Origin of the sequence: Sphingomonas rustica, from assembly GCF_039652585.1 — a bacterium.
Taxonomy (GTDB): Bacteria; Pseudomonadota; Alphaproteobacteria; order Sphingomonadales; family Sphingomonadaceae; genus Sphingomonas; species Sphingomonas rustica.
Window position 1 is genome coordinate 1 of sequence record NZ_JBDIZK010000011.1, and the last position, 55,635, is coordinate 55,635.

Below are 55,635 nucleotides of genomic sequence, written 5' to 3' on the forward strand. Positions count from 1 at the left end.
GCCGCCAGCGCCGCGTTGGTTATCTCCCGGATCCGTCGGAGCGGGTGATCCGAACGTATCCGGGACTCCACATCGACATACGAGAATAGCGCTCCCGTGCGTTCGTCTGATCCGCGCATCCCACCCTCCAGCCGGATTAGTGAATCACGATCATCCCGCTCACGCCAGTGACTTCTTCAACAGCCTGCTAGATCCGTCGCGGCGACGTCCGTTCAGAATTCTTCGCGGACCATGTCGATCTCCCGCACGCCGCGATTGCGCCGCGCCGCGTTGACCAGGTCGCGCAGCGTTTCGCGCCGGGCCCGCGCCTGGTCGACGTCGCGGATCACCAGGTCGCCGTCGCGCGTGGTCTCGTCGGAAGAGGCGATGGTGATCGTGCCGATATCGGCCCATTGGTTGATCAGCGTGAAATCGATGCGGACATCCTTCACCCGGTAGAGCTCGATCTCGTCGATCGACTTCACGAAGATGCCCTTGTGGAGGATCAACCGGTCCTCGGTCACTTCATAGGTCGTCGAGAGATTCGCGATCCACTTCACCAGGATGATCACGAGACCGACCAGCACGAGGCACAGCAGCAGCGTGCCCCAGCCGGCCAGGCTGCCGCGCAGCCAGCCCCAGGTCGAAGAGCGAAAGCGGTCGATCACGTTCGGCATGCGCTGACTCCCAGGCTGCATCGACACCAGGATAACGTCCCCGCCGGAGGCTTCAACCGTTGCGGGCTCGGTCGCCGCGCTCGCCCGCTCAGTCGCGCGGCGCCGGATCGCCTGCCGCGACCACGATCGCCTTGACCTCGATCGTCTTGCCGTCGGCGAAGCTGAGGATGATCGGCGCGCGCTCGCCCGGCTTTACCGCGGGACCGATGTCGTAGAGCATCACATGCTTGCCGCCCGGCGTGAACTCGACCGTGCCGCGGGCCGGCACCGCCACGTCCTTGACCGGCTGCATCGACATGGCACCGCCCTTCATTCCGGCATGGCCGTCATGCGATGCGGCACCGCCGCCGTCGCTGCTCATGGTCTCGTGCAATTCGGCCCGCACCGCGAAGGGGGCTTTCACCGCTACCAGGGTCGTCGCAACGCTGCCGCCCCGGATGGTGAAATAGGCGGCGCCGGGGTTGCCCGACACCGCGGGCAGCCGCACCCAGGCGCCGTCGGCCCTGGTCTCGGCGGGCTGCTGCTGGCACGCAGCCAGCATCGTCAGTGCCACGATCCCCGCAAAAGCACGCATTTCCACGCTCTCCCAATCCGGGAAACGCCCTAGATCGGCATCCGCCTTGCGGCAAGCGGAAGCCCACCTATATCGACTTCCGGTTAGCGCCTGCACCGCCTCTTCTGGGGTGCGGGCCGGTTTGAATTGCAATTCGTAGTGAGGGGCCAACGAGGGACCATGGCTAAAGTAATCGGTATCGATCTCGGCACGACCAATTCGTGCGTTGCGGTGATGGAGGGCGGCAAGCCCAAGGTCATCGAGAATGCGGAGGGTGCGCGCACCACACCGTCGATCGTCGCGTTCGCCAAGGATGGCGAGCGTCTGATCGGCCAGCCGGCCAAGCGCCAGGCGGTGACGAACCCCGACAACACCATCTTCGCGGTGAAGCGCCTGATCGGCCGTCGATTCGACGATCCGGTGACCAAGAAGGACACCGAACTGGTGCCCTACACCATCGCGCGCGGCCCCAATGGCGATGCCTGGGTCACGGCAGGCGGCGAAGACTATTCGCCCAGCCAGATCTCGGCCTTCATCCTGCAGAAGATGAAGGAAACCGCCGAGAGCTATCTTGGCGAGACGGTCACCCAGGCGGTGATCACCGTTCCCGCCTATTTCAACGACGCGCAGCGCCAGGCGACCAAGGACGCCGGCAAGATCGCCGGCCTCGAGGTGCTTCGCATCATCAACGAGCCGACTGCGGCAGCGTTGGCCTATGGCCTGGAAAAGAACGACGGCAAGACCATCGCCGTCTATGACCTTGGCGGCGGCACGTTCGACATCTCTGTCCTGGAGATCGGTGACGGCGTGTTCGAGGTGAAGGCGACCAATGGCGATACCTTCCTGGGTGGCGAGGACTTCGATTCGAAGATCGTCCAGTTCCTGGCCGACGAGTTCAAGAAGGCCGAGGGCATCGACCTCACCAAGGACAAGCTCGCGCTGCAGCGCCTGAAGGAAGCTGCCGAAAAGGCGAAGATCGAGCTGTCGTCGGCGCAGAGCACAGAGGTGAACCTGCCCTTCATCACCGCCGACGCCAACGGGCCGAAGCATCTGGTGAAGACGCTGACCCGCGCAGAGCTGGAGCGTCTGGTCGAGGAACTCGTCCAGCGCACGCTCGAGCCGTGCCGCAAGGCGCTGGCCGATGCCGGCGTCAAGTCCGCCCAGATCGACGAGGTCGTCCTGGTGGGCGGCATGACCCGCATGCCGCGCGTCCGTCAGGTCGTGAAGGACTTCTTTGGCAAGGAGCCGCACACCGGGGTGAACCCCGACGAGGTCGTCGCGATCGGTGCGGCGGTCCAGGCCGGCGTGCTCCAGGGCGACGTCAAGGACGTGCTGCTGCTCGACGTGACCCCGCTGTCGCTGGGCATCGAGACGCTGGGCGGCGTCTTCACCCGGATGATCGACCGCAACACCACGATCCCGACCAAGAAGTCGCAGACCTATTCGACTGCTGATGACAATCAGCAGGCGGTGACGATCCGCGTCTTCCAGGGCGAGCGCGAGATGGCGGCGGACAACAAGATGCTGGGCCAGTTCGACCTGGTCGGCATTCCCCCGGCGCCGCGCGGCGTGCCGCAGATCGAGGTCACGTTCGACATCGACGCCAACGGCATCGTCAACGTGTCGGCGCGCGACAAGGGCACCGGCAAGGAACAGCAGATCCGCATCCAGGCCTCGGGCGGGCTCAGCGACTCGGACATCGATTCGATGGTCCGCGACGCCGAGCAGTTCGCCGAAGAGGACAAGAAGCGCCGCGCCGCGGCCGAGGCACGCAACAATGCGGACAGCCTCGTCCACACGACGGAGCGTCAGCTTCAGGAGAATGGCGACAAGGTCGATGCGTCGCTGAAGGCCGAGATCGAGGCGGCGATCGCCGAGACCAAGACCGCGATCGAGGGCGGTGACGCCGACGACATGCAGGCCAAGGCACAGAACCTTGCCCAGGTGGCGATGAAGCTGGGCCAGGCGATCTACGAGAAGCAGCAGCAGTCCGAGGCATCGCCTTCGGCAGAGGGCGCTTCCTCGGCGGCCGGCGGCGAGGATGTTGTCGACGCCGAGTTCTCCGAGGTGGACGACAACAAGGCGTAAGCCATGGATTTTCCGCGTCACTCCGGCTGTTGCCGGAACCCGGGGGAGGACGGCGTATCGGTCCTCTTCCCGGGCCCCGGCTCCGGCCGGGGTGACGGCGGAAGTGTTGCGGGGCGGGTATGACCACCGAAGTCGATTTTTACGAATTGCTCGAAGTCGAGCGCACGGCGGACGAGGCGACCCTCAAGTCCGCCTATCGCAAGCTCGCGATCAGATATCATCCGGACAAGAATGCCGGGTGCAAGGATCACGAGACGAAGTTCAAGGCCATCAACGAGGCCTATGACTGTCTGAAGGATCCCCAGAAGCGCGCGGCCTATGACCGGTTCGGCCATGCCGCCTACACCAAGGGCATGGGCGGTGCCGGCGGATTCCATGGCGGGGGCCAGGATTTCGGCGGGTTCAGCGACATTTTCGAAAGCGTCTTCGGCGAATTCATGGGTGGCCGCGGCGGCCAGCGCCAGCAGCGCCGCGGTGCCGATCTCCGCTATGACATGGAGATCGATCTCGAGGACGCCTTCCACGGCAAGCAGACCGAGATCACGATCGACGTCTCCGCGCCCTGCGACGGCTGCGACGGCTCGGGCGCGACCCCGGGGACCCAGGCGAAGACCTGCGGTCAGTGCAACGGCCATGGCAAGGTGCGTGCCCAGCAGGGCTTCTTCATGGTCGAGCGGACCTGCCCGGCCTGTCACGGCCAGGGCGAGGTGATCCAGGATCCGTGCACCCGCTGCCGCGGCGACGGCCGGATCGACAAGACCAAGACGCTGAGCATCAACGTGCCGCCGGGCGTGGACGATGGCACCCGCATCCGCCTGAGCGGCGAAGGCGAGGCCGGTCAGCGCGGGGCGCCCGCCGGCGACCTGTACATCTTCCTCCATGTCGCCAAGCATGCGCTGTTCGAACGCGAGGGCACGACGCTTCATGCGCGCGCGCCGATCAGCTTCACGACTGCGGCGCTCGGGGGCGAAATCGAGATCCCCGATCCGTCGGGGACGCGGCATACGATCCGCATCGCCCCCGGCACCCAGAGCGGTCGGGAAGTGCGCCAGCGTGGCGCCGGCATGCCGGTGCTCCAGGGCCGCGGACGCGGCGATCTGGTGGTCCATATCGAGGTCGAGATGCCGAGCCGGCTGACCGCGCGCCAGCGCGAGTTGCTCGAGGAATTCCGCGCGACCGAGACCGGCGAGGAATGCCCGGAAGCGACGGGCTTCTTCGCCAAGCTCAAACAGGCGCTGGGCTAATTTCCTTTCTTTAGGGGCGTTCCCGGTGGGAGCGCCCCTTTTCGTATCACCGGTCGATGGCGTTCGTTTCGCTGAACGAACGCTGTCGATCGAGTTCAGACTTCGCTCAACCCGACTCGCCTAATTCTTCCTCACACACGGCGACGACGCCGAAAAATTCAGAGGAGAAAAACCATGCGAAAGATCCTTCTCGGCCTCACGGCCCTCGCAGTCGCAGTTCCCTCGGTCTCGATCGCGACCCCGGCCTCGGCGCAGAATTATGGTCGCTACGAGCGCGACTATCGCGACGGCCGCTATGATCGCCGTTATTCGCGCCACGACGATCGTGGCTATTACAATGGCCGCTCATGGCGCGGTCGGGACGGCCGTCAATATTGCCGCCGTTCGGACGGGACCACCGGTCTTCTGGTCGGCGCAGTCGGCGGCGCCCTGGTCGGTCGCACGATCGACACCAGGGGTGACCGCACCGTCGGTACCGTTCTGGGCGGCGTCCTGGGCGCGCTGGCAGGCCGCGAGATCGATCGCGGTGGCAGCAGCGGCCGCCGCTGCCGCTAACTCGGGCTCCTTGGCCTGAACGGGAAGGGTCCGGTCGTCTCCAGCGACCGGGCCCTTTCTCGTTATGCGTCAGGGCAGGGTGGCGCGGCTGGCCGCAGCCGCTTAGCCCAGCAGGCGCTTCAGCGCCGATGCGATGCTGGCGCGGGTATAGGGCTTCTGGATCACGCCGGCCTCGGCATGATCGTCGGGCAGCTTCAACTGCTCGCCATAACCGGTGGCGAAGATATAGGGGACGCCCGCGGCGCGCAGCGCGTCGGCGATCGGCAGGCTGGTTTCCTCCCCCAGATTGACGTCGAGCAGGGCGACCTGGAACGTGTCGCGGGCAATCTCGTCCAGCGCGGTCGAGATGTTGGCAGCGGTCACGACGCGATCCGCGCCGATCTGCGCCAGGATATCCTCGGCATCCATCGCGATGATCAGGCTGTCCTCGACCAGCAGCACGACGCCCGACAGCACCTTCTCTTCCGGCGACCCCGCGACCGCCTGGGCGGGGGTGGGCCTCAGCGACCGGGGCGCCTCGTCAAAGGCGATATGCCGCGACGGGATGCAGAAATGCGCCTCGACTCCCGTCAGTGGATAGCGAACCTCGGCCGTGCCGCCCAGGTCGTAGGGGATCGACCGCTGAATGATGGTGGTGCCGAATCCCTGGCGCTTGGGCGGCTGGACGGCGGGGCCGCCGCGCTCGTGCCAGTCGATCAGCAGGCTGCCATCCTCGTCCAGTCGCCACTGGACCGAGATCGATCCATTGTCGCTCAACGCGCCATATTTGGCGGAGTTGGTCATCAGTTCGTGCAGCACCAGTGCCACGGTCGAAAAGGCGTGCGGATGCAGCAGCACCGGCTCGCCATCGGCGTGAAGCCGACCGGCCTTGCCCGCCAGATAGGCCGCGGCTTCGGTCTCGATGAGCCGGGCGAGCGGGGCAGGGGACCAATTGTCCTGGGTGATCTGGTCGTGCGCGCGGGCCAGGCTCTCGATCCGGCCTTCCAGCAGGTTGATCATCTCGCTCGCATCGCCGTCGGGATTGCGCGACTGGCGCACCAGGCCGCGGATCAGGCTCAGGATATTGCGCACGCGGTGGTTCAGCTCCGCGATCAGCAATTCCTGCCGCTCGGAAAAGCGCCTGCGCTCTTCCTGGGCGTCGTCGGACAGGCGCAGCACCACCTCGATCAGCGAGGCGCGCAGCATTTCGGCCACGCGGACCTCGGCCTCCAGGAACGGCTCCGAACGGCCGCGTACTTCCTGACTCCAGGTTTCGAAGCTGTTGCGTGGCGTGAGGCGCGGACCGTTGGGGCCAAGGATCGCAGGCTTGTGCGGGTCGCCCGCCCATTTGACGGTGCGAATCCGTTCCTGCCGGAACAGGAGCACATAGTCGCGCGGCGACCGGGAGATCGGGATGGCAAGCAGCCCCGCCGCGATGTCGTCGAACTCGGCCGCCTGCGGGATCGTGCCGGCAATGTGATCGGTGGCATAGATCCGACCCGCCGCCATTGCGTTCAGCCGGCGGACCAGCAGCGGGAAGGCATCGGGCGGCGGCGTCATCCCCGACCGTGCCAGCCGCCCGTCGATCCAGATGCCGATGCCGTCGCACGGCACCGTCTCGCGCAGTGAAGACCCCAGCCATTCGGGATTGTCGAGCAGCGACGAGTCCTTTGCGACCGCGGCGAGCAGCCGGTCCGAATTGGCGCGGGCGCGTTGTTCATAGCCCGACATTTCCTTGCGCTCGCGGCTTTCCAGCTTCAGCCCGAACATCTGCCCGAACAGCTCGGCGATGCTGCGGCGTTCGAAGCCGGGACAGCGCCCGCCCGAATAATGGTGGCAGGCGAACAGGCCCCACAACCGCCCTTCGACGATGATCGAGATCGACATGGAAGCGCCGACGCCCATGTTCCGCAGATATTCGATATGGATCGGCGAGACCGAGCGCAGGACCGACAGCGACAGGTCGATCGGCGCGCCGGTCTCGTCCAGCCGCGGCAGGACCGGCACGGGTGCCGCCTCGACATCGGCGATGATGCGGAAGGGCGTGCGCAGATAGAGTTTGCGCGCCTGTTGCGGAATGTCGCTGGCCGGATAGCGAAGGTCGAGAAAGCTCCCGATGCCGGCGCGCGCCGCCTCGGCGACGACGACGCCCGACCCGTCCTGGTCGAATCGATAGACCATGACCCGATCGAACCCGGTCAGCGCGCGGACCTGGCGTGCGCCTTCGCGGTAGAAGGCGGCGGCGTCGGTGGTTTCGTCCAGGCGACCCATCATCGCGCGGATTGCGCTCGCCGCGTCCGACGCGCCTTCCTCATGGCTTGGCTCGCCTTCGACCAGGATGGTGTCGCCGGTCATGTGTACCGCGAAATCGAACCGCCGGCCGTCGGGCAGATGCAGGCCGAACAACCGCTCGACGGCGTCGGGTCCGCGCAGCATCGTCAGGCGATTGCGGATCGCATGGGTGACCTGGTCGCCCAGATACTCGGTCGCGTGCGTCCCCAGCGCGTCGTCAGCCGCGATGCCCAGATACTGTTCGAGATTAGAAGAAGCGCGGCGGACCAGCCAGTCGGTAGAGAGGGCAAGCAGGAATCCGAGCGGCTGAATGGCGCCCAGCTCGTGAATCGGCTCGCGGTCGCAATTGGTCAGATCGACTTCGAATTCGCCTTGCGCCAAACCCTTATCCCTTCAGCCAGCGCTCACCGGAGCGCTCGAACGCGGCAAAGGCCTCCTGGGCTGCGCCAATGGCGGACTTCATAGCTTCGGCGTCGTACAGGATCAAATCCAGCCGATCCAGCAATTTACGCCAGTTTCCAGGTGCTTGATCTGCATCAAGATAGGCGCGCGGAAAGCCGTCCGGGACCCGTCGCGCCAGGAACCGCCCGCCCAGCCGCGACCCTTCCAGAACATAGAGTGCACCGGCGATCTGGCCATCGCCGGCAATCGCCATCGGCGTGGGCGAAGGGGTGTTCGGCACTGCCTCGCCGAGCTGTGCCAGATCCTGGCGGATCGCACCGCTGCGCCGCCGCGAAGGCCAGTCGTCGATCAGCCGCTCGACGCCGGCGGCATCCAGTGCGGCTTCGATTGGCAGGAATGCCTCGGCATGCGCCTGAAGAAATGCGGCATAGCCGGCGGCGTCGCCCAGGTCATAGCTGCTGAACGCGGCATCGACGCGCTCATGCGAGGACGCGGTTGCGTCCCGCAACGCGGAATGGGCGGACATCATGCGACGAAACGAAGGATCACGAGGAACACGCTGACCCAATGATCGGGGGCTTGAAACCGTTCCTCGACGAGCAGTCGGGGCGCCGCGGGTTCGATGCGGACTCGGGGCGCCGCCGGATCATGCGAAGACGCGCTCGAAGATCGTGTCGACATGCTTGAAATGATAGTCGAGGTCGAACCGAGCCTCGATTTCCGCGGGCGACAGCGCAGCCGTGACTTCCTCGTCCGCCTTCAGCAGTTCGAGCAGCGACAATTGCCCGTCCGATTCCCAGACCTTCATCGCGTTGCGCTGCACCAGGCGATAGGAATCCTCTCGGCTCACGCCGGCCTGGGTCAGGGCCAGCAGCACCCGCTGCGAATGGACCAGCCCGCCCATCCGATCGAGATTCTTCTGCATCCGCTCGGGATAGACCAGCAGCTTGTCGATCACCCCGGTCAGCCGCACCAGCGCGAAGTCGAGGGTGATGGTCGCGTCGGGACCGATATAGCGCTCGACCGAGGAATGGCTGATGTCGCGCTCGTGCCACAGCGCGACATTCTCCATCGCGGGGATGGTGGCGCTGCGCACCATGCGGGCAAGTCCGGTCAGATTCTCGGTCAGGACCGGGTTGCGCTTGTGCGGCATCGCCGAAGATCCCTTCTGGCCGGGGGAGAAATACTCCTCGGCCTCCAGCACTTCGGTCCGTTGCAGGTGGCGGACTTCGACCGCCAGCCGCTCGATCGAGCTGGCGATCACGCCCAGCGTCGCGAAGAACATCGCGTGCCGGTCGCGCGGGATCACCTGGGTCGATACCGGCTCGACCGACAGGCCGAGCTCGCGCGCGACATGCGCTTCCACGCGCGGATCGATATTGGCGAAGGTCCCGACCGCACCCGAGATCGCGCAGGTCGCGATGTCGGCACGTGCGGCGACCAGCCGCTCGCGGTTGCGCTTGAACTCGGCATAGGCCTCGGCAAGCTTCAGGCCGAAGGTCACCGGCTCGGCATGGATGCCGTGGCTGCGGCCGATCGTCGGGGTCAGCTTGTGCTCCAGCGCCCGGCGCTTCAGCACCTCCAGCAGCGCGTCGAGATCGGCAAGCAGGATGTCGCTGGCGCGGGCAAGCTGGACCGCCAGGCAGGTGTCGAGCACGTCGGAGCTGGTCATGCCCTGATGCATGAAGCGCGCCTCGTCGCCGACATTCTCCGCGACCCAGGTCAGGAACGCGATCACGTCATGCTTGGTGACTGCCTCGATCGCGTCGATCGCGGCGACGTCGATCGCAGGCTTGGTGTTCCACCAGGTCCACAGCGCCCTGGCGGCGCTTTCGGGAACGACGCCGAGTTCCGCCAGCGCATCGGTAGCGTGCGCCTCGATCTCGAACCAGATGCTGAACCGGGTCTCGGGGGACCAGATCGCGGTCATTTCCGGACGCGAATAGCGGGGAACCATCGGCGGGCCTTTCGGTAAGTGGTCGGTTCGTCGCGCGCCCGTACCGGCGCGCGGTTCGGGCGCCCCCTAACAAGGACGAGCCGCCTGGGAAACAGGGAACGGCAGGCTAATCGTACCGGTTCGAGGATGCGGCAGGGGTATTGGGCATGCGTCGGGGTAGGCGCATGCGAGCTACGGGAGCATATCATGTTGAAATCCATTCTGACCGCGTCGGCGCTTTTTGCGGCCGTCCCTGCCTTTGCGCAGTCGACCGAGCCCGCCGATACGGCAGCGCCTGCGCAGCAGCAGGAACCGACCGCACCCGCGGAGCAACAGGCTCCGGCGGAGGCTGTTGCTCCGGCTTCCGAAGCGGATGCTTCCGCGACGACGCAACCGGCACCGTCCGATCACGTCGCGACCGAAGAGGCTGCGGCGACCCCGCCGGAGCATTCGGCCGGCGATCACAGGAAGAAGCGCAAGTCGCATTGATCAGCGGCGCTGGAGCAAGATTTTCGGCCGTCGGGATGACCTCCCGGCGGCCGTTTTGCACCGTGAAACCAGCATTCGCGCGTGACATGGATGTCACAGCAGAAGCGAAATGCGATGAAATGCTCGAAGGGGGCGATAAGTTGAATAACGACTTGAAACCTACTGGATCGTGCATAGTTGATAGGCTCAAGATGTAGAGATCTTCGTCGGAAGACTTATTGATCAACCATTGGTCGCGAAAGGAAATAGGGAATGCTCAAATATATTCTTCTTGCAACTAGTGTCGCAATAGCCTCGCCGGCACTTGCCCAGGAAACTCCGGCTGCGGATACTACCGCGCCGGCCCAGGATGCGCAGACGGCGACGCCGACTGCCCCCGCTCAGGACGTGACCGGTCAGCAGGCTCCGGCCCAGACCGCTCAGCCGGCCACGCCGCAGCAGCCGACTCAGCCTGCGACGCAGACGGCGCAGCCCAGCCAGCCGGCACAGCCGGGTGCGCAGCCCGCACAGTCGGCCCAGGCGCAGCCGTCCTCGGCGCCCGCTACCAGTGAGGATCAGGTCGCCCAGGTCGTCAACGCCGAGTTCGCCAAGTTCGATGCGGACAAGAATGGCACGCTCGACAAGACCGAGTTCGCGGCATGGATGAACGTGCTTCGCAAGGCGTCGGATGCAAGCTTCCAGCCGGAGGCGCCCGCCAACCAGCAGTGGCTGACCCAGGCCTTTGCCCAGGCGGACACCGACAAGAATTCGACCGTCAGCTCGACCGAACTGACCGCATTCCTGACGCCGAAGACGACGCCGTCCTAAGCGTCTCTCCCCGAACGGGGTGATTATTTCTCCGATGGCGGTCGCCGGCTTTCTCCCCCGGCGGCCGCCTTCTTATATATGTGGTCAGGTGAGCGCAGGCCGGTGCCGGGTCGAGATCGTTCTTTCGCGCGTCTCGAACGGTCTTTCAGATCAGGCCTTGCGCTCTCAGGCTGGCATGGCCGTTGCGGCCGATCACGATGTGATCGTGCACGCCGATATTTAGCAATTTGGCCGCCGCCGCGACCGCGCGCGTGATCTCGATGTCGGCGCGGCTGGGTGACGGATCCCCCGACGGGTGGTTGTGCACCAGGATCAGCGCCGCCGATCCCAGTTCCAGCGCGCGCCGGATCACTTCGCGGACATAGACCGGCGCCTCGTCGACCGACCCTTCGTTCATCAGTTCGTCGCGGATCAGCATGTTGCGCGAATTGAGATGCAGCACGCGCACCCGCTCGATCGTGTGATGCGCCATGTCGGCGCGCAGATAGTCGAGCAGGGCCTGCCAGTTCGACAGGACCGGCTGTTCCCTGACCTCGGCGCGCAGCAGCCGCAGCGCCGTCGCCTGCGCCGCCTTCAGCGCCGCGACGCTGGTCTCTCCCATGCCCTCGATCCGCGCGATCGCCTTCGCATCCGCCGCGAAGAGGCCGCCGATGCCGCCGAATTCCTCCAGCAGCTTCTTGGCAAGCGGCTTGGTGTCGCGCCGCGGGATCGCCAGCGCCAGCAGATACTCGATCAATTCATGATCGAGCAGCGCGTCCGGGCCGCCGTCGAATAGTCGCTGTCGCAGGCGCGCGCGGTGGCCGTTATTGTCGGGAGCGTCGGACATGGTCCCGATGTATCCCAGCTTCGCCGGTTCGTCATGCCGTCATCCCATCGCGACGGCGCTGCGGCCCGCCGCGCGGGGCATGCGCTGTTGACTCGGACTTCACCCCTTCCTAAAGCGCGCGTGCCTTGGCGGGCTCGCCGCTTGGTTCATGCGCTTGGCCTGTGCCGGAAACGGCTGGAGGAGAAGAGCAATGGCCGAAAACGAGCCCGGATCGGAACCCCTTCAGGAGGATGCCCGCCTCAACTCGCTCGACGCGAGACTGCGGCAGGCAAAGTCCGATGAAGCGGTCAGGACCGGCGAGGCACGGGGCAAGGGCGATGACGGATACCGTCTCGGCAACCGCGTGCTGGCGGAACTGATCGGGGGAATGGTCGGAGGGGCCGTGGTCGGCGGTGCGCTCGACTATTGGCTGGGAACCTCGCCATGGCTCCTGCTGGTGCTGCTTTTCCTCGGAATCGCCAGTGCTTTCAGGAACATCATCAGGATTTCAAACCAGCGCTCGAAGTAACCTTCGGGCGCTTTGGTTACAGGACGGAACGGATCGCACGTGGCTGCTGAATCAGGCAAGATCGACCCGATGCACCAGTTCGAGGTGCAGACGATCTGGGACGGCTTCTCCATTGCCGGCCATCAGATCGCCTTCACCAATTCGGCGCTGTGGATGGTCGCGGCCGTCGTCGTGCTGTGGGCATTCATGCTCGGCGGCATGAAGCGGCAGCAGGTGCCGGGTCGTTGGCAGATGCTGGTCGAGAACTTCACCGGCTTCGTCGTGAAGCTGGTCGATGACAATATCGGCCATGGCGGGCGCAAGTACGTCCCCTACATCTTCTCGCTGTTCATGTTCATCCTGTTCGCCAATCTGCTCGGCCTGCTGCCGCTGGGCATCCTCGGCGTCCACCCCTTCACCTTCACCAGCCATTTCACCGTCACCGGTGCGCTGGCGATCATGAGCTTCTCGATCGTCCTGATCGTCGGCTTCTGGAAGCATGGCCTGCACTTCTTCAGCCTGTTCGTGCCGAAGGGTACGCCGCTGCTGATGGTGCTGATCATCTTCCCGATCGAGCTGGTGTCGTTCCTCTTCCGCCCGTTCAGCCTCGGCCTGCGACTGTTCGTCGCGATGATCGCGGGGCACATCCTTCTCAAGGTGCTGGCCGGCTTCGTCATCAACTCGGCCAATGCCAGCCCGATCTGGGGCGGCGTGGTCGGCGTGCCCAGCTTCGTGCTGATGGTCGGCGTGTCCGCGCTCGAAGTGCTGGTCGCGGGCATCCAAGCCTATGTCTTTGCGCTGCTGACGTCGCTGTACATTCACGACGCCGAGCATCTGCACTGAGTTTCCAGATTACCTACCAACCGAAATACACGCAGGAGTGAATTGAAATGGACGCAGAAGCAGCAAAGCTGATCGGTGCAGGTCTCGCGGCGATCGGCGCCGGCATGGCCGCCATCGGTGTGGGCAACGTCTTCGGCTCGTTCCTCGAGGGCGCGCTGCGCAATCCGGGTGCGGCTGACGGCCAGCAGGGCCGCCTCTTCATCGGCTTCGCGGCTGCCGAGCTTCTCGGTCTGCTCGCGTTCGTCGTCGCGATGATCCTGATCTTCGTCGCCTAACATTCTCCGTTCGGGCCGGGTTCGTCCCGGCCTGCATCGGGACAGGATAGAAATGCCTCAGATCTCACAGCTCGCCGAGACGTTCGCGTCGCAGCTCTTTTGGCTGCTGCTGACGTTCGGCATCGTCTTCTTCGTCATCGGCCGGGGCATGGCGCCCAAGGTCCAGGCGACGGTGGATCAGCGCGACAAGACCGTCGCCGACGATCTGGCCGCAGCCGAAGCCGCCCGCGCTGCCGCCGATGCCCAGGAAGAAGCGTGGCGCGTTCGCGAGAATGCGGCGCGCGAAGCTGCCCAGAAGCGCGTGGCCGAGGGCCGGGCGACCGGTGCGGCTGCAAGCGAGAAGACGCTTGCCGCGGCCGATGCGCAGATCGAGGCGAAGGTGACGGCTGCGGAAGCGCAGATTGCGGACGCGAGCGCCGCCGCTGCCGCCCAGATCGAAGTGGTCGCCGCCGAGGCCGCGCAGGATATCGTCGCCCGCATCGCCGGAACGACCGTCAGCGCGACCGAGGCTCAGCAGGCAGTGAAGGCGGTGCTCCATGGCTAACCCGCAGGTTTCGGCCGATCCGGTCGCGCAGAATCTGAGCGAAGCCAAGCATGGCGAGGGCATGCCCGTGCCGGATACCGGCACGCATGCCGTGACGATCGAGCATAGCGGCCCGAGCGAATCGCATCCCGATCCCTCGGTGTTCGGGCTCGACGCGACCGTCTGGGTCTCGATCGCGATGGCGGTGTTCATCGGCATCCTGATCTGGAAGAAGGTGCCCGCGCTGATCACGCGTGGTCTCGACGGCCAGATTGCGGCGATCCGTGCGAGGCTCGACGAAGCCAAGGCGCTGCGCGCCGAGGCCGAGGCGCTGCGCGACGAATATGCCAGGAAGATCGCGGGCGCCGAGGCGGAGGCCCAGGCGATGCTGCAGCATGCCGATCAGGAAGCTGCGGCGCTGATCGCCAAGGCGGAAGCCGATGCGCAGGACCTGACCGCGCGCCGCGCCAAGATGGCAGAGGACAAGATCGCCGCTGCGGAGCGTGCGGCGATCGCCGAGGTTCGCGCTCGCGCTGCCGATGCGGCGGCCCGCGCCGCCGCGGCGATCATCGCCGAGAAGCATGGCGCCGCCGCCGACAAGGCGCTGGTCGACCAGTCGATCGCCGGGCTCGGCCGGATCAACTGACCGGGCCGCTTCGGCGGACCGAAAAAAGGGGCGAGACGGGATGCCGTCTCGCCCCTTTTTCGTTGGGCGTGCCTTCCGCGCAGCGGGACCGGCGATACAATCCCCGGAAAAGTCGATCGGGCGCTGGCCGTGGGCGGTGACGATGCCTAAATCAGCCGGGCATGTCCGACCCCAATTCCCCCAATCGATTCAACGAGGAAAAGGCGACCTACGCGGTACGCGGCAGCGAGACGCCCGATCTCGATGCCGGCGTGGCCGCGATTCGCAACGTGCTGAAGACGCTGCCGGCCCGCCCCGGCGTCTATCGCATGCAGGATGCGCGCGGCGACGTTCTCTATGTCGGCAAGGCGCGCGCGCTGAAGAACCGGGTGACCAACTATACCCAGGTCCAGCGGCTGTCGAAGCGGCTTCAGCGGATGGTCGCGCAGACGCGCGCCATGACCATCGTCACCACCAACAGCGAGGCCGAGGCGCTGCTGCTCGAGGCGCAGCTGATCAAGCGCTATCGACCGCCCTACAACGTCCTGCTGCGCGACGACAAAAGTTTCCCCTTCATCCTGCTTCGCCGCGACCATGAGTTTCCCCGCGTCCAGCTTCACCGCGGCGCGCGACGGGCAAAGGGCGACTATTTCGGCCCGTTCGCGGGGGCGGGACAGGTGCGCAAGACGCTCAACGCGCTGCAGAAGCTGTTCCTCCTGCGCTCGTGCACCGACGGGTTCTTCGCCACGCGCGACCGGCCATGTCTGCTGTATCAGATCCGGCGCTGCTCGGCGCCGTGCGTCGGCCGCATCGATCCGGCGGGCTATGACGAACTGATGCAGGACGCGCGCGACTTCCTCCAGGGCAAGTCGACCAAGGTCCAGGCCAAGCTGGGCGAGGCGATGCAGATCGCTGCCGAACAGCTCGATTTCGAGCAAGCCGCGGTGCTGCGCGATCGGTTGAAGGCGCTCACCTTCATCCAGGGCAGCCAGGCGATCAACGCCGAAGGGATCGGCGACGCCGATATCTTCGCGCTCGCCTGCAAGAGCGGAACGATGGGCATCCAGGCGTTCTTCATCCGTGGCGGCCAGAATTGGGGGCATCGCAGCTTCTTCCCGGCGCACACCAACGAGGTGCCCGAGGACGAGGTGCTCGCCGCCTTCCTGATGCAGTTCTACGAGGAGGTGCCGCCGCCGCGGACGATCTTCGTCGACCGCGACCTCGACGATGCGAAACTGCTCGCCGAGGCGCTGGCCGAGCGTGCGGGGCACAAGGTCGCGATCGGCGTTCCCCAGCGCGGCCCGCGTCGCCGCCTGCTCGACCAGGCCAAGCGCAATGCGGTCGAGGCGCTTGACCGGCGGCTTGCCGAGGGCACGACCCAGGCGCGGCTGCTGGCGGAGGTCGCCGACCTGTTCGAGCTGCCCGAGCCGCCGCAGCGGATCGAGATCTACGACAACAGCCATATCCAGGGCACCAATGCCTTGGGCGCGATGGTCGTTGCCGGGCCCGAGGGGTTCATCAAGAACCAGTATCGCAAGTTCAACATCAAGCGCGCCGAGACCGTTCCGGGCGACGATTACGGCATGATGCGCGAAGTGTTCGAGCGCCGCTTCAGCCGCGCCCAGACCGAGGATCCGGACCGCAGCCAGGGCGACTGGCCCGATCTGGTGCTGATCGACGGCGGCCGCGGCCAGCTGAACGCGGCGATGGGCGTGCTCGAAACGCTCGGGATCGAGGATGTCTGCCTGGTCGGCGTCGCCAAGGGCCCCGATCATGGCCGCGAGGGGCGCGAGGTGTTCCACCTGATGGACGGGCGCGAGATCACGCTGCCGGTCAATTCGCCCGTCCTGTTCTATCTCCAGCGGCTTCGCGACGAGGTGCACCGCTTCGCGATCGGCGCGCACCGGGCGAAGCGGACCAAGGCGATCGGGGCCAGCCCGCTCGATGAGGTGCCGGGCATCGGTCCGGCGCGCAAGAAGGCGCTGCTGATGCATTTCGGCACCGCCCGCGCGGTCCGCGCCGCCAGCCTGGAGGACCTGCAGCGCGCGCCCGGCGTGTCCAGGGCGATGGCGCAGCAGCTGCACGATTTCTTCCATGCCCGCTGACCGCGCCGCCGAACCTGCACCGTAAATCCCTCGAAACCCGATCCAAAAACCACCGTTTCGGCGCTTGTCGTCCGGCCCGTCGCGGCTAGGATCGTCGAATTGGATTTGGGGGCATCATGATCGGTCGTTTTCTGCTGCTGCTGGCGGCACTGCTGTCCATGGGCGGGATTGCCCATGCGGGGGACAAGCCGCTCTACGCGCCGGTGCCTGCATGGGTAACGCCCGCGCCGGCGATCGATGCGACCAAGCTGAGCGATCAGGATCCGATCATCCTGCGTTTCGACCAGCAGCAGCGGGTCGAGAAGGATCAGGTCGTCGCCTATTCGGACCATGCCCTGCGCGTCGCGACGTCCCAGCTGGCGACCCAGCTCGGCACGCTGCAACTCCCCTGGATGCCCGAACAGGGCGACCTGACGATCCATGCGGTCCAGATCCTGCGCGGTGGCCAGACGATCGACATGCTGGCCAAGGGCGCGCGATTCACGGTCCTTCAGCGCGAACAGAAGCTGGAACAGGGCTTCATCAGTGGCATGCTGACCGCAACGCTGACGATCGAGGATCTGCGCGTCGGGGACGTGCTGCGCGTCGTCGCCAGCATATCGAGCCGAGATCCTGCGCTCGGCGGACAGGTCCAGTCGATCGCGGCATTGCCCGCCGCACCGATGCCGGTCGGCTTCGGCCGCCTGCGCCTGCTCTGGCCGACGGGCAGCCCGATCCTGTGGCGCGCGCATCTCAAGGGCCTTGCCGTCACCACCAGCGAGAAGGATGGCTGGCACGAAACCCTGGTCGCACTGCCCGCGCCGAAGCCGGCCGATCTGCCGGACGACGCCCCGGCGCGGTTCCAGCCGCTGCCGCTGCTCGAACTCAGCAGCTTCGCCGACTGGCGCGCGCTGTCGAAGACCATGGCGGTCCATTACCGCACTGCCGGCACGATCCCCGCGGGCAGCCCGATCGCAGCCGAGGTGGCGCGCATCCGCGCTGCATCCCCCGATCCCCGCACCCGCGCGGCGCTGGCGCTGCAGCTCGTCCAGGACCGGATCCGCTATCTGTTCCGCGGCATGGACAATGGCAATTACGTACCCCAGTCGCCCGAGCGCACCTGGTCGCTCGGTTATGGCGACTGCAAGGCAAAGACGATGTTGCTGCTCGCGATCCTGCGCGACCTCGGGATCGAGGCCGATGCCTCGCTGGTCAGCCTGACCATGAGCGACCAGGTGGCCCAGCGGCTGCCGGCACCCGCCGCCTTCGACCATGTGATCGTCCGCGCGGTGATCGATGGCCGCACCTTGTGGCTGGACGGCACCGGCCGTGGCAGCCGCCTCGCCGATCTGGACGATGTGCCGCCGTTCCGACATGCGCTGCCGCTGCGCGACGACGGCTCGGACCTGGTCGAGATGCCGATGCGCCTGGCCGCACGGCCGACGACCGAGTCCGACATCCAGATCGACCAGAGCGCGGGTATCCATTTTCCCGCGCCGTTCCGCATGACGCTGCGCACCCGCGGCGCCGATGTCGAGATGGTCGCGCTGGTCACCGGTGCCGCCGGCAAGGAACAGGCCGACCAGATGGTCGATACCCTGATCAATGGCCAGATCCGCGACTGGAGCAGCCTGGTGTACAGCCGGACGGCGAAGGTCGACGAGAAGACCGGGGTCCTGACCATCACGGCCGAAGGGCTGGTCTGGCCCAACTGGGTCTTCGAGGACGGCGTCTGGAAGCTGATGGTCGACCAGACGGTCGAGGGCGTCACCTTCACGCCCGATCGCGCGCGACCGGCGTGGCGCGAGATCCCGGTCTCGTCGGGCGCACCTTCCGATCAGGGCATCCGCACGACGATCCGCCTGCCGGGCAAGGGCGCGGGCTTCACGACGATCGGCAACCAGACGCTGCCGGCCTCGCTGGGAGCGGTCGTCCTGTCGCGCAAGGCGGGGCTGGACGACGGATCGCTCGTCGTGGAGGACCGGATCAGCGCCGGCCTTCGCGAGATCGCGCCGGCCGACATCGCGACCGAGCGTCGCGCCGTGGCCCAGGCCCGCACACGCCTGCTCAAGGCACAGGCTCCGGCGGACACGCCCCCGACATGGCGCGCGGTCGAACTTGCCCGCCGCGGCAAGGCGTTCGAACCGATCCTTGCGGGGTTCGATCGATACATCGCCCAGAAGCCCGACGAGGCTGGCCGTTACGACCTTCGAGCGGCATTCCTCACCGACGTCTATGACTGGCCGGGCGCACTGCGCGACTATGACAAGGCGATCACGCTCGAACCCACCCCGGCGCGCCACCTGACCCGCTCCTGGGTTCGGTACGTGATGAAGGACGACAAAGGATCGCTCGGAGACATTCGCGAGGCGCTGGAACTCGAACCGGGCAACGGCGCCGCCACGCGGGCTCTGGCCGAACGGCTGGCGCGGGACGGCAAGCTCGACGACGGTCTGACCCTGCTGGCCGAGCAGATCGACCAGGGCGGCGACGAGCGGAATGATTTCGTCGCGTCGCAGGCGTCGCTGCTCGGCGAGTTCGATCGGGGCGAGGAAGGCGTCGCCGCGCTCGATGCGGTAATCGCCAAGGCGCCGGGCAATGCCGGCCTGCTCAACAGCCGCTGCTGGCTGAAGGCGACCGCCAATCTCGCGCTCGAGTCGGCGATCAAGGACTGCACCAAGTCGATCGAGCTTGCGCAGGACCCCTCGGCGGCGCTCGACAGCCGCGGCCTCGTCTATTTCCGGATGGGGCGCTACGAGGAGGCGCTTGCGGACTTCGATGCCGCGCTCACCCAGAGCCCCAACATGACCGCCAGCCTCTATATGCGCGGCATCACGCTCAATCGGCAGGGCAAGAACGGAAATGCAGACCTGGCCGCCGCCCGGATGATGTCACCGCGCATCGACGAGGACTATGCCCGGTACGGCATCAAACCTTGATCACGCCGGAATGACCATTCGGAATTTCTTCACGCCCACTGGCTAGGACGGCGCGCATGACGCGCGTTTTCCTGACCATCGATGCCGAGCTGATGTGGCGCCACCACGTCGCCGGCCATGATGCGGAGACGATCCTGCGGCGCTCGCTCGATCCGGCGGGGGTCGGCATCGGCTGGCAGCTGGGCCGGCTGCACCGCCATGGCCTCAAGGCGGTCTTCTTCGTCGATCCGATGCCGTGCCTGGTCTATGGCACCGATTGGTTGCGGCGGCTGGTCGGCCGGATCCTCGAGGCGGGGCAGGAGGTCCAGCTTCACCTCCATCCCAATTGGACCGGCGCGCGGCGGGGCGATCGCGGGGCGGCGCATGCCGCGTTCGAACTCATCGACTACAGCTTTTCCGAACAACGCGACCTGCTGGCCGGGGCGTCCGACCTGCTGACCGCCGCCGGCGCGCCGCAGCCGATCGCCTTTCGCGCCGGCAGCTACGCTGCCAGCGACGACACGCTCCATGCGCTCGCCGCGCTCGGCTTCGCCTATGACAGCAGCCATAACGGGTCCGAACATCCCTGGCCCAGCGCGATCAGCCTTCCCGTGCGCCAGATTTCGCCGACGCGGCACCACGGCCTCATCGAACTCCCGGTAACCCTGATCGAGGATCGGCGCGGCAATCTGCGCCATTTCCAGATCTGCGCCCTGTCGATCCACGAGATGCGCGCCGCGCTCGATCATGCCGTGCGCGCGGGCCACGCCGCGGTCACCATCGTCAGCCATGGCTTCGAACTCGCCAACCGGGCCGGCACCCGTCCCAACCGGGTCCATGTCCGCCGGTTCGAGACGCTGTGCCGCCTCCTGGCCGATCGCAGGGCGGACCTGCCCACCAGCCATTTCGCCGACCGTCCCGCATTGCCGCTCGGCCGCTCCGACCTTCCGCTGGGACCCAGCCTCGTCCGGACCCGGCTGCGCCAGGCCGAACAATTCTGGTCGAACTGGGTCGAGGAGCGCGCCGCATGACCGCGATTGCCCAGATCGCCACCGCCACCGCCGCCGGCCCGGTCCCGCTCCGCTTCCAGATCGGCGCGCGCACGCTGATGGCGATCCCGCGCCGCCTGATGCGGATCCCGCTGAGCCTGGACGATGCGCGCACAGGGGCGGTGCCCCCGCTGCCGCCGCTGGATCGCGCCGCGCACGGCTATCTCGTCACCTCGCTGCCGGCCGACCGGGCGGATGCGCTGGTTCGGGCCTCGGGCAGCATGCTGCCCTTCGTCCGCCAGCGCTACACCCGCTGGTCGACCGACCTGACGATCGGCTTCGACGGCTGGTTCGCCGGTCTGTCGGCCAACACCCGCCAGCAATTGCGGCGCAAGACGAAGCGACTCGCTGCCGAAAATGGCGGCGTGCTCGACATCCGCAGTTTCCGCACGCCCGCCGAACTCGCGCGCTTCCACGCACAGGCGCGGCGCATCTCGCAGCGCACCTATCAGGAACGGCTGCTCGATTCGGGCCTCCCCGCGGGACCGGAGTTCCTGGCGGACATGATGGCGCGCGCCGCTGCCGACCATGTCCGCGCCTGGCTGCTGTGTCTTGATGGGGAGCCGATTGCCTATCTCTATTGCCCCGTCGTTGGCGACACGGTGGTCTATGCCCATGTCGGTCACGATCCTGCCTGCGACGCCCTGTCGCCCGGCGCGGTGCTCCAGCTCGAGGCGTTCCGCCGGCTGTTCGCCGAACCCGGCCTGGCGCGATTCGACTTTACCGAGGGGGAGGGGCAGCACAAACGGGGCATGGCGACCGACGGCGTCGCCTGTGTCGATCTGCTTCTGCTTCGGCCCGGGCTGGTCAACAAGGTGACGTTGCTCGGCATCGCCGGCTTCGACCGCGGCGTCGCGCTGGCGAAGCATCTGGTCCGGCGCGCGGGCATGTCGGCACTGGCGAAGCGACTGCGCCGCGGCGGCTGAATTGGCGCGATCGCCCGCACAAGGCAGCTTCCGTTCCCTTCCCGTTCCTGTATGAAGACGCGGCATGCTGACCGCGCTTTCCATTCGCGATGTAGTGCTGATCGAGGCGCTCGACCTCGAATTCGGCCAGGGCCTGGGCGTCCTGACCGGCGAGACCGGCGCGGGCAAGTCGATCCTGCTCGATGCGCTCGGCCTCGCGCTCGGCGCACGCGGGGAGAGCAGCCTGGTGCGCCAGGGCGCGTCGCAAGCAGTCGTCACTGCCAGTTTCGACCTGCCGTCGACCGGCGCCGTCGCCGAGCTGATGGCGGAGAACGGGCTCGACTTCGACACCGGCGAACCGCTGATCGTCCGCCGCATCGTCAAGGCCGATGGCGGCAGCCGCGCCTTCGTCAACGACCAGCCGGCTTCGGCCGGGCTGCTGCGCGACCTGGGCGTGCACCTGGTCGAGATCCACGGCCAGCATGACGATCGCGGCCTGCTGAACCCGCGCGGCCACCGTGCGCTACTTGACAGCTTCGCGCGCGCCGACACCGCCGCCGTCGCCGCGGCGCACCGCGCCTGGCGCGATGCGCAGGACGCGCTTGCCCAGGCCCGGGCCGAACAGGACAGTGCCGAGCGCGACCGCGAGTGGCTGGAACATGCCGTCGCCGAATTGCGCGCGCTGGCGCCCGAGGCGGGGGAGGAGGAAATCCTCGCCGATCGCCGGGCGGCGATGCAGCGCGGCGAGAGAATTGCCGGCGAGCTTCAGGGGATCGCCGAACTGCTCGAAGGGTCGGACGGCGCGCTGGCCCGACTGCGCCAGGCGGCGCGCATCCTCGAACGTGTCTCCGACGGCCATGACGGCCTGGCCGAGGCACTGGCCGCCGTCGATCGCGCGCTGACCGATGCGGGCGAGGCGCAGGATGCGGTCGATCGCACGGCCGAGGAGCTGGCGTTCGATCCTGCGGCGCTGGAGGCGGACGAGGCCCGGCTGTTCGAACTGCGCGGCATCGCGCGCAAGCACCGGGTCCAGCCCGACGACCTGGCGGCGCTTGCCGGGGAACTCGGCGCCAGGCTCGACCGGCTCGAAAGCGGCGGTGCCGGCATCGCCCGGCTGGAGACTGCGGTCCGCACGTCTCACGCCGCCTATGCGGATGCGGCCCGGGCGCTATCCGATCATCGCCGCCAGGCGGCTGCCCGGCTCGACGCCGCGGTCGAGGGCGAACTGCGCCCGCTCAAGCTCGACGCCGCTCGGTTCCGCACCATGGTCGAGCCGATGGCCGAGGCGCAGTGGAGCGCCGCCGGCATGGACCGGATCGAGTTCGAGGTGTCGACCAATCCCGGCGCACCCTTCGCCCCGTTGATGAAGATCGCGTCGGGCGGCGAATTGTCGCGCTTCATCCTGGCGATGAAGGTGGCGCTGGCCGAGGAAGGCGGCGCCCGTACGCTGATCTTCGACGAGATCGACCGCGGCGTCGGAGGCGCCGTCGCCAGCGCGATCGGCGATCGGCTCGCCCGCCTGGCCGGCACCGCGCAGTTGCTGGTGGTGACGCACAGCCCCCAGGTCGCCGCCCGCGGCACCCGCCACCTGCTGATCGCCAAGAGTCATGACGGGTTCGTGACCCGCACCGGCGTCACCCCGCTCGACCCCGCCGAGCGCCGCGAGGAAATCGCCCGCATGCTGTCCGGCGCGGAAATCACCGAAGAAGCGAGGGCGCAGGCCAGGAGGCTGATCGAACCGGCCTGATCCGTCAGCCGATCAGCTTCCCCAATGTTTCCAGATACGCCGCGAACGCATCGCGTCCCGCGGGCGTGAGCCGCGCCCGCGTCAGCGGTTTTCGTCCCGCAAAGCTCTTTTCGATCGCGATATAGCCGGCGTCCTCCAGCTTGCGCAGATGGACCGACAAATTGCCCTGCGTCGCCTGGAGCAGCGCCTTCAGCTCGTTGAAGTCCGCCGCTTCGGCATCGGCGAGATAGGCCATGATCCCCAGGCGCATGCGCCCATGGATCACGTCGTCGATCTGGCCGATGTCGAAGGCGGACATGATGGGCGTCGTCAATCGGGCGTTGCGGCGCGGGCGCTGCGCATCAGGATCCAGCCGGGCAGCGCCATCAGGCCCAGCAGCGCGAGCCCGATCAGCAGCACGAACCAGTGGATCAGCGCGCTGTCCCCGGTGCCGAGCAACAGGCCAAGTCCGACCGCAACCAGGAACCAGCCCGCCGACACCAGCCCCAGCCAGCCGCGACGCCGGATCGCGAAGGCGATGTACCACACGGTCCCCTGTACGACGCACACCATCATCGGGTGGAACAGGAAGATGCGGAACTCCCCCAGCCGCCAGGACAGATAGCCGAAGACGAATGCGGTGGTCATCGCGGCAAGACCGGCGCCGCCGAACGCGGCGTTCAGCGCGCGGGTGGCGACGCCGTGCTGGCTCTGGGCCTTGTCGCGCTGCATCAGCACGACCAGCAGGGTGATGAAGATCACCGTCGGCAGCACACCGACCGCAAGCTGCAGCCAGTCGGGCGCGGCCACGCCCAGCGCGAACAGCCACTGGACCAGGGATTGCAGGCCGTAGCACAGCCCGCCGGCGACCAGCGCGCGACCCAGCGACGCCTGCGCCTGCCCCCCTTCGGAGACGAGCGCGCGCACGAAGGCCAGGTCGTCGCGCGCGCGTTCGGTCGGGTCCCTCATGCCGTCTGCATCTCCAATGCCGCCGCCGGCCGGCGCCAGGGCAGCCTGCGCCCGTTAAGCCATGCCCCGATCCAGCTGTGGCGCACGAGCAGGTGATAGCTGGCGATCAGGATAAGGGAAGACGCCGCGACCACGAGCATCCATTTGACCAGCGCGGGCAGGGGCAGCGCGAACACCAGCACCTGCATCGCCATCACCACCGGCAAGTGGACGATGTAGATCCAGTAGGAGGCGTCGGCGAGGTAACGCACGGCGGGGCGTTCGCGGGTGAGGAAGCGAAGCGCCGCGCCGATCAGGCCGAAGGTCCAGCTCCACACCGCCAGCGCGTAGCAGAGCGCATAGACGGTCTGGTGCGTCCCGCCCGCCATCTTGACCACCGGAGACGTCGCGCCGAGCAGGACCAGGCAGGCAAGCGTCAGCGCGCCCGCCGCCGCGAGATGGATCGGCCACCAGCGCTTCATCAGGTCGAGCAGGACGGCCTGACGCTGCATCATCCAGCCAAAGGCGAAGGCGGTGCCATAGCCGGCAAGCGCGGCGGCATTGGGGACGAAGCCGGTATCGGGCGTGGGAATGCCGCCCCAGCCGAACCAGATTGGCTGCGCCGCCAGCGCGATCGCCAGCGGCGCGGCCAGCACCGCCGGAGCGATCGGGCTCGCCATCAGCGCGCGCATGGCGGCGTCGATCGCGCCGCCGGCCCGCCGGCTGCGGTCGACCGCACCTGCCAGCCCCCGAACCGCCAGCGCCGCGGCATAGAAGATCAGCAGCACGTACAGGAACCACAAATGGGTCAGCGGAAAGCTCGCCAGCGTGATCGGCGGCGGCGGTGGGGCATTGGTGGGAAGCACCCCGCCGTTCATCGCCGCAGAGCCCCAGACGAAGCAGGCGACGAGCCCGGCGGTCACCAGCGGCCAGAAGGCGAGCAGTGGCGCCAGGATTCGCGTCGCCCGGTTCCGGACGAACCCGGCGGTGCCGCGCCGTTCGACCAGAAGCCGCCCGAAATAGCCCGCGATCACGAAGAACAACGTCATGCGGAACAGGTGCGCGACGAATCCGAACGTCGCCACCGCTTCGCTCGGCACGTCGCGGACCACCCAGATCTGCGGCCCGGGCAGAAAGGACAGGCTGGCGTGAAAGGTCACCCCCAGCATCAGCGCGCCGGCGCGCAGCGCGTCCAGCGCGTGCAGCCTCGCTCCGGGGCGATCTTGGATCAGTGCGGTCATCGGCGCTCTCCCTCTGCCGAGCCCTCAACCGGCCCGACTCTACGTACGACTCGCGATATACATCAACATGTTTAAAATGCAAACCAGTCTATAGATTTCATATCTGAGGAGGTGTTGGGGCGGGAGGTTGGGTGAGCGGGGGGCGTTTCTGAACGAACGCTCCGGCCGCGACATATCTTGCGACACAAAAGCGGGTCGAGCGGCACAAGTCCGCGACACGGACGTTCGATACCGTCATTCAACCGCACAGGCGGTTCCGTTTTTCGAGTGAGGAGCACACCATGAAGAAGTTCACCCTGATGATCGCCGGCCTCGGCATCGCCGCCACCGCCATCCCCGCCACCGCAATGGCCGCTGCGCCCGCACCGGGCTATGGCTATGCCCAGGGCGGCGCATGGCAGAACATCAATGCGCGCCAGGCCCGCATCGAGAACCGCATCAACCAGGGCATCCGCTCCGGTGCGCTGACCCGTCCCGAGGCAGCCCGTCTGCGCAATGAGTTCCGCCAGATCTCGCGCCTCGAGAATCGCTACCGCGCCTCGCGCCCCGGCCTGACCATGGCCGAGCGTCGTGACCTGGATCGCCGTTTCGACGCACTCGAGCGCCGCATCCGGATCGAGCGCAACGACCGCAACCATCGCGGCGGCCACCGCCGCTGATCGCACCGCAAGGTGATGCACAGGGGCCCCGCCGGAAACGGCGGGGCCCTTTTGCCGCATCCGCTAGGCGCGCACCCGCCCCATCACGAATGTGGCGAGCGGCTCGGCATCGATCTCGATGTCGGTACAGCCGCGCGCCTTCAGCATCGCCGCGATGTCGCCGGGATCGGTGATGTCACCGCCGCCGCGAAGCGTGCGCAGCGTCGACATCGCCGCCATGAACGGATCGGTCGGAAGCGTGTAGAGCGGCGCGATGATCCAGGCGTCGGGCAGGCTGGCGGCGACGATCCGGTCCAGCGCGCGCTCGACGACCGGGCGCGCCATGAACATCGTCGGCAGCCATGCCAGCGAATAGCGGGGATCGAGCGCCAGTGCGGTAACGTCCAGGTTGCGCAGGTGGATGCGCGATCGGTGCGGGCTTGCCGCGATGTTCCGTTCGGCCAGGTCCAGCGCGGGCGCCCACAGGTCGATCGCGTCGATCTGCAGCGCCGGACAGGCCTCGGCCGCCCGGATCGCGATCCCCGCCACGCCGGTCCCCACATCCAGGAACCTGCCCTCCAGCGTCCGGCGCAGCGACGGGCGTGTTTCCGCCAGCGCGAGGATACGGTCGAACGCGTTGCTCGATGCGCGGCCCATCGCCTGGAGCAACGCCGGGTCCTCGACCTGCCAGCCGGGCGCGCGATCCGCGTTGCGCAGCAATTCGCCGCCCTCGGCGAACGCCATTTCCGCCGCGGTGACGACCGCCGACAGATCCTCGCTGTCCAGCGCCCCGGCGACATCGTCCAGCGCGATCCGCGCGCCCAGCTCGATCTGCTCGCGGATCGCGGGATCGACGGTCGTGCTCGATCGCAACTTCACCGACGCGGCGATGGTGGCGAGCATCCGTGCCGCGCGCGAAAGCTGCTGAACGCGACGATCCAGTGTGTCCGACATCCGAAATCCTCCTGTGCCCGGTGAGCGACGATGCTGGCGCTTTCGGAAGTCCGGACGATCGACTTGGCGCAGACGGTCCTTATCCGCCCGCGGACTACGGGCGGATTGCCGTCCCGGCGTCCTGTCCTACGATTGCAATCGGGTAGGGGCCGGACGAGGCCGCGCCGCTACCACAGCCGCACGCGCTCGGCGGGCGCCAGGTACAGCGCATCGCCCGGCACCACGTCGAACGCATCATACCAGGCGTCGATGTTGCGGACGACGCCGTTCACCCGGTAGCGCGCCGGCGCGTGATAGCTGCTCGCGACGATCTGGCGGATCGCGCTATCCTGCGCCTTGTACAGCCAGGCGCGTGCCCAGCTCCGGAACAAGGCCCGGGTCGCTACGCGTTCGTCGCTGCCCGGTACCGGATGGTCGACGCGGTGGAGCTGCAACGCCCGCAGCGCCAGCGACAGGCCCGACAGGTCGGCGATCGTCTCGCCGATGGTGCGCCGCCCGTCCAGCTTCAGCCCGGGCAGCGGCTCGAACGCACCATATTGGGCGGCCAGCCGCTCGGCACGCGCCGCGAACCCAGCTGTTGCTGCCGGCGACATCCACTCGCGCAGGATGCCCTTGCTGTCATACAACAGCCCCTGGTCGTCGAAGCCATGGCCGATCTCGTGCCCGATGATGGCGCCGATCGCGCCGAAATTGGCCGCGGGATCGCCGTCCGCCGCGAAGAAGGGCGGCTGCAGGATCGCGGCAGGCACCTCGATCGCGTTCAGCAGCACGCTGTAGCTCGCGCCCACCGTCTGCGGCGTCTGGTACCACAGCTCGGCGCGCGTTTCCGGACTGGTCAGCCTCAATCGCTGCACCTGCCAGTCGCGCGCCAGCAGCGCGTCGAGATTGCCTGACGGATCGGCGGGATCGAGTGCGATCTCCGCCTGTGGCGGCGTCGCGGCGGGATAGCCCGCCTTCAGCGCCATCGCGTCCAGCTTGGCCAGCGCCTCGGCGCGCGATGCCGGGTCCAGCCAGTCGGCGCTGCGCAACCGCTCGGCCATTGCGCGCTTGAGATAGGTCAGCATCTCCCGCGCGCGGTCGCGGGCATCCTCGGTGAACTCCGCCGCGACATAGAGCGCGCCGATCTCCATCGGCAGCCGGGTGTTGACGAAGCGGGCGGCCTCCTGCTCGCGGCTCGGCCGCCGTGCGTCGCCGCCGCGCACGTCCGCGGTGAAGCGCCAGTAACGGTCGCGAAATGCCGTCGGCATCACCGCGATCGCGTTGCGGATCCAGGTGAAGGCCAGCCAGCTTCGCCACATATCGACCGGCGTCTCGGCGAACAGCCGCGCCTGCGCCGCGACCGCGCTGTCGGTGCCCAGGTTGATGCGCGCGACATCGGCCAAGCCGCGCGCGCGCAGCATCTCGCGCCACGGCAGCCCCGGCGCATAGGTACTCAACTCGGCGGGGGGCATGACGTGAAGATTGGCGCGCCGGTCGCGCAGCCGCTCGGGCGACCACATCCGCGCCGCGATCGCGGTTTCGATCGCGACCACATCGGCCGCACGCCGCGCCGAATCGCCGACCCCGGCCAGCGCGAGCAGGTCGGCGATACAGGCGCGATACGCCTCGCGAATGCCCTGCGCGCGTGCATCGGTTCCGGCATAGATCGCGCCCGACAGGCCCAGCATCGGCTGGTTCTGGTTCTGCTGGTCGATGCTGACCATCCATTCGCCCTGCGCGGGGAAGACGTTGAACGCGACCAGCGAACTGCTTCGCGGATCGGTCATCAACCGGCCGATCTCGCGGTGGCTGCGCGCCGCCAGGATCCGCGACAGCGAATGTTTCAGGCGCGGCAATCCACGCTCGGCCGCTCCGTCGTCCAGCACCGATCGATACGCCGCAACGACACGCGCCTCGCCCGCCGACCGCGGCACCGGCCGCTCCACCGCCTCCGCGACCAACGCCTCGACCCGCGCCGTCACCTGCGCGCCGACGATATCGAACTGGCCATAGTCGGATCGCCCCGCCGGGATCGTCATTCCCTCCAGCGCGGCGGCGTTGACATGGGCGTAGAAATCCTCCCCCGGCGAAATCGCGTCGCCGGCGTAACCATGCGCGCGGGAAGCCGCCAGAACGAGCGGGGTCGCGGCCATGCCCCACAGGGCGGCGCGTCGTGTGAGCGTCATCGATCGCCTTTCCGAGCACCCGCGCGATACTCGCAGTGAGTACACGGGCATATCTTTGACTACAGCTGTAGTCAAATCACGTTGGTGCGCTACGATTGGTTGCCGAGCTATTCACTTGGAGTCGCGGCATGGGCGGCTTCGCGCCCAAGCGTGATGCTTGCCGCATTCCGCGACGATCCGTCAGTTTCCTTATTGGAAGGCGTCTTCAACGGGCGCTGGCGGGCATCCTGATCCGGCACTGCCGCTCGACATCGATCAAGCTCGGAAACTTGTCATATATGATGTGTGCGAACGGCAAAAGTTCCTACTGGGATTTCGGGAAGTACCCATGAAGTATACATCCGGTATGGATGAAAATCAGCTCATAATACGAAGTCGACTTCGTAAAATATCGTTGCAACGCATTTGCATATTACAATCTTGTGTTACGATCCGATCACGGGAAAATCTGGGCTAGCTAAATTGCGGCGGCAAGGATGATATCCCGGTTGGGAGGGGGCATGCCGAGTCGTCGTGACTTTCTTGGCGAGACAGCGTTGCTGACGGTTTTTGATTCGACACGCGTATCTGCGCTGAGTGATCAGTATCAATATGATTCGCTCGGATGTCTGGTCGCCGTTGAAGCCATCTGTGGTCCGGGGCCGCAAAAATGATATGCAGTAAACACAATATTGTCAGGAGAATTATATTTCCATTTTTCTCGATCTGGGAAATCAGCGCTTTTATAATCCTTGAGGCTTTAGTGGTACTTGTAGCATGCCAATTAATAGATCAGTATTATATGCCGTTGCTATATGGATATGCTGGATGGGTGATGGTCGCATTCTCTTCCACTCCAGCGTTGCTCGATCTGCCGATTCAGCATCGCGCGCGCGTCGTTGCGTTTCTCGATCGGGCCGGCCTGATATATTCTCCCCAGCGAGATGCTTGGATACCACCGGTCCCGGCACTGTTCCGCTGGCCATATAACAAGGTCCGGTTGCTGCCGTCAGACAACACGCTGACCGTCGATGGCCCACGGCACTATCTTCGCGATCTGCAGCGATTTATTCGCACGCCTCAAGGTACGGCCGGCGGCTGACATGGCACATTTGCAATCAAAAGGGTTTCCCGAAGCGATCAATGCGGCATTCGTCCAGACCTGCATGGTCCACCTGCTGCGCAACTCGATGAGCTTTGCGTCATGGAAGGATCACAAGCCGATCGCGCAGGCGCTTGCGCAGTGGCTCCCGTGCCGAGACGGCCGAAGCCGGCCTGGCGGCGCTCGACAGCTTCGAGGCTGCCCCCCGTGGCACGCGGCACACCGCAATCGCGCAGAGCTGGCGGCGGCATTGGGACCAGGTAATCCGGTTCTTCGCCTTCTCCGAGGGCGTACACCGCCATGCTCTCGGCGGCCGGCGGCAGGATCGCTTTCACCATCGTTGAAGGCGGCGCGCACTTCATGCCGCTGGTCGCGCCTGATTGTTTCGTTCAGGCAGCCTCCGCCTTCGTCGAGAAAAGGAGGCCGCCGCCGCGCTGTAAGAGACCGTTTTGAAATGCGCCTGTTGGCGCATTGCGGTGCCGGCCCGCTCCCCCACCCGACCACCCACAGAATACTGCCGCTGGGTGGTCGGGTGGGGGAGCGGGCCGGTGCCGCCTTGAAAATCGCTCTTTCGCGATTTTCCAAACAGTCTCTAAGCCGGGCAGGTCGCTGGCCAATACCGCTGCGGCAAATCCGGATGTGCCAGCAATCTAGCGGACCAGCCTTATCGAACCTTCCTGATGGGACGGCTAATTGGATCATGCCAATGTCGAAAATTATCAACTGTGACGACCAAAGGTCTCATCATGTCGAGTGCATATAAACCGATCATCGCGATATCGCTCATGTCCGCTCCGATCTGGGCGTGGCTGTTCTTCGAACGTCTGTTTGCGAGCTGCTATATCGATGATGGCTGCGGCAGGATCGACCCGTTCGTCCCGGTCATCGTCACCGCGTCGGCGATCGTAGCGGCGGTGCTGACAGGATGGCTTCTGACGGTGGTGGGGAGAGCCGGTTGGAAAGCCGTGGTGGCGAGTTCGCGATAGGCCCGTCGGCAACGGCGGGTGGCTTTGCCGTTGGGCGATCAATCGCACGCTCGGCTCGAGATATGAGGGACCGATGATGTGGAAGCCTATCCTGTTTCTGGTGGCCGGGGCGGTGGGCATCGCTGCCTTGAGCCTGTCAGGGCCCGACCCGCACCCAGAACTTCTGCCCGAACTCGCTGGCTGCTACCGCGGGCCTCCAACGCTCCAGAAGCCGGACATCAGGATCGATTCGAGCGGCGAGATGTCCTTTGGAACCGTCAGGACACCCGTGGCGATCTATGGCGACAAGCTTGGACTGTACTTCCTGCCGATCAGCAATGTCGTGGTCGGAAGGGCTGCGGGCGCGCCTGAGATCCAGAAAGGACACCCGACATATCTGCGGATTGCCAAGGACCGTAGAGGTTTCGATATGTTCAGCGACGATCAGGAACGTGTCGAATTTCGCCGCACATCCTGTGGATGAGCAGGAGGCCGCTTCCGCCGAGGCGGGCTGCTTCGATCGCCACACTCGGTCGCCATCGCGGACACCGAGCGCATCCGTAAGTTCTGTGCGGTTGCCCAGGCGCCACTGGGAGGAGGAAATGGCGGTAGATCGTCCGGTCGCACAGTCATCGGCTGCGCGCGCCAGACGACCATCGACGATCACCGGGTAAAATTACTTTCGAGCACCGAAACGTCGAGCATGCCGTAAAATCTATCGGATCGGTTTCCCGCTGTCGCGCCACTTGTCGAGGATCTGGGACTCGTCGCCCATCGCCGGGGTGGCGGGCGATCCCGCGCTCGATGCCGCAGGCATCGGCAGGGCACCGGTGGACTTGCCGCTGTCTGCATGGGCGGGCTGGACCATGTCGCGCGGGGTCATGCCCGGCCTGGCCAGTGCATCCGCTCCAGGGATCGGCAGCGCCACCGGCGTGACGGCGTCCGCCACGGCCATCGCAACCGGCGCGTGCGGACCCGGCACCGGCTCCATCCCGCGATAGCGCTGGATGAACGCGCCCGCGGTGCCCCAATAGCCTTTCCAGCGGTGGAAGAAGTGCGCACCGAACACGCCGGTCATCACCAGGCTGCGGTTCCAGGACGGGGTCACGGCATAGGTGTGGTAATGCGTCGCCAGCCCGACCGGCGCGAAGACGCTGCCCGACAGCGCGGCGCCGGCAACCCTTTGCGCGCGCAGCCAGGCGGTGCGGGCGGGCGCCCGGGCCATTGCGCCGTCGCAGGCATAGCTGAACTGGCAGCCGCGCTTTTCCGACCCCTGATAGATCACGCCGCACACGGTCGAGGGGAAGGACGGGTGGCGCACGCGGTTGAGGATCACCTGCGCCACCGCGCGCTGGCCGTCATCTGGCTCGCTCGCCGCCTCGTAATAGATGGCGGTCGTCAGGCATTGCAGCGCGCGCGCCTTGTCGATCTCGGTGCCGGCATAGTGGAAGGGCTGGGCCGGGCGGACCGTGTCATCGACGATCGCGCCCGCCGGGATCGGCAGGTCGGGCAATGCGGCGGTGCCGGTCGTGCCCGCGGCGATCGCGGCATCGTCCTCGACCGCAGTGTAATAGGCGGCGCCGGGAAAATGATCCTCGGCCTCATAGCCGATCGCAGCGCGCGGCGGGGCGACCGCGCCGGTCTCGGCGGGGCCCAGCGCCTGCGCGGAAAAGCCGGCGCCGATCAGCGACGCGAACGCCGCCGCCGCCAGACCCCGCGCCTGCATCCGTGTGAACCGTCGCCAGAACACGCGACACCGCCCTCCGATCGGAGGCCCGGACGGGGCCTCGAGGACGGTCCATCTATCGCGTCCGGCCGCGGATTTCGCCTCCGGATTTGCCGCTGTACCGCGGCGAAACAGTTGATGGTTAACGCAAGCTTTGGGCGCGCTCAGCTGTCCGGCCTGGCGAGGTAGTCCGCGCGGAACGCGGTCGCGAAGCGGGTCAGCGTGCCGTCGCCGATCGCCGCGCGCAGATCGGCCATCAGCGCCTGGTAGAAATAGAGATTATGCTCGGTCATCAGCATCGCGCCCAGGATCTCGCCCGCGCGGACCAGATGGTGGAGATAGGCGCGGCTCGAATTGGCGCAGACGGGGCAGCCGCAGGCAGGATCGAGCGGCCCGGTATCCTCGGCGAAGCGCGCGTTGCGGATGTTGATCGGGCCCGTCCGGGTGAATGCCTGGCCGGTGCGGCCCGACCGGGTCGGCAGCACGCAATCGAACATGTCGATGCCGCGCTCGACCGCGCCGACGATGTCGTCGGGCTTGCCGACGCCCATCAGATAGCGCGGCTTGGTCGCGTCGAGCTGGCCCGGCGCGAAGTCGAGCACGCCGAACATCGCTTCCTGTCCTTCGCCAACCGCCAGCCCGCCCACGGCATAGCCGTCGAAGCCGATGTCGAGCAGCGCGTCGGCGCTTTCCTTGCGCAGATCCTGGTCGAGCGCGCCCTGCTGGATGCCGAACAGCGCCGCGCCCTCGGCATGGTCGCCGCCCGCGTCGAACGCGTCGCGCGACCGCTTCGCCCAGCGCATCGACCGCTCCATCGCCGCACCGCGCACCTCGCGGGTCGAGGTGGTCGGGACCAGCTCGTCGAACGCCATGACGATGTCCGATCCCAGCAGCCGCTGGATCTCCATCGACCGTTCCGGGCTGATCATGTGCCTTGTGCCGTCGAGGTGCGACTTGAACGAGACGCCCTCTTCATTGCGCTTGGTCAGCTCGGACAGGCTCATCACCTGATAGCCGCCCGAGTCGGTCAGGATCGGCCGGTCCCAGCCCATGAACTTGTGCAGCCCGCCCAGCCGGTGGACGCGCTCGGCACTGGGGCGCAACATCAGGTGATAGGTGTTGCCGAGCAGGATGTCGGCGCCGCTGGCGCGCACGTCCTGCGGCTTCATCGCCTTGACCGTGGCGGCGGTGCCGACGGGCATGAAGGCCGGTGTGCGGATCGTGCCGCGGCGCATCGCGATCTCGCCGAGGCGCGCCTTGCCGTCGGTTGCGTGGATGGTGAAGTCGAAGCGGGGAGGCATGGCCGGCCCTTGCCCCGTTCGGCGGCGGAGCGCAACTTGGGGCGAGGCGTTGGAGGCGGCATGGCAGGCGGGAGCGAACCGGACGAGGGCAAGGCGCGCGACGCGGCGCTGCGCGAGATGGCGCGGCACCGCGGCTATCGCCTGGTCAAGTCGCGCCGCCGCAAGCCCGGCGGCGATTTCGGCCGCTATGCGCTGCACGACGCGGACGGCCAGCCGGTGTTCGGGGTCGAGGACGGGGCGATGACGGCGAGCGCGGAGGACATCGAGGATTTCCTTCGCAATGCGATCCGGGCGACCTGGAGCACGTCGGAAGCGACGACCAAGGCGCGGCCCGATTTGCCGAAGCCCAAGCCCGCTCCGGCGAAACCGAAGCCCGCTCCCGCGCCGGTTGCGAAGCCGGCGCCGAAGCCAAAGTCCGAACCCGCGCCGCCGCCCAAGCCGCGGTTCAAGCCGGAGGTCGCGAACCTGCTGACGAAGCTGCCCGCGGCGAAGCCCGACGAGGATTTTGCCGAGCTGCTGACCCGGCCCGGCTTCCGGCTGGAGCGGATCGTGTCACGCGGCCAGGCGACGCCGGCGGACGAGCCGATGGTGCAGGATCGCGACGAATGGGTGCTGGTGCTCGAGGGGCGTGCCGGGCTGCGCGTCGAGGATTCGGACGAGGTCCAGCTCGGGCCGGGCGATCACCTGCGGATCGCGGCGGGGCAGAAGCATTGGGTGACGTGGACCGCGAAGGACCGCGCCACCGTCTGGCTGGCGCTGCACTTCGACTGAGCCGCGCTCAGCGCGCGCGCTGGCGTTCGAGATAGTCGAGAATGTCCTGCGGCTCGCGGAACAGCGCGTCGGGGCGCGTGCCGGCCAGCGCGTCCTCGGCGGCATAGCCCCATAGCACCGACCCCGCCTGCATGCCGACCTCGCGCGCTGCATCGACGTCGCGCGTCTCGTCGCCGATCGCCAGCGCCTGCGCCGGATCGACGCCCAGCCGGCGCAGCACCTTGCGGAACTTGGGCGCCTTGCCGAACAGCGACGAGCCGCAGGCGAAACACTCGATCTGGGCCGAATGCTTGGCGCCGAGGATGCCGCGGGCATTGGCCTCGGAGTTGGAGGTGACCAGCGCGATGCGGATGCCCATCGCGCGGACGCGCTCGAGCAGGTCGGGCGTGCCGGGGAACAGCTCGATCCGGCCGACGTTGCGGCCGACCAGCCGGCGGACATACCAGGCGATCAGCGGCAGCTTCCACCGTGCGATGCCGAGATGCGCGATCACCTCGCGCGAGGTCTTGTGGCGCAGCATCGGCACATCCTCGGGCGGGACGGTGCGAAAGCGGAACATGCGCGCGAGATCGTCGACGACCGACAGGAACCAGTCGCCGCTGTCCGACAGCGTCCCGTCGAAGTCGAAGATGACGAGCCGGACCGGGGGGCGATCAGTCATGGTCGTGGTGGTGGTCGTGGTGATCGTGGTCGTGCCCGTGCCCGTGGTCGCGCGGATGGGCATGGCTCCTGGCGGGCGCGCAGTCGCCGCCGGTGCCGTGCAGTCGGCATTCGGCGCCGTCGCCCAGCTCGATCTGGACGGTGGTGTGGTCGATGCGGAAGTCGTGCGCCAGCCGGTGCTGGAGGTCGGTGAGGAAATCGTCGCCGGGATGGCCGCCGGGCATCACGAGGTGCGCGGTCAGCGCCGCCTCGGTCGTGCTCATCGGCCAGATGTGCAGGTCGTGGACGCGGGTGACGCCGGGCAGGGCGGCGAGCGCCGCGCGCACCGCGTCGGGGTCGATGCCGGGCGGCACGGCGTTGAGCGCCAGGCGGAGCGAATCGCGGCCGAGGCCCCAGGTGCTCCACAGGATCACGACGACGATCACCAGGCTGAGGACGGGGTCGATCCAGGCGGCTTCGGTCAGCACCATGATGGCGCCGCCGATGACCACCCCCGCCGACACCGCGGCGTCGGCCATCATGTGGAGATAGGCGCCGCGGACGTTGAGGTCGTGCTGGCCGCGCATGAACAGGACGGCGGTGGCGAGATTGACGAGGATGCCGGCGGCGGCGACGAGCATGACGGTGCCGCCGGGCACGGGCGGCGGGTCGCCGAGCCGCTGGACCGCCTCAAGCGCGATCGCGCCGACCGCGACGAGCAGCAGCAGGGCGTTGGCGAGGGCGGCGAGGATCGAGGAATTGCGCAGGCCATAGGTGTAGCGCGCGGAGGCGGGGCGCTTGGCAAGCTCGGCGGCGCCCCAGGCGATCAGCAGGCCGAGGACGTCGGACAGATTGTGCCCGGCATCGGCGAGCAGCGCGACCGAGTCGAAGATGAAGCCCGCCGCGCCCTCGATCGCGACGAAGCCCAGGTTGAGCAGCGTGCCGATGGCGAAGGCCCGTCCGAAATCGGCGGGGGCGTGGCTGTGGTCGTGATGCGCTGCCATCGGGCGAGTCTTAGCGGCTGGGGTGCGGGTGATGCTAGGACATGGATCGCATTTATTGCAGGCGGCGCCGTCCCGAGCCACGGCGGCCCTGGCCGCGATCGGGCAGCGCCTGCGGCGTGCGCACGCTGACCAGTTCGGAGCGGACGATCACCCCGTCCTTGTCGACATCGAAGCGGTTGAAGAACAAGGTGAATCGCGCGCGCAGCTCGCCCAGGGTGATGCGGTTGTCGCCATCGGTATCGACCTCGAACGCGCCGGGCAGGGCGTTGCGGTCGCCGAGCCACATCAGTGCCCAGTCGGAGAAGCCGATATAGCTGATCGAGCCGCGGCCGGCGGTGTCGACCGCCTTGAAGCTTGCCTCGAGCCCCGCCTCGAACTCCGCTCGGGTGACGCGGGCGTCGCCGTCGCGGTCGAAGGCGGCGATCATCATTGCGACAGGCTCGACGATGATCGTGGGTGTCGGCTGGGGCGGGCGCTGGCCGGGCAAGGGGGTGGCGGGGGGCGGGGCGGGGGTGGTCTGCGCCAGCGCGGGGGTGGCGACGAGCAGGCCGATCAGGAGGGAAACGAGACGCATCGGCGGGGCAACTCCATCGCGGTCGGCGGAATCGCCGGAACACTCCGCCACCCTAGAAGCGTTACTGTGTGGCGATTGCGTGGCGAACCGTTCTGCACAGGCCGGTCCGAAACCGACCGTAGGAAAAATCCTATTCAATAGGCAATCATTGCCTATTGAACTATCTGTCGCGGCGGCCCAAATGCGTTTCATGTCGAAACCCAGTTCCACCCCGCTCGAATCGGCCCTGCTCGCGTTGACCGCGTCGCTCCAGCCCGCCCGCCGGGCCTGGACGCAGGAGATCACGCGCGCGCTGGAGCGGTTCGGCCTGGCGCTGCCGCTGGCGCTGGTCCTGGTGCTGCTGGGGCGCAAGCGCGCGGCGATGCGCCAGTCGGAGCTGGCCGATGCGATCGGGGTGAATGCCGGGGCGATGGTCCGCACGCTGGACCAGGCCGAGCGGCTGGGGCTGGTCGAGCGGCGCGGGGTCGCGGGCGATCGGCGCGCGAACGAGGTGCACATTACCGACGAGGGCATCGACCTGGCCGGGCGGATGGAAGTGGCGATGAGCGAGCTGCGGCTCGAGCTGCTGGGCGACCTGCCGCTGGCCGATGTCGAGGCGGCGGTGCGGGTGCTGGGCGAGGTCGAGGCGCGGTGCGGCGGGACCAATGCGCGGTCGAGGATGCTGGGATGAGCGACCGTTCGCGCAGCCCGGACGACTGGGAGTCCTATGTCGCCACGCTAAAGCCGCACGAGCGGCCGACGCTGGCGGGATCGCCGGCGACGCCCGACCATCCGCTGCGGGTGCGGCTGGCCTATGCCGCGGTGGGCACGCTGGTCACGCTGACCGGCGGGCTGGGCGCGGCGGTGATCCTGGCGAACCAGCAGAGCCTGGCGGGCAGCTACGGCGTGACGCAGGCCGAGGCGGCGTGGGCGCCGGTGCTGTTCGTGATGACCAATGCCACCGCGAACCTGCTGCTCGTGCGGTTCCGCCAGCAATTCGGGCTGAGGCTGTTCAGCGAGATCATCCTGGTCGCGTTCGTCGCGGTGACTCTGGGCCATTTGCTGGCGCCCGATTTCGAGACGTTGCTGGTGGCGCGCGCGATCGCGGGCATCTGTGCCACCGGGCTGTCGACGCTGGGCATCCTGTACATGATGCAGGTGTTCCCGCCCGCGCACCGGATCAAGGGGCTGATCCTGGCGGTGGGGCTGGCCGGCATCTCGGCGCCCGCGGCGCGGCTCTATTCGCCCGGGTTGATCGAATTCCATGGCTGGCAGGGGGTGCACTGGCTCGAGCTGGGCCTGGCCTTGCTGTCGCTGGCGGCGGTGTTCGCGCTCAGGCTGCCGCTGTCGGAGCGGTTCAAGGTGTTCCAGCCGCTCGACTTCCTGACGGTCGCGCTGTTCGCGCCGGGCATCGGCCTGTTGTGCGCGGTGCTGGGGCTGGGGCGGGTGCTGTGGTGGACCGAGGCGGCGTGGATCGGATGGGCGCTGGTCGGGGCGATCGTGCTGCTGTCCGCCAGCTTCCTGATCGAGCATGGCCGCAAGCGCCCGCTGATTGATCTCAGATGGGTGACCACCGGTGACATTGCGCGGATGGTGTTCGCGATCCTGGTGGTGCGCATCGTGCTGTCCGAACAGGTGACCGGCGCGGTCGGGTTCCTCCAGACGATGGGGGTGGGGCCGGACCAGCTATACGGGCTGTTCGCGATCGTGCTGGTCGCCAGCGCCGCGGGCACGCTGGCCAGCGCGCTGACCGTCAACCTGCAGCGGCTGTACCTGCCGATCGCGATCGCGCTGGCGATGGTGGCGGTGGGCGCGGCGATCGACAGCCAGGCATCGGTGCTGACCCGGCCCGAAAATCTGTATCTGAGCCAGGCGCTGCTCGCCTTTGCCGCCGCGCTGTTCATCGGGCCGACGCTGTTGCTGGGCTTCGGGCCGCTGATCGCGCGCGGCGCGCGGCACATGGTGAGCTTCATCGTCGCCTTCTCGACCATGCAGAACCTGGCCAGCCTGGCCGGATCGGCGCTGGTCGGCAGCGTCGAGACGATCCGCGCGCGCGAACATGCCACCCACCTGGCCGAGAGCATCGGCGCGGGCGACCCGATGGTGGTGCAGCGGCTGCAGCAGCTGGGCGGCGCCTATGCCCATACGATCGGCGACCCGGCGCTGCGCCAGGCGAGCGGCTTTGCCCTGCTCCAGCAGCAGGTGGCGCAGCAGGCGGCGGCGCTCGCCTATAACGATATCTTCCAGATGATTGCCGTCATCGCCGCGATCGGCGCGGTGTGGATGGCGTTCGAGCATCTGCGCCGGCGCCCCGCGCCGGCCGCGGCCAAACCCACGGACTGACACCATGAGCGAACCGACCGACCCCGTTTCCACGCCCGCACCCCGGCCCGCGACCCCGAACCCGACCCCCGCCCAGCCAGGGGCAGGGGAGAGGCCAGCGCCCGCGCCCGCGCCTACACCCACACCAACACCCGCACCCGAGCCCGTGGCGCAGGCTGTGCCGCCGGCGCCTCCTGCACCTCCGGCGCCGCCCGTGCCTCCTGCGCCCGCGGCTCCGGCGGCGGCCGACCGGCCCGCGCGCGAGACGCCCGACGAGGAGCGCCGCTATGGCCGGCTGGCCTGGCGGGTGGCGCTGGTGTTGATCGCGCTGGCCGGCGTGCTGCTGGTGCTTCGCGCCTGGGAGCTGCCGCCGTTTGCCGGCGATACCGAGCGGACCGAGAATGCCTATGTCCGCGGCCAGGTGACGGTGATCAGCCCGCAGGTGACGGGCTATGTCACAAAGGTGGCGGTGCAGGATTACGAGACGGTGCGCGCCGGCCAGGTGCTGGCGACGATCGACGACCGCATCTATCGCCAGCGGGTGGAGCAGGCGACCGCCGACCTGCACGCGGCGCAGGTGGCGCTGGCCAACAGCAGCCAGACCCAGGCGAGCGCGCGCGGCGACGTGGCGCAACGCAAGGCGACGATCGCCGGCGCCGAGGCCGAGCTGGCGCGCGCCCGGTCCGAGGCGGCGCGGTTCGAGAAGCTGGCCAAGGAAGGATGGGTGACGCGCAACCAGCTGGACACGGTGCGCGCCGCGCGCCTGTCGGCCGAGGCGGCGCTGGCCCAGGCGCGCGCATCCGAAGGCGTGGCCGAGACCGGCGTGACCAGCGCGGTGGTGGGCCGCGGATCGCTGGAGGCGGCGGTGGAGAATGCGCAGGCCAAGCTGAAGCTGGCGCAGATCGACCTGGACAATACCCGCATCCGCGCCCCGCGCGACGGCCGGCTGGGCGAGGTGACCGTGCGCGAGGGCCAGCAGGTGGCGGTGGGCACCCAGATGACGACGCTGGTTCCCGATCAGTTGTGGGTGGTCGCGAACCTGAAGGAGACGCAGATGAAGAATGTCCGCGTCGGCCTTCCCGTGACGTTCAGCGTCGACGCGCTGGGCGGGCGCAAGCTGACCGGCAAGGTGGAGCGCATCTCCCCCGCGACGGGATCCGAGTTCAGCGTGATCCGCAGTGACAATGCCGCGGGCAACTTCATCAAGATCGCCCAACGCGTATCGGTGCGCATCGCGATCGACCCGGGCCAGGAGGGCGTGGAGCAGCTGCGGCCCGGGCTGTCGGTGGTGGTGCGGGTGGATACGGAGTGAGAGGTGGGGTGGGGGGGCGATCGGTCGAATGGGCTGTCCGTCGGCGGTTAGCCCTCTACCAGCGCTTCCAGTATTTCTTCCGCTGACACGGCCTTCACATATTCAATGCCCAACGCTTTGAAATGCGCCTCGCCACACCGGATCTTGGCCTCTTCATCATAGCGTAGCGTACTGAAGTCGCTCTTCGACTCCGAGACGAGGTGCATCCTAGAGGCGACGGCTGCCACAGCCCAATCAGGGTTGTAGTGACCGAGCGGCGTGTCAATCTTGAAGTCCGGCGGGAGCTTTGCAAACACGCCGACTGGCTCGGCCTTGTCCAGGGTTTCAGCGATCGGCCGCTCGATTGTTTTCGAGTCGACTCGGACGTAAGTCATCGGTCCACGATCGACGAGCACGAGGTCATCCGCGTCCGCCTCGAAGGGTTCGAACAAGGTCTGCTCGAAGTGCTTGCCCGTTTTTTCGTAAGTGATTCCATGAGTGAGCACGTCGCGCCGGGCAAGGGCGATCGCCTTATGCGTAAGCTCGACGAAGGCCGAGGGATTTGCCTTGGCCCAATCTAGTCGATTGGACTGAACCAGAATCTGGGCGACGATTTTGCGCGGCAGGTTGGTGCGGGCCGCCAATTCGGACAGGATATCCGGCATTGGGCCAGTGAAGCCGCCGATGTGTCGGGACGCCGCAATCGTGCCCTTCTTCGTATCGACGCCATCGCGCGCGATAATCAGTTCCGCGCTTGCCCACGTGACGCGTGCAGTCGCCGGGTCAGGCATCTTCTGGAGATATTCGACCGCCTTGGCGATCAGATCGTCGTCCGTGAATTCGAGGCGATAGCGGGTGCGCGCCGATACCTTCGCCCAAAGTTCACGGAAAGCATCGGAGGCGATCAACTCCTCGCGCCGTTCCACGAGGACCTTGCTCTCGGTATTGTGGATCAGCTTCGCCGTAAGCCGTTCGGCCAAGGCTGTGACCGCTATCCGGGCCTCTGGGGCGAGGGTCTGCGGTAAAGGTACATTTTTCGCGGCGACCGCCTCGCGCATGGCGTCTGTGACGCGGCCAAGTGTATCAACCAGCCTGGCTTCTTCCCAGCCGGCGAATACCGCGCGAGCTTCATGCACGCCCAGCACTTGGGGTTCGTTCGCCCCGGCAACCGGATAATAGAGCTTGGCAAGGACCTCAACGCTGGCCCGGCCGAACGGGCGCTTGGTTTCCTTCTCGAGTTCGCTCTGCAACTCGTCGGCAAAGGTCGCATAATCCGTGTCGGCGATGACGGTCAGACGCGCGATACCTTCGTCACGGCGGCGCAATCCATGATTGTCTACCGGGAGGCGTAACCCGCGGCCGATCGATTGACGCCGCGACCGCTCGCTACCCATCTCGCGCAGCGCGCAGATCTGGAAGACGTTGGGGTTGTCCCAGCCCTCGCGCAGCGCCGAATGGCTGAACAGGAAGCGTAAGGGGACCGCCTCATCGAGGAGCTTTTCCTTATCGCGCATGATCAGGTCGAAGGTGCGTTCCTCAACCTTGTCGTCACCGGTGCTTTTCGAGAATTCCTTGTCCTCGAACGGCGTCACCGAATGCTTGTCCTGGCTGAAATAGCCGCCATGCGCTGCCGCTGCGTCGGGCGGCGTCGTGACGAACAGCGTCTTGAACTCGGGCCGCGCGGCCAGCTTGCGGTATTCGCGCTCGAAGACCTCGGCGAGCGGCCCCTTCCTCGGGCCCTCGTCGGTATAGATGCGGTAGTCCGCGACCGAGGGCACGAAAAACAACGACAGCGTCTTGATGCCGAGCGGGCGGTTGCGAAGCTCGGTGCGGAAATGATGTTCGATCGTGCGTGCGATCATCGCGGCAGCCAGACTGTCGCCGGTATCGTCGCCGAACGTCTCACCGCGGCTCATCGTGCGAATGTCGCCGGGCAGCATCAGCTGCATCGTGTTCGCACCGGCATCAAGGTGGCCAAGCTCAAGCCCGGCGTAGAGCGAGCGCCCCCCGGACAGATCCTCAAGCGTGTCGCCTTCGTGCGCCCAGACCTGCTCCGGCTTCGGCCCCCCGCCGAACTGCTTATGGATCTCGATCCGCGCACGGGGCGCATGCCCCTTGCGTGCTTCGACGTCGATCAGTCGGACGAAGGAGCTGTTCGTTGCGTCGCGGATGCTCGCGCCGTCGACCCAGATCCGCTTGACCAGTCCGAGCTGGAACGCGTCGAACGCGTCAAGCCGATATAGTGTGTGAACCACGTTCACCGGCGTCGCCGTGTATTTGAACATGGCGAGCGGGTTCATGGCGGCGAGTGCCTTGCGGCCCGCGCCCTTCAACCCGCCCTCGACCGATTGCGGCTCGTCCACGATCAGGATCGGGCGCGTCTTCGCGACCCACTCGGCGGCGGCCTGATCGCCCAGCGCTTCCTGGTTCGGATCGTAGAAGACATTGTTCGCGCTATTAATCGACTGGATGGTGACGATCATAACCTGGATGTCGGCGGCGATGGCGAACTCGCGGACGCGGCCCAACTTGCCACGATCGTAGACGAAGTTCTTCAATTTCACGCCGTCGAACTGGCTCGCGAAATGCTCGCGGGTCTGCTCGATCGACTTCTTCACGCCCTCGCGGATCGCGACCGAGGGGACGACGATGACGAACTTGCTGAAGCCGTGGCGGCGGTTCAGCTCGATGATCGTGCGGAGATAGACATAGGTCTTGCCGGTGCCGGTCTCCATCTCGATCGTGAAGTCCGCCCCCCCGAAAGCCGTGTCCGGTTCCAGTGCGTTGGCCTGCTGCACTGCCTGGATGTGCGGAAGCCAGTCGTCGCCCTCAAGCGAGCAGACATTTCCGATGCCGACGCCCTTTTGCGCCAGCTCCATCTGGCCGGCAATCTCGAGCGGCGCGACGGTGAAGGTTGCCTGCGAGCCCGCGGTCGCGTCGCCGAACACGCCGAGCGCCGCGTCGATCGCGGCGCGCTGATGCGGCAAGTCGTTTTCGAAGACGAATTTCATTAGATCGCGCCCAGCTTCTCGATCGCCTCTTCGCCCAACCGTTGACGGAGCGTTGCCGCGAGGTTGGCACGCGCCTCGGCGGCCCGGTTGCCGCCAGCGTCGAAGCCACTGTCCTTGAAGAAGAAGGTGGTCGGTGCGGGCGGCGCGAGTTCGTTCAGCCAGTCGGCAATGCCGTCGCCAAGCGCACGCGCTTCGATAGCGGGTACGTCGGCGAGGCAGACGATCAAGGCGCCGCCGCCTAGGGAATGAACGACGCGGCCGGCGATCGACCGGGTTTCACCGGGGAGCGCTAGGTCGATACCGGTCTTTAGCAGCAGCTCTACGAGCAGGTCGTCCTCGCTCCGTCCAGGCAGGATGTTGCTTGTCGCGTCGATCAGGTCTGCGGCAAAGTCGTTGCCGGGCTGCCACCGTTTTAGGTTGGAGGTGGCGAGCTTGTAAACGCGGAAGCCCGTGTCGAGCTGCACGTCGGGTCGATCGGCTTTCAACTTGTCGCCGGCGCGACGGAGGCGCTCCTTGGTCAGCTCGGCAATGGTGCGGGGTTTGCCTAGCTTGTCGCAGAAGTCGGCGGCGGTTTTCTGCTCGGCCTTGGCGGGGTCGAGCGGCTCTGGAAGCTGAACAAGAATGTAGCGACGGTTGCCGCCGTCGGCGGCGTTCTGCGCCATGACGGCATGACCGGTGGTGCCGGAACCCGCAAAGAAGTCCATGGCGATGAAATCTTGCTCGGGGTGAGCGTAATTCAAGAAAGCGGCAGGAACGCCGACCGGCTTGGGAAATGAGAAGAGCTTGGGATCTCCCATCAGGTCAACGATTTCTGCAGTTCCTGTCTGGGTGTAAGGACCGTCCATGATTGAACCCGGCTTCGATCCCCGAACAACGCCTTCCTCATCGCGAAGGTATTGCTTATAAGAAACTGACCAACGATCACTACGCTTTTCTATAACAAGACGTTCATCAGCCAGAGCCGTCATCGTGCGAGACTTCTCCCACTGCCATTGCTTCTCTGGCCAGATATCCTCGCCCTTCCAAGGAATTGCGTAGCGAAGGTTTTCTCGTTCATCATTGCTCGTCGTAGCGAGCGGCTGAAGTCTGTAAGGGCCGCGAAATTCATACTTATCATCTTGAAACTTATAATACTTCAATGCACCGGGATCGGGTGGCAAATCAATCTGAGGGACCGCTACCTTGTTTCTTGCGAAACACAGGACGAACTCATGGTGAACGACAACGCGCTTAACCTTCGCGCCGCCTCCGTAGGACTTTTTCCAGATGATAGAAGAGACGAAGTTATCGGGTCCGAAAACGTTATCTAGAAGCAGCTGAAGGTTGGACTGTTCAGAATCGTTGCAAGCGACGAATATTAGACCATCTTCTCGCAGAAGTTCCAGCGCCATCATTAGACGCGGATACATCATATTAAGCCAGTCAGTATGAAACCGGCCGCTACTCTCCTTGTTGCTGGTCAGCCGCGCCCCATCCTCACCTCGCTGTCCAGTCAGCGCCTCATAGTTCGCCAAGCTGTCCGTGTAATTATCCGGATAGACAAAGTCCTTTCCGGTATTGTAGGGCGGGTCGATGTAAATTATTTTGACTTTACCCGCATAGCTCTTTCGCAGCAACTTGAGCACTTCGAGATTGTCGCCCTCGATCACAATGTTCTTGGTCGTGTCCCAGTCCTTGCTGTCCGCCTTCGCCGGGCGCAGCGTGCCTAGACTTGGGGTCAGCGCAAAGGCGCGGGCGCGGGCTTTGCCCTTCCAGCTGAGGCCGTAGCGCTCGGCGCCTTCCTCGACCGCTTCGCCGAGCAGCTGGCGCAACACGTCGAAATCGACCTTGCCGTCGGTGACGATCGCCGGAAACAGCGCCTTGAGCGCCGCGATGCTCTCGCCCACTACATTGCCGCCGTGCGCCGCCGGATCTTCCCGGGTGATGCGGGGAATGGGGTTGGTCTCGTCAGCCATCTACTTAGTCTTCTTTCCGTTGGTCTTGAGCCAAGCCGACACGAGCGGATGGCCTACATTGATGACGCCGGTCGGCAGCAGCACCTTGTCGCCGATCAGCTTTTTCAGCGCATCACGCCGCAGCGCAAGCTTCTTCGGAAGCGACAGGTCGAGCGCCAGCAGCACCGTGTCGCGGTTGATGTTCTGGGCGACGGCCATGCGGTGCTTTCGCAGCAGCTTCTTGCCGGCGACGGTTATCGCAGGTTCTATCGGTGGGCGAGGCAGCCGCGGGGACTTTCGCCCAACCGCTGATCCGCCTCGGTCCTTGGCTGAGAAATCTGGGTCAAACGACCACGCTCGCCTAGGGCCGATGATCGTCGATCCGCCATTGTATCCGCCCCTGCCCAGATGCCGCCCCCTTCTTGTGTGCAATTAATCGAGCATGGTCTTGCACTTGTCTAGCTCCGCCTTGGTCTGGCGCAGTGTTTCACCGAGTTTGACCCGCGCCGCCAACCGGCTTTCCTTGCGCATGGCGGCGGCAAGAGCCACGATCCTCGCGTCCAAATCGGCGGCGTTGGCCAACGCCACGCGCCAGCGCGCCAGCTCGTCCGCAGATGTGGCCAGCCGAAAGGGGCGCGAGCCTCGGCGGGCGGCACACAGCGCGTCGATCCGTTCGACCAGCCCCGCATAGAGCGCGCCCAAGTCGCTTGAAGGCAACCGATCCAACGCCAGCGCGGTAAGGAAGCCGCGATCGTCTACGGTCAGCGCACCGGTATCGTGCACGGCAGTGACGACGACACGTCCCGCCTCGCGTTTGGCCGCGCGCTTCGAGCCGAGCGACACCGCCGCCGGAGCGTCCGGCGCGTCGTCGGCATGGATCAGCACCACGGGCTGCGGGATGGCGCGATGGATGATCTCCGCCAGTCGCGGCGGCATCGGTCCGCGGGTGCGCGCAACGAGGACGTTGACGGTGCTCACCTCGAGCCCGTCGATCGTCGCCGAAGCGACGCCCGCCGTCGCAGGATTGATGGCTGCCAGCCAGTCCAGCCGCGCCAGCTTCCCCTCGATCAGCCGTTTGTCCGCCGCCGTCGGGACATTGTCGGCGAGCGACGCCTTCGGCACGCGCCTCGGGGCCGGCCCCGGTGGCAGGGCGAAAGCTCCGACCAGCGATTCGAGCGTGATTGGCGATCCGGTCATTCGGCGGGCATGACGGGAAACCAGGCGACGACCTCCCAATCGTCAAGCCCGCTGGCACCGCTCATTCCCTGCAGCGCGCCGGTCGTGAACAGGCTGTCGACCGCGCGCTCCTGCGCGGTGCCAGTTACGCCGACGATGGCCGCCTCCAGCAGCGCTTGCCAGCGCTCCATCTTCGCGCCTTGCCGTGTCTCGCGGTCGAAGCGGCGCCACAGTCGATCACTGTCCGCAGGATTGATCCGCGCGAGCTTGCGCATAGTGTCGAGGATCCGCTTGGGCGCTGTGTACGGAAGGTGGATCGTGCCATCCATGCGCACATGTACTAGCGCGTGCGGACTGAGCGGGTCTTTCGCGTCGAGAGCTGCCAGCGCGCCCGGCGTGTCGGCGCGAAGGACGAAAATCGCGCCCGCTGGCAGGTCATCGCTCTCGGTAACGGGCGCATGGACGGTCAGTGGCATCCGCCCGAGTTGTTCGCGCTCCTCGTCCGAGAGCTGCGCGAGGTCGAGGCGCAGGTCGTTGAGCGTGAGGTCGGTGATGGCGACCCCCTGCGACAGGTCTTCCAGCTCGATGACCTGATCCTGCATCGCCTCCAGTTGCCGGCGGCGATATTCCAAATCGTTCATTCCGTTGCCGGGATCGGCCTCGATGATGTTTTCCTCGCCAGTGGCGGACACGTCGAGCAACTTCATGCGTCCGGAGACGGTGCGCTCCAGGCCGATGTAAGCGTCAAGGTCCATGTTCGGCCAGAAATTGACGAGCTGAATCCGGCTGTTCGTCGATCCCAACCGGTCGATCCGGCCGAAGCGCTGGACGATCCTCACAGGGTTCCAGTGAATGTCGTAGTTCACCACGCAGTCGCAGTCTTGGAGGTTCTGACCTTCGCTGATGCAGTCGGTTGCGATGACGAGATCGATCTCGGGTTCGTTGGCCAGCGAATCCGGCCGCGCGCGGGATCGGGGCGAAAAGGCGGTCAGGATCGTCGCCAAGTCAGACCTGAGGCGGCCGCCCGTCACACGGTTCGCCCCCGAGCCCGTCACCAGCGCCGTGATACCTGGTACCTCGTCGGCCAGATTGTCGTGCAGATATGCGGCCGTGTCAGCGAACGCGGTGAACACGAGCACCTTGTCGTTGCCGGGGTTGATGGGCTCAGCGCGCTTGGCGGCTATAATGCGCCGGAGCTCGGCGAGCTTCGCGTCACGATCCGGAGTGACGCCGCGCGCCTCGCGCAGCAGCCGCTGGAGCCGCTCGCGATCCGCCTTGAGATCTCGATCCCAGGCGATCAGGTCGGCATCCGAGAGCAGAACCTTGACGCGCTTACCGACACCCAAGGCTTCAATCAGCGGGTCGTCCTCCGCCAAATCCTCGATCGTCGGTACCTCCACACTGTCGTCATGGGCGGCGATCCTGGCGATCAACTCATCGACGGCTGCGAGCTGGCGCTCGACCGTCAGCGCAAAGGCGTGGACCGAGCTTTCCATCCGCTTGAGCAGGTTGACCCGCATCAGGCCGACCAAGCTCTCCTCGCGGTCGAGCTGACGGAACACAGACTGGCCCGCCTTGGCGGTCTGATTATAGCGGCGATCATATTCAGCCCGCTTGTTGGCGAGCACGTAACGAAGTGGCGCATAGGCGGCGAGCGTCAGTCGCCGGATTTCGTCATTCACCACGGAGATGGGCGGGAAGCTGCCATCCGAGGCAACATCGGTCTTTCGATTCTGCGGCGGTAGCTTCTCAGGAAATCGGCCGGTCTCGCCGATGCCGTAGTAGCGCTCGATATGCTTCCGCGACCGCGCGATCGTCAGCAGGTCGAGCAACCGCACATAGTCGAAGCCGAGCATGTCGAGCAGTCGCTGCGATGTGCGTCGTTCAGCCGGAAGCGCCTGCCACTTGTTGAACGCCGTCTGAGCCAGCCGCACCGTGCCGGCTATGCTCTTGATACCCGCGTCTTTTAGCGCTGCATCGTCGCCTTCCGTCGCGAAAGCGATCTGATTCTTGAGGTCGTTGAGCCGGTTGTTGACCGGCGTGGCGGACAGCATCAGGACCTTGGTCTTGATGCCCGACTTGACGATGTCCCGCATGAGCCGGTCATAGCGGCTCTCACCATCGCGACCCGTCGGGCGGTTCCGGAAATTGTGCGATTCGTCGATGACGACGAGGCCGTAATTGCCCCAGTTGACGTGATCGAGGTCGATATCGCCGGACTGGCCGCCCTCGCGTGACAGATCCGTGTGGTTGAGCACGTCGAACGCCAGCCGGTCGCCCGCCAGCGGGTTGCGCACGTCGTTGCGCGTCCACAGTGTCCAGTTTTCACGTAGCCGCTTGGGGGCTAGGACCAGTACACGCTCGTTGCGCAGCTCATGGTACTTGATGACCGCGAGCGCTTCGAACGTCTTACCCAGGCCGACGCTGTCGGCGATGATGCAGCCGCCCCACTGGCGCAGCTTCGCGATGGCACCGAGCACGCCGTCACGCTGGAAACGATAGAGCATCTGCCACACACGGCTGTCCTCAAGGCCGAGCCGCTGGTCGGGCAGGGCGTCGGCATCGGCGGCCATGTCGGCGAACAGCGCGGCGAGCGCCCGCTGGTAAACGAGCGACGGTCCGTTGTTCGTGCTTGCCGTCTGCAGATCGGCGATCACTGGACTCTGCTGTGATGCGTTTGACCGGCGCCATAGCCCGTCGAACCAATCGGCGATGGGCCCAACCTCCGCTTGGCCTTCCAGGAGCTGGATGATGCCGGACGTCTCGCTCGGAGCCAGGCCGAGCCCTGACGTTGTCATATCACAATCGCCGATGAACGCCCGGCCGGCATCGTCGGCAAGCAGCAGGGACTGTCGCAGCGGTAGAGCGGTCGCTCTGACGTCGGCGCTGTCGAGCCACGTGAGTGCCTTGAGCGCGCTACCCCGGAGCGTCAGTGCGTTGCGCCGACGACGATCGCCAGCGTCTTGCCGCAGGCCGGCGTCCGACGACAGAAGAAGGCGCCGGAGGTGAACCGCAGGCAGCATGGCTGCGATGCCCTCGACCGACGCCGCGCCCGTCGCTACATCGATCGCGCCGTTTGGCAGATGGTCTGCGACACGATCTGTGCCGGTGTTGGAAAGCAAGCGCATTTAACGATTAAATCGGGGCGTGGGCGGACTGGCAAGCCGGCTCGGACTGGACCATGCCACAAATGTGGGTGACACAGGCGTGAGTGGCGCAGAAAGCCGGCGCGAACCGAGTTCGGGTGGCCCGGCCGTTTCTTCCTCGCGATCGTTGCGCAGCTTTTGGCCGGGAGCCGTTCGCCTTTCGCGACCAGCGCGGGCTCAGCTGGCTGGGCTCGGGCCTTCGCCGGAGCGGGGTCGGGGGGGGGCGGGGGTTGGCCGCCCCCTCCCGGCGTCAGGAGTAAAATGGAATCCGGTTGAGCGCGTAGCCGTTGCCGCGGGGGGCGAAGATGAGTTGGTGGGTCAGGTCCTCGACCACCAGCAGGACCTCGCCCTTGCGGATCGGGCCGGGGGCTTCGCCGTCGTCGGCGCCGGGCTGGAACGCGCGCAGCTTTCGGTCGCGGATGGCGGCGATGACGTCCGGCGTGAAGATCGCGTCATAGTGGGCGAGGAATTGGGCGCGGGTGTTGGCGGAGCGGGCGGGTTCGGTGCCGCTGAAATCCTTGAACGGCAGGGCGACCATGTCGGCGACCTTTTGCCGGTCGTTCGCGAGGACGGCCTGGCGGAAGGCGTCGAAGAAGCGGTCGAAGCGGGCGTCTGCGAGGGTCGGGGCTGCGGGCGCCGGGGCGGCGCGGGCGGGCGCTGCGGCCGGCGCGGCGAGGGTTGCAGCGGGGAGCAGGAGCGACGGTGCGGTTGCGATCAGGAGAAGGGGCTTCAGCAGGGGACGCATCGGGGGCTCCTTTGGCGGCCGGGGCCGGGGTGGATGACCAGGCTGTTGGACCCTGCGCGGGGGGTGCGCAAGGATCGGCCTGTGCCCGGGGCGGGCTGGCGGAGTGAACGCGGATCGGCGGGAAAATTTCCGCGGGGCATGTCACAGCGGCGGGGGCTGGCTCGTCATGATCCTAAAGGCGCCGATGGTCGGCGCGCGACGAGGAGCAGATCATGGGTTCGACGGCTCGACTGACCTGGCATGAGGTGGCGCCCGCGGGGGCGAAGGCCTTGTTCGGCATTCACCAGTATCTGATGCACGAGACCGGGTTGCCCGAGGAGATGATCCACCTGGTCTTTCTGCGCGTGTCGCAGATCAATGGGTGCGCGCATTGCATCGACCTGCACACGCGCGACCTGTCGAAGACGATGGCGGCGGACAAGGTGGCGCTGGTGCCCGTGTGGGCGGAGGTGCCGCAGCTGTTTCCCGAGACCTATCGCGCGGCGCTGGCGTGGGCGGAGGAGGTCACGTTGCTGCCCGAGACGCATGCGTCCGACGTGGCCTATGCCGCCGCGGCGGCGGCGTTCGCACCGAAGGATCTGGTCGACCTGACGCTGGCGATCGCGGCAATGAATGCGTTCAACCGGCTGGGCGCGCCGTTCCGGCTGCCGGTGAAGGCGAGGCCGTGAGCGGTCAGGCGGCGGCGGGGCGGTGATAGGCGGATCGGTGGGCGGCGAGGAAGTCGGCGAGGCGGGTCGGCTGGCGGCCGGTGACCTGTTCGACCTGGGTCGTGACGCGGTCCTCCGACCCCTGCGCGATGGCGTCGTCCATGCGGGCGAGGGCTTCGGCATAGGGGGCGGGGAGGCCGAGGCCGATATGGCGGCGGACGAGCGCGTCGACCGTCAGGCGGCAATGGACGACGGGGCGCGGGGCGACGGCGGAGATATGCTGTGCCACCGCGTCATAGGAGAGCGCTTCGGGGCCGGTCAGCAGCCGATCGCCGGATGCGAGGGCCGGATCGACCAGCGCCTGGACCGCCACCGCGGCGATGTCTGCGGCGTCGATGAAGGGAACGCGACCGTCCTGCGTCGCGGTGTAGATGCGGCCTTCGTCCAGGATCGACGGCAGGTGCTGGGTGACGAAATTCTGCATGAACCAGCTGGGGCGCAGCACCGTCCCACGGGGGGCGTGGGCGTGGAGCCAGGCATGGACCTGACCCATCATCGGGCCGCCTTCGGGGAGGGACGAGGCGCTGAGCAGCACGAAGCGGGCGATGCCGCGATCGAGCGCCTGGTCCAGCAGCGGGCGCATGACGGGCAGATGGTCGCTGCGGTCGGTGGGGGCGACGAGGTAGAGCGCGTCGACGCCGTCCAGCGCGGCGGCGTGGGTGGCGGCGTCGCTCCAGTCGAAGCGGACCTGATGCGGCGCGGACGGGCTGCGGGTGGCGATGCGGGCGTCGATGCCGCGCGCGGCGAGCCCGCTCGCGACGAGCGAGCCGGTGGTGCCGGTGCCGCCGGTGACGAGGATGCGATCAGCCATGATCGGCGGCCTCGCCGGCAAGCGCATCGACCACGGCGGCGCCGCGCAGGGCGCGCAGGATGACGAGCGGATTCCAATAGTCGCGATAGTGGACGATCCGCCCGTCGCGGGTGCGGATGATCGAGAGATAGCGCTGGTCATAGGGCTCGCCGGTCGAGACGCCGCGGCCGAAGCCGTCGAACTCGACCAAGGTGACGTCCGCGTCAGTGGTGGCGAAGACGGTGGGATGGCCCATGCGGTCGAAGGCGATCTGGCCGCCCAGATCCTGAAGGTGGCGGGCGATCGCCGCCTTTCCGTCGAGCCGGGTGGTCATGCCGGGCGGCGCATAGGGGAAGTCCATCACCGCGTCGTCGGCCAGCATGTCGAGGAAGCTGGTCGCGTCCGCGGCGATGCGATCGCCCAGCGCCACGCGCAGGAGCGCCGAAAAGCTTTCAATCTCGTCTGTCATCGCGTATCTCCAGGTGGACGGAACGATAGCGTTCCAACGACTATATGGGAGCGCATCGATGGAACGCAACCGTTCCGACGAACGCCGGACGGGCGCACGCGTTCCCAGCGGCGCGGCGGTGATGCGCAGCGACGTGACCGAGAAGCTGACGCGCGAATTCTTCGGGGAATGGGCGCGCACGGGCTATGCCGGGCTGAGCCTGGAGCGGGTGGCGCGCAGCGCGGGGGTGGGCAAGGCGGCGTTGTACCGCCGCTGGCCCGACAAGGCGGCGATGGCGAGCGACCTGTTGTCGCAGGTCGGGCTGACGATCACCGATGCGGGCGAGCGGGGGTCGCTGGAGGCCGACCTGGCGGCGGTGCTGCTCGCGATCCGCCGGGTGCTGCGCCACCCGCTGGTGAAGCGGATCGTCACCGACCTTCATGCCGAGATCGGGCGGACCCCGGCGCTGGAGCGCGCGATCCGGCCGTTCCAGCGGGCGCGGCGCGAGCGGGTCGATGCGCTGATCGACCGGGCGATCGCGCGCGGGGAGGTGTCGGCCACGCTGGACCGCGAGACCGCGGCGGACCTGATCGGGGCGCCGCTGTACTGGCGGGTGGCGGTGCTGGGTGGGCGATCGGACCGGGCGCATGTCGAGCGGCTGGCGCGGATGATCGGCGCCGCGCTTCGGGTGGGCGGGTGAGCGCTTGCCTGGCGGGGTTCGCGCTGTAGGCTGGGGCGATGGACGACGTGCGGGACGAGGCGGTGGCAAGGCGGGACTGGCGCAAGGTGGCGTGGGGCGTTGGCCGGCGGGTCGGGTTCGTCGTGCTGGTGGCGCTGGCGCTGGTCGGGGCCTGGTCGATCCATGCATGGTACCGCGATCCGATCCGGCTGGCGCGGCAGGCGGTGGATGACGGGTCGGCGGCAACGCTGCTGTCCGCGCAATTGGCGAAGCAGCGGGTGTGCGCGTCCGTGCTGGGCGGGATCGAGCCGTTCGAGACCGGTCGGGACGCCGCGGCGCTGCCCAGCGTGCGGGCGCTGCTGGCGGCGGGGCTGATCGAGCCGGTTCCGGACGCCCGGGGTGGCGATCGCGGCTATCGGATGACCCGGGCCGCCGCGCCGTTCCTGTCGGTTCGGCAGGTCGGGGCGCATCGCTTCGTCGAGCTCTGCTATGGCCGGCCGAAGCTGGGCTGGGTCTATCTGGAGACCGACGGGACCCTGGATCCGTCGCCGGTGATGCGGTTCACCTACACGATCGGCGAGCGGCCGGGATGGGCCGACCGACCGGACATGCGCGCGGCGTTCCCGTTCCTGAACGCGCTGACGGGCGAGCCGGTGCACCACTATCTGGGCGTCCGCTTCGGCGGGAGCAGGACGCCGGACGTGGCCGATATCGCGATCAATCCGGAGATGGACGTGGAGGCGGTGATCTCCGGCTTCGGATTCTGTCCGCCGGAGGGGGCGGCGCAGCCCGAGGGGTGCAAGCGCCGCCGCGACGACTGAGGCGCGCGTCAGGCGCCGGCGGGGGTGCCGCTGTCCTGGTCCTGCGGCAGCGCGATGGGGGTCGAGCGGCAGATGGTGCGCAGCGCCTGTTTCAGCCCCTCCTCGATCGTCGGGTGATAGAAGGGCAGTTCGAGCAGCTCGGTCGCGGTGAGGCCGCGCTGGATCGCCCAGGCGAGCATGTGCGCGAGATGCTCGCCGCCGGGCGCGATCAGGTCGGCGCCGATCAGCCGGCCGTCGGGCGCGGCGGCATAGAGGGTGAGGACGCCCTCGTTGCGGCCCTCGACCCGGGCGCGGCCCTGGTCGCCGAAGTCGGCGGTGCCGGTCACGGCGCCCTCCGCCTCGGCCTGGCCGATGGTGGCGAGCGCGGGTTCGGTGAAGGTGATGCAGAAGGCGGCGTTGCGATCCGTCCGGATCGGCGCGGGCCAGGCGGCGGCGTTGCGGCCGGCGATGGCGCCGTCGTGAGAGGCTTCATGGAGCAAGGGCAGGTCGGCGGCGACATCGCCCGCCAGGAAGATCGCGCTGTCGCCGCAGCGCATCGTCGCGCGGTCGTGGAGGGGTACGCCGTGCTCGTCGAGGTCGAGCCCCGCCTTGTCGAGCGCGAGTCCGCCGAGTTGCGGGCGGCGGCCGACGGCGACGAGGATCTTGTCGAACAGCGCCTCGCCGCTGTCGTCGCCGGTCCAGCGCAGGCGGGCGCCCTGGTCCGCGGGTTCGGGCGTGACCTGGACGCCGAGGTGGAGCGCGAGGTCGCGTTCCAGGACCTCGTGCAGGGTGGCGTGGACCCTGGGGCAGCGCAGCTTCGCCAGTTGGCGGCCCTTGTCGAACAGCGCCACCTCGACGCCGAGATGGGCGAAGGCCTGGGCCAGCTCCAGCCCGATCGCGCCCGAGCCGACGACCGCCAGCCGCCTGGGCAGGTCGGGAAGCTCGAACACGCTGTCGCTGGTGAGCGCGGCATCGCCCAGCGCCTTGAACGGATCGGGCAGGACCGGGGCGGAGCCGGTGGCGATGACGATCGCGCGCGCCTCGACCGTGCGGCCGTCGCCGAGCACCAGCCGGTTGGGGCCGTCGAACGCGGCGCGGGCGCGGACGGCGATGCCGTCGGGCAGCCGGTCGATCGACTTGCGGGTGAGCGCGGCGAAGCGGTCGCGCTCGCTGCGGACGCGGCGGAGCACTGAGGGTCCGTCGATGCGCATGCCCTGCACCTCGATGCCGAACAGGCCCGCGCGGCCGATCGCATGCGCCTGCTTCGCCGCGGCGATCAGCAATTTGGACGGCATGCAGCCGACGGTCGCGCAGGTCGTGCCGGTGAAGTCGGGGTCG

At 67.1% G+C, this 55,635-nt stretch carries 50 protein-coding genes and 2 pseudogenes (1 of these 52 only partly in view); 26 read left to right on the forward strand and 26 right to left on the reverse strand.

Annotated features, from left to right (window positions below; translation table 11 throughout):
- The 3 genes and pseudogenes from TPR58_RS17050 to TPR58_RS17060 form a co-directional block, all read right to left on the reverse strand.
- Window positions 1-119, reverse strand: a pseudogene (locus TPR58_RS17050) (IS5/IS1182 family transposase); the annotation flags it as partial.
- Window positions 120-212: 93 nt separating this feature from the next.
- Window positions 213-656, reverse strand: a complete 444-nt coding sequence (locus TPR58_RS17055) for a PH domain-containing protein (protein ID WP_346247940.1) — start codon at window positions 654-656, stop codon at window positions 213-215.
- 88 nt (window positions 657-744) lie between these two features.
- Complete coding sequence (locus tag TPR58_RS17060; protein ID WP_346247941.1) at window positions 745-1,230, reverse strand: copper chaperone PCu(A)C; 486 nt, start codon at window positions 1,228-1,230, stop codon at window positions 745-747.
- Between the two features lie 159 nt (window positions 1,231-1,389).
- Between TPR58_RS17060 and dnaK the strand changes: the two genes are divergently transcribed.
- From dnaK to TPR58_RS17075, 3 genes are all read left to right on the forward strand, one after another.
- Window positions 1,390-3,297, forward strand: coding sequence for a molecular chaperone DnaK (dnaK, locus tag TPR58_RS17065; RefSeq protein ID WP_346247942.1), 1,908 nt, complete (start codon window positions 1,390-1,392; stop codon window positions 3,295-3,297).
- Between the two features lie 119 nt (window positions 3,298-3,416).
- Complete coding sequence (gene dnaJ / locus TPR58_RS17070; protein WP_346247943.1) at window positions 3,417-4,541, forward strand: molecular chaperone DnaJ; 1,125 nt, start codon at window positions 3,417-3,419, stop codon at window positions 4,539-4,541.
- A gap of 174 nt (window positions 4,542-4,715) precedes the next feature.
- The gene (locus TPR58_RS17075; RefSeq protein WP_346247944.1) at window positions 4,716-5,096 is read left to right on the forward strand and encodes a glycine zipper 2TM domain-containing protein; all 381 of its coding nucleotides are present in this window, start codon (window positions 4,716-4,718) and stop codon (window positions 5,094-5,096) included.
- Between the two features lie 102 nt (window positions 5,097-5,198).
- On the opposite strand, the gene TPR58_RS17080 is transcribed toward TPR58_RS17075, so the two are convergent.
- The 3 genes from TPR58_RS17080 to purB all read right to left on the reverse strand — a co-directional run bounded on the left by TPR58_RS17080 (window position 5,199) and on the right by purB (window position 9,726).
- Window positions 5,199-7,748, reverse strand: a complete 2,550-nt coding sequence (locus TPR58_RS17080) for an HWE histidine kinase domain-containing protein (protein WP_346247945.1) — start codon at window positions 7,746-7,748, stop codon at window positions 5,199-5,201.
- Between the two features lie 4 nt (window positions 7,749-7,752).
- Window positions 7,753-8,298 carry a biliverdin-producing heme oxygenase gene (locus tag TPR58_RS17085; RefSeq protein ID WP_346247946.1) on the reverse strand — a complete coding sequence of 182 codons (546 nt, stop codon included), beginning with the start codon at window positions 8,296-8,298 and terminating at the stop codon, window positions 7,753-7,755.
- A gap of 117 nt (window positions 8,299-8,415) precedes the next feature.
- On the reverse strand, window positions 8,416-9,726 hold the full coding sequence (gene purB / locus TPR58_RS17090; protein WP_346247947.1) for an adenylosuccinate lyase: 1,311 nt from the start codon (window positions 9,724-9,726) through the stop codon (window positions 8,416-8,418).
- Window positions 9,727-9,912: 186 nt separating this feature from the next.
- Between purB and TPR58_RS17095 the strand changes: the two genes are divergently transcribed.
- Together TPR58_RS17095 and TPR58_RS17100 are read left to right on the forward strand one after the other, a co-directional pair.
- Window positions 9,913-10,194: a hypothetical protein gene (locus TPR58_RS17095; protein WP_346247948.1), complete on the forward strand. Its 282-nt coding sequence runs from the start codon at window positions 9,913-9,915 to the stop codon at window positions 10,192-10,194.
- Window positions 10,195-10,446: 252 nt separating this feature from the next.
- Window positions 10,447-11,001 carry an EF-hand domain-containing protein gene (locus TPR58_RS17100; protein WP_346247949.1) on the forward strand — a complete coding sequence of 185 codons (555 nt, stop codon included), beginning with the start codon at window positions 10,447-10,449 and terminating at the stop codon, window positions 10,999-11,001.
- 145 nt (window positions 11,002-11,146) lie between these two features.
- Here TPR58_RS17100 and radC read toward each other — a convergent pair whose 3' ends face one another.
- Entirely contained in the window at window positions 11,147-11,827 is a 681-nt protein-coding gene (radC, locus tag TPR58_RS17105) for a RadC family protein (protein ID WP_346247950.1), read from the reverse strand.
- A 190-nt stretch (window positions 11,828-12,017) separates the two neighbouring features.
- Here radC and TPR58_RS17110 point away from each other — a divergent pair, with 190 nt between their 5' ends.
- The 10 genes from TPR58_RS17110 to recN all read left to right on the forward strand — a co-directional run bounded on the left by TPR58_RS17110 (window position 12,018) and on the right by recN (window position 23,283).
- Complete coding sequence (locus tag TPR58_RS17110) at window positions 12,018-12,335, forward strand: AtpZ/AtpI family protein (RefSeq protein ID WP_110151778.1); 318 nt, start codon at window positions 12,018-12,020, stop codon at window positions 12,333-12,335.
- Between the two features lie 39 nt (window positions 12,336-12,374).
- Window positions 12,375-13,157: a F0F1 ATP synthase subunit A gene (locus tag TPR58_RS17115; RefSeq protein ID WP_346247951.1), complete on the forward strand. Its 783-nt coding sequence runs from the start codon at window positions 12,375-12,377 to the stop codon at window positions 13,155-13,157.
- A 47-nt stretch (window positions 13,158-13,204) separates the two neighbouring features.
- Window positions 13,205-13,432, forward strand: coding sequence for a F0F1 ATP synthase subunit C (locus TPR58_RS17120; protein WP_044330387.1), 228 nt, complete (start codon window positions 13,205-13,207; stop codon window positions 13,430-13,432).
- Between the two features lie 52 nt (window positions 13,433-13,484).
- The gene (locus TPR58_RS17125) at window positions 13,485-13,976 is read left to right on the forward strand and encodes a F0F1 ATP synthase subunit B family protein (protein WP_346247952.1); all 492 of its coding nucleotides are present in this window, start codon (window positions 13,485-13,487) and stop codon (window positions 13,974-13,976) included.
- Window positions 13,969-14,601 carry a F0F1 ATP synthase subunit B family protein gene (locus TPR58_RS17130; protein ID WP_346247953.1) on the forward strand — a complete coding sequence of 211 codons (633 nt, stop codon included), beginning with the start codon at window positions 13,969-13,971 and terminating at the stop codon, window positions 14,599-14,601. The genes TPR58_RS17125 and TPR58_RS17130 overlap by 8 nt, the downstream gene beginning before the upstream one ends.
- 161 nt (window positions 14,602-14,762) lie before the next feature.
- Window positions 14,763-16,685, forward strand: coding sequence for an excinuclease ABC subunit UvrC (gene uvrC / locus TPR58_RS17135; protein ID WP_346247954.1), 1,923 nt, complete (start codon window positions 14,763-14,765; stop codon window positions 16,683-16,685).
- A gap of 116 nt (window positions 16,686-16,801) precedes the next feature.
- Complete coding sequence (locus TPR58_RS17140; protein ID WP_346247956.1) at window positions 16,802-19,603, forward strand: DUF3857 domain-containing protein; 2,802 nt, start codon at window positions 16,802-16,804, stop codon at window positions 19,601-19,603.
- Window positions 19,604-19,659: 56 nt separating this feature from the next.
- A complete protein-coding gene (locus TPR58_RS17145; protein WP_346247957.1) occupies window positions 19,660-20,613 on the forward strand; it encodes a polysaccharide deacetylase family protein in 954 nt (317 codons plus the stop codon).
- Window positions 20,610-21,557 (forward strand): GNAT family N-acetyltransferase, encoded by a 948-nt coding sequence (locus TPR58_RS17150; protein WP_346247958.1) that lies wholly within the window; start codon window positions 20,610-20,612, stop codon window positions 21,555-21,557. Before TPR58_RS17145 ends, TPR58_RS17150 begins: the two co-directional genes overlap by 4 nt.
- Window positions 21,558-21,621: 64 nt before the next feature.
- On the forward strand, window positions 21,622-23,283 hold the full coding sequence (gene recN, locus TPR58_RS17155; protein ID WP_346247959.1) for a DNA repair protein RecN: 1,662 nt from the start codon (window positions 21,622-21,624) through the stop codon (window positions 23,281-23,283).
- Between the two features lie 4 nt (window positions 23,284-23,287).
- Here the strand turns inward: recN and TPR58_RS17160 are convergent, their stop codons facing one another.
- The 3 genes from TPR58_RS17160 to TPR58_RS17170 are packed head-to-tail and all read right to left on the reverse strand — an operon-like array spanning window position 23,288 to window position 25,451.
- A complete protein-coding gene (locus TPR58_RS17160) occupies window positions 23,288-23,581 on the reverse strand; it encodes a winged helix-turn-helix domain-containing protein (protein ID WP_346247960.1) in 294 nt (97 codons plus the stop codon).
- An 11-nt stretch (window positions 23,582-23,592) separates the two neighbouring features.
- Window positions 23,593-24,231, reverse strand: coding sequence for a hypothetical protein (locus TPR58_RS17165; protein WP_346247961.1), 639 nt, complete (start codon window positions 24,229-24,231; stop codon window positions 23,593-23,595).
- Window positions 24,228-25,451, reverse strand: coding sequence for an acyltransferase family protein (locus TPR58_RS17170; RefSeq protein ID WP_346247962.1), 1,224 nt, complete (start codon window positions 25,449-25,451; stop codon window positions 24,228-24,230). Before TPR58_RS17170 ends, TPR58_RS17165 begins: the two co-directional genes overlap by 4 nt.
- 281 nt (window positions 25,452-25,732) lie before the next feature.
- Here TPR58_RS17170 and TPR58_RS17175 point away from each other — a divergent pair, with 281 nt between their 5' ends.
- Window positions 25,733-26,110 carry a hypothetical protein gene (locus tag TPR58_RS17175; RefSeq protein ID WP_346247963.1) on the forward strand — a complete coding sequence of 126 codons (378 nt, stop codon included), beginning with the start codon at window positions 25,733-25,735 and terminating at the stop codon, window positions 26,108-26,110.
- Between the two features lie 63 nt (window positions 26,111-26,173).
- Here the strand turns inward: TPR58_RS17175 and TPR58_RS17180 are convergent, their stop codons facing one another.
- Window positions 26,174-27,043, reverse strand: coding sequence for an SAM-dependent methyltransferase (locus TPR58_RS17180; RefSeq protein WP_346247964.1), 870 nt, complete (start codon window positions 27,041-27,043; stop codon window positions 26,174-26,176).
- A gap of 167 nt (window positions 27,044-27,210) precedes the next feature.
- Window positions 27,211-29,208, reverse strand: coding sequence for a M13-type metalloendopeptidase (locus TPR58_RS17185; RefSeq protein ID WP_346247965.1), 1,998 nt, complete (start codon window positions 29,206-29,208; stop codon window positions 27,211-27,213).
- A 1,100-nt stretch (window positions 29,209-30,308) separates the two neighbouring features.
- Here TPR58_RS17185 and TPR58_RS17190 point away from each other — a divergent pair.
- The 3 genes and pseudogenes from TPR58_RS17190 to TPR58_RS17200 all read left to right on the forward strand — a co-directional run.
- Window positions 30,309-30,588, forward strand: a pseudogene (locus TPR58_RS17190) (transposase); the annotation flags it as partial.
- Window positions 30,589-31,035: 447 nt separating this feature from the next.
- Entirely contained in the window at window positions 31,036-31,275 is a 240-nt protein-coding gene (locus TPR58_RS17195; protein ID WP_346247966.1) for a hypothetical protein, read from the forward strand.
- Between the two features lie 73 nt (window positions 31,276-31,348).
- Complete coding sequence (locus tag TPR58_RS17200) at window positions 31,349-31,738, forward strand: hypothetical protein (protein WP_346247967.1); 390 nt, start codon at window positions 31,349-31,351, stop codon at window positions 31,736-31,738.
- 231 nt (window positions 31,739-31,969) lie between these two features.
- Here the strand turns inward: TPR58_RS17200 and TPR58_RS17205 are convergent, their stop codons facing one another.
- Window positions 31,970-32,980: a cell wall hydrolase gene (locus TPR58_RS17205; RefSeq protein WP_346247968.1), complete on the reverse strand. Its 1,011-nt coding sequence runs from the start codon at window positions 32,978-32,980 to the stop codon at window positions 31,970-31,972.
- 164 nt (window positions 32,981-33,144) lie between these two features.
- On the reverse strand, window positions 33,145-34,281 hold the full coding sequence (gene tgt / locus TPR58_RS17210) for a tRNA guanosine(34) transglycosylase Tgt (RefSeq protein WP_346247970.1): 1,137 nt from the start codon (window positions 34,279-34,281) through the stop codon (window positions 33,145-33,147).
- A 60-nt stretch (window positions 34,282-34,341) separates the two neighbouring features.
- Between tgt and TPR58_RS17215 the strand changes: the two genes are divergently transcribed.
- Window positions 34,342-35,052 carry a cupin domain-containing protein gene (locus TPR58_RS17215; protein ID WP_346247971.1) on the forward strand — a complete coding sequence of 237 codons (711 nt, stop codon included), beginning with the start codon at window positions 34,342-34,344 and terminating at the stop codon, window positions 35,050-35,052.
- Between the two features lie 7 nt (window positions 35,053-35,059).
- On the opposite strand, the gene TPR58_RS17220 is transcribed toward TPR58_RS17215, so the two are convergent.
- Genes TPR58_RS17220 through TPR58_RS17230 form a run of 3 tightly spaced genes read right to left on the reverse strand, consistent with a single transcriptional unit; the run spans window position 35,060 to window position 37,269 of the window.
- The gene (locus TPR58_RS17220; protein WP_346247972.1) at window positions 35,060-35,713 is read right to left on the reverse strand and encodes an HAD hydrolase-like protein; all 654 of its coding nucleotides are present in this window, start codon (window positions 35,711-35,713) and stop codon (window positions 35,060-35,062) included.
- Window positions 35,706-36,695 (reverse strand): cation diffusion facilitator family transporter, encoded by a 990-nt coding sequence (locus TPR58_RS17225; RefSeq protein ID WP_346247973.1) that lies wholly within the window; start codon window positions 36,693-36,695, stop codon window positions 35,706-35,708. The genes TPR58_RS17220 and TPR58_RS17225 overlap by 8 nt, the downstream gene beginning before the upstream one ends.
- A gap of 52 nt (window positions 36,696-36,747) precedes the next feature.
- Window positions 36,748-37,269, reverse strand: a complete 522-nt coding sequence (locus TPR58_RS17230; protein ID WP_346247974.1) for an EF-hand domain-containing protein — start codon at window positions 37,267-37,269, stop codon at window positions 36,748-36,750.
- A gap of 190 nt (window positions 37,270-37,459) precedes the next feature.
- On the opposite strand from TPR58_RS17230, the gene TPR58_RS17235 reads away from it, so the two are divergent.
- The 3 genes from TPR58_RS17235 to TPR58_RS17245 all read left to right on the forward strand — a co-directional run bounded on the left by TPR58_RS17235 (window position 37,460) and on the right by TPR58_RS17245 (window position 40,882).
- The gene (locus TPR58_RS17235) at window positions 37,460-37,939 is read left to right on the forward strand and encodes a MarR family winged helix-turn-helix transcriptional regulator (RefSeq protein ID WP_346247976.1); all 480 of its coding nucleotides are present in this window, start codon (window positions 37,460-37,462) and stop codon (window positions 37,937-37,939) included.
- On the forward strand, window positions 37,936-39,591 hold the full coding sequence (locus tag TPR58_RS17240; RefSeq protein ID WP_346247977.1) for an MFS transporter: 1,656 nt from the start codon (window positions 37,936-37,938) through the stop codon (window positions 39,589-39,591). The genes TPR58_RS17235 and TPR58_RS17240 overlap by 4 nt, the downstream gene beginning before the upstream one ends.
- Before the next feature lie 193 nt (window positions 39,592-39,784).
- Window positions 39,785-40,882 carry an HlyD family secretion protein gene (locus tag TPR58_RS17245; RefSeq protein ID WP_346247978.1) on the forward strand — a complete coding sequence of 366 codons (1,098 nt, stop codon included), beginning with the start codon at window positions 39,785-39,787 and terminating at the stop codon, window positions 40,880-40,882.
- A 47-nt stretch (window positions 40,883-40,929) separates the two neighbouring features.
- On the opposite strand, the gene TPR58_RS17250 is transcribed toward TPR58_RS17245, so the two are convergent.
- The 6 genes from TPR58_RS17250 to TPR58_RS17275 all read right to left on the reverse strand — a co-directional run bounded on the left by TPR58_RS17250 (window position 40,930) and on the right by TPR58_RS17275 (window position 50,873).
- A complete protein-coding gene (locus TPR58_RS17250) occupies window positions 40,930-43,872 on the reverse strand; it encodes a restriction endonuclease (protein WP_346247979.1) in 2,943 nt (980 codons plus the stop codon).
- Window positions 43,872-45,827, reverse strand: a complete 1,956-nt coding sequence (locus TPR58_RS17255; RefSeq protein ID WP_346247980.1) for a site-specific DNA-methyltransferase — start codon at window positions 45,825-45,827, stop codon at window positions 43,872-43,874. The genes TPR58_RS17250 and TPR58_RS17255 overlap by 1 nt, the downstream gene beginning before the upstream one ends.
- Entirely contained in the window at window positions 45,828-46,025 is a 198-nt protein-coding gene (locus TPR58_RS17260) for a hypothetical protein (protein WP_346247981.1), read from the reverse strand.
- Window positions 46,026-46,238: 213 nt separating this feature from the next.
- Window positions 46,239-47,003, reverse strand: a complete 765-nt coding sequence (locus tag TPR58_RS17265; protein ID WP_346247982.1) for a DUF4391 domain-containing protein — start codon at window positions 47,001-47,003, stop codon at window positions 46,239-46,241.
- On the reverse strand, window positions 47,000-50,110 hold the full coding sequence (locus TPR58_RS17270; protein WP_346247983.1) for a helicase-related protein: 3,111 nt from the start codon (window positions 50,108-50,110) through the stop codon (window positions 47,000-47,002). Before TPR58_RS17270 ends, TPR58_RS17265 begins: the two co-directional genes overlap by 4 nt.
- Window positions 50,111-50,378: 268 nt before the next feature.
- Entirely contained in the window at window positions 50,379-50,873 is a 495-nt protein-coding gene (locus tag TPR58_RS17275) for a hypothetical protein (protein ID WP_346247984.1), read from the reverse strand.
- Window positions 50,874-51,085: 212 nt separating this feature from the next.
- On the opposite strand from TPR58_RS17275, the gene TPR58_RS17280 reads away from it, so the two are divergent.
- On the forward strand, window positions 51,086-51,541 hold the full coding sequence (locus tag TPR58_RS17280) for a carboxymuconolactone decarboxylase family protein (protein WP_346247985.1): 456 nt from the start codon (window positions 51,086-51,088) through the stop codon (window positions 51,539-51,541).
- A gap of 4 nt (window positions 51,542-51,545) precedes the next feature.
- Here TPR58_RS17280 and TPR58_RS17285 read toward each other — a convergent pair whose 3' ends face one another.
- Entirely contained in the window at window positions 51,546-52,391 is an 846-nt protein-coding gene (locus TPR58_RS17285; RefSeq protein WP_346247986.1) for an NmrA family NAD(P)-binding protein, read from the reverse strand.
- Window positions 52,384-52,839, reverse strand: a complete 456-nt coding sequence (locus TPR58_RS17290) for a nuclear transport factor 2 family protein (protein ID WP_346247987.1) — start codon at window positions 52,837-52,839, stop codon at window positions 52,384-52,386. Before TPR58_RS17290 ends, TPR58_RS17285 begins: the two co-directional genes overlap by 8 nt.
- A 58-nt stretch (window positions 52,840-52,897) precedes the next feature.
- Here TPR58_RS17290 and TPR58_RS17295 point away from each other — a divergent pair, with 58 nt between their 5' ends.
- Both TPR58_RS17295 and TPR58_RS17300 read left to right on the forward strand, forming a co-directional pair.
- Window positions 52,898-53,518, forward strand: a complete 621-nt coding sequence (locus TPR58_RS17295) for a TetR/AcrR family transcriptional regulator (protein WP_346247988.1) — start codon at window positions 52,898-52,900, stop codon at window positions 53,516-53,518.
- Window positions 53,519-53,556: 38 nt separating this feature from the next.
- Window positions 53,557-54,318 (forward strand): hypothetical protein, encoded by a 762-nt coding sequence (locus TPR58_RS17300; RefSeq protein ID WP_346247989.1) that lies wholly within the window; start codon window positions 53,557-53,559, stop codon window positions 54,316-54,318.
- Window positions 54,319-54,326: 8 nt separating this feature from the next.
- On the opposite strand, the gene TPR58_RS17305 is transcribed toward TPR58_RS17300, so the two are convergent.
- Window positions 54,327-55,635, reverse strand: partial view of a dihydrolipoyl dehydrogenase gene (locus TPR58_RS17305; RefSeq protein WP_346247990.1) — the 3' portion only. Its footprint extends 104 nt past the window's final position; 1,309 of the gene's 1,413 nt are visible here — the last part of the coding sequence; its start codon lies beyond the right edge, outside the window — the gene reads right to left on this strand; the stop codon is at window positions 54,327-54,329.

Bases quoted from the DNA above. Each gene is read 5' to 3' on its own strand.
- TPR58_RS17055 (WP_346247940.1), bottom strand. From the start codon at position 656: ATGCCGAACGTGATCGACCGCTTTCGCTCTTCGACCTGGGGCTGGCTG.
- TPR58_RS17060 (WP_346247941.1), bottom strand. From the start codon at position 1,230: ATGCGTGCTTTTGCGGGGATCGTGGCACTGACGATGCTGGCTGCGTGC.
- dnaK (WP_346247942.1), top strand. From the start codon at position 1,390: ATGGCTAAAGTAATCGGTATCGATCTCGGCACGACCAATTCGTGCGTT.
- dnaJ (WP_346247943.1), top strand. From the start codon at position 3,417: ATGACCACCGAAGTCGATTTTTACGAATTGCTCGAAGTCGAGCGCACG.
- TPR58_RS17075 (WP_346247944.1), top strand. From the start codon at position 4,716: ATGCGAAAGATCCTTCTCGGCCTCACGGCCCTCGCAGTCGCAGTTCCC.
- TPR58_RS17085 (WP_346247946.1), bottom strand. From the start codon at position 8,298: ATGATGTCCGCCCATTCCGCGTTGCGGGACGCAACCGCGTCCTCGCAT.
- purB (WP_346247947.1), bottom strand. From the start codon at position 9,726: ATGGTTCCCCGCTATTCGCGTCCGGAAATGACCGCGATCTGGTCCCCC.
- TPR58_RS17095 (WP_346247948.1), top strand. From the start codon at position 9,913: ATGTTGAAATCCATTCTGACCGCGTCGGCGCTTTTTGCGGCCGTCCCT.
- TPR58_RS17100 (WP_346247949.1), top strand. From the start codon at position 10,447: ATGCTCAAATATATTCTTCTTGCAACTAGTGTCGCAATAGCCTCGCCG.
- radC (WP_346247950.1), bottom strand. From the start codon at position 11,827: ATGTCCGACGCTCCCGACAATAACGGCCACCGCGCGCGCCTGCGACAG.
- TPR58_RS17110 (WP_110151778.1), top strand. From the start codon at position 12,018: ATGGCCGAAAACGAGCCCGGATCGGAACCCCTTCAGGAGGATGCCCGC.
- TPR58_RS17120 (WP_044330387.1), top strand. From the start codon at position 13,205: ATGGACGCAGAAGCAGCAAAGCTGATCGGTGCAGGTCTCGCGGCGATC.
- TPR58_RS17125 (WP_346247952.1), top strand. From the start codon at position 13,485: ATGCCTCAGATCTCACAGCTCGCCGAGACGTTCGCGTCGCAGCTCTTT.
- TPR58_RS17130 (WP_346247953.1), top strand. From the start codon at position 13,969: ATGGCTAACCCGCAGGTTTCGGCCGATCCGGTCGCGCAGAATCTGAGC.
- uvrC (WP_346247954.1), top strand. From the start codon at position 14,763: ATGTCCGACCCCAATTCCCCCAATCGATTCAACGAGGAAAAGGCGACC.
- TPR58_RS17140 (WP_346247956.1), top strand. From the start codon at position 16,802: ATGATCGGTCGTTTTCTGCTGCTGCTGGCGGCACTGCTGTCCATGGGC.
- TPR58_RS17145 (WP_346247957.1), top strand. From the start codon at position 19,660: ATGACGCGCGTTTTCCTGACCATCGATGCCGAGCTGATGTGGCGCCAC.
- TPR58_RS17150 (WP_346247958.1), top strand. From the start codon at position 20,610: ATGACCGCGATTGCCCAGATCGCCACCGCCACCGCCGCCGGCCCGGTC.
- recN (WP_346247959.1), top strand. From the start codon at position 21,622: ATGCTGACCGCGCTTTCCATTCGCGATGTAGTGCTGATCGAGGCGCTC.
- TPR58_RS17160 (WP_346247960.1), bottom strand. From the start codon at position 23,581: ATGTCCGCCTTCGACATCGGCCAGATCGACGACGTGATCCATGGGCGC.
- TPR58_RS17165 (WP_346247961.1), bottom strand. From the start codon at position 24,231: ATGAGGGACCCGACCGAACGCGCGCGCGACGACCTGGCCTTCGTGCGC.
- TPR58_RS17170 (WP_346247962.1), bottom strand. From the start codon at position 25,451: ATGACCGCACTGATCCAAGATCGCCCCGGAGCGAGGCTGCACGCGCTG.
- TPR58_RS17175 (WP_346247963.1), top strand. From the start codon at position 25,733: ATGAAGAAGTTCACCCTGATGATCGCCGGCCTCGGCATCGCCGCCACC.
- TPR58_RS17180 (WP_346247964.1), bottom strand. From the start codon at position 27,043: ATGTCGGACACACTGGATCGTCGCGTTCAGCAGCTTTCGCGCGCGGCA.
- TPR58_RS17185 (WP_346247965.1), bottom strand. From the start codon at position 29,208: ATGACGCTCACACGACGCGCCGCCCTGTGGGGCATGGCCGCGACCCCG.
- TPR58_RS17195 (WP_346247966.1), top strand. From the start codon at position 31,036: ATGTCGAGTGCATATAAACCGATCATCGCGATATCGCTCATGTCCGCT.
- TPR58_RS17200 (WP_346247967.1), top strand. From the start codon at position 31,349: ATGATGTGGAAGCCTATCCTGTTTCTGGTGGCCGGGGCGGTGGGCATC.
- TPR58_RS17205 (WP_346247968.1), bottom strand. From the start codon at position 32,980: ATGCAGGCGCGGGGTCTGGCGGCGGCGGCGTTCGCGTCGCTGATCGGC.
- tgt (WP_346247970.1), bottom strand. From the start codon at position 34,281: ATGCCTCCCCGCTTCGACTTCACCATCCACGCAACCGACGGCAAGGCG.
- TPR58_RS17215 (WP_346247971.1), top strand. From the start codon at position 34,342: ATGGCAGGCGGGAGCGAACCGGACGAGGGCAAGGCGCGCGACGCGGCG.
- TPR58_RS17220 (WP_346247972.1), bottom strand. From the start codon at position 35,713: ATGACTGATCGCCCCCCGGTCCGGCTCGTCATCTTCGACTTCGACGGG.
- TPR58_RS17225 (WP_346247973.1), bottom strand. From the start codon at position 36,695: ATGGCAGCGCATCACGACCACAGCCACGCCCCCGCCGATTTCGGACGG.
- TPR58_RS17230 (WP_346247974.1), bottom strand. From the start codon at position 37,269: ATGCGTCTCGTTTCCCTCCTGATCGGCCTGCTCGTCGCCACCCCCGCG.
- TPR58_RS17235 (WP_346247976.1), top strand. From the start codon at position 37,460: ATGTCGAAACCCAGTTCCACCCCGCTCGAATCGGCCCTGCTCGCGTTG.
- TPR58_RS17240 (WP_346247977.1), top strand. From the start codon at position 37,936: ATGAGCGACCGTTCGCGCAGCCCGGACGACTGGGAGTCCTATGTCGCC.
- TPR58_RS17250 (WP_346247979.1), bottom strand. From the start codon at position 43,872: ATGAAATTCGTCTTCGAAAACGACTTGCCGCATCAGCGCGCCGCGATC.
- TPR58_RS17255 (WP_346247980.1), bottom strand. From the start codon at position 45,827: ATGGCTGACGAGACCAACCCCATTCCCCGCATCACCCGGGAAGATCCG.
- TPR58_RS17260 (WP_346247981.1), bottom strand. From the start codon at position 46,025: ATGGCCGTCGCCCAGAACATCAACCGCGACACGGTGCTGCTGGCGCTC.
- TPR58_RS17265 (WP_346247982.1), bottom strand. From the start codon at position 47,003: ATGACCGGATCGCCAATCACGCTCGAATCGCTGGTCGGAGCTTTCGCC.
- TPR58_RS17270 (WP_346247983.1), bottom strand. From the start codon at position 50,110: ATGCGCTTGCTTTCCAACACCGGCACAGATCGTGTCGCAGACCATCTG.
- TPR58_RS17275 (WP_346247984.1), bottom strand. From the start codon at position 50,873: ATGCGTCCCCTGCTGAAGCCCCTTCTCCTGATCGCAACCGCACCGTCG.
- TPR58_RS17280 (WP_346247985.1), top strand. From the start codon at position 51,086: ATGGGTTCGACGGCTCGACTGACCTGGCATGAGGTGGCGCCCGCGGGG.
- TPR58_RS17285 (WP_346247986.1), bottom strand. From the start codon at position 52,391: ATGGCTGATCGCATCCTCGTCACCGGCGGCACCGGCACCACCGGCTCG.
- TPR58_RS17290 (WP_346247987.1), bottom strand. From the start codon at position 52,839: ATGACAGACGAGATTGAAAGCTTTTCGGCGCTCCTGCGCGTGGCGCTG.
- TPR58_RS17295 (WP_346247988.1), top strand. From the start codon at position 52,898: ATGGAACGCAACCGTTCCGACGAACGCCGGACGGGCGCACGCGTTCCC.
- TPR58_RS17300 (WP_346247989.1), top strand. From the start codon at position 53,557: ATGGACGACGTGCGGGACGAGGCGGTGGCAAGGCGGGACTGGCGCAAG.